The sequence below is a fragment of the Streptomyces sp. NPDC059169 genome (assembly GCF_042755225.1).
Taxonomy (GTDB): domain Bacteria; phylum Actinomycetota; class Actinomycetes; order Streptomycetales; family Streptomycetaceae; genus Streptomyces.
Genome location: NZ_JBHZCF010000015.1, coordinates 1 through 57,671 on the forward strand (window position 1 = coordinate 1; position 57,671 = coordinate 57,671).

Genomic DNA, 57,671 nt, shown 5'->3' on the forward strand with positions numbered 1-57,671 from the left:
AACGCCCCAGCAAACACCGGAAAAGCCCCATACAAACCAAGACCCATCCCCACCCGCTGCGCACCCTGCCCCGCAAACACAAACGCAACACGACCAGGCTCCACCACCCCCGTCACCACATGAGCACCCGGAACACCACCCGCCAGACACTCCAACCCCTCGACCAACTCCCCCCGATCACCACCGACCACCACCGCCCGATGATCGAAAACCGAACGCGTAGAAACGAGCGACCACCCCACGTCCGCGAGGTCGAGGCCCGGGCGATCGGTGACGGCACGGTGCAGTCGCGCCGCCTGCTCTCGGAGCGCGGCCGGACCACGACCGGAGACCACCCACGGGGTGGGGGCGGGGCCGGTCGCAGCCTCGGACCGTTGTTCCCGCGCTTCGCGTCGCGCCGGACCCTCGGCCAGCACGACGTGGGCGTTGGTACCTCCCATACCGAACGACGACACCCCGGCGATGAGTTCACGCTCCGGACACGGCCAGTCGGACAGCTCCCGCTGCACTGCCAGCCCGAGCTCCCGGAGCGGAATGGCGGGGTTGGCGGTGTCGAAGTTGAGACTGGCGGGAAGCTCACGATGGGTCAGGCTCAGCAGCGTCTTGATGAGGCCGGTGATCCCGGCCGCGCCCTCCAGGTGCCCGACGTTGGTCTTGGCGGAACCCACTCTCAGGACGTCGTCGCCGGTTCGGCCGGCACCGAGCACCGCGCCCAGCGCGGAGGCCTCGATGGGGTCCCCAACCGGGGTACCGGTGCCGTGCAGCTCCACGTACTGCACGGCTACGGGGTCCACACCGGCCTTGGCGTACGCTTCGCGCAGCACCTGCTCCTGGGCGGCGGCGCTCGGCACGGTGAGTCCGGGCGTGGCACCGTCGTTGTTGACGGCGCTACCCCGGATCACCCCGTACACGCGGTCCCCGTCCGCGAGGGCGCGGTCGAGCGGCTTGAGCACCACGACACCGGCTCCCTCGCCCCGCACGAAGCCATTGGCCCTGGCATCGAAGGTGTAGGCGGTGCCGTCCGGCGAGAGGCCGCCGAAGCGCTCCTCGGTGACCGCGGATTCGCTGAGCAGATTCAGGTTCACACCGGCGGCGATGGCCGTGTCCGACTCTCCGCTCCGCAGGGACTCGCAGGCGAGGTGGACGGCGACGAGGGACGATGACTGGGCCGAATCGACGGTGAGGCTGGGGCCGTTCAGACCCAGGTAGTACGAGACGCGGTTGGCGATGACGCCCCGGTTGACGCCGGCCATGGTGTGCTGGGTGATGGCCCGGCTCCCGTGGCGATGCACGAGGCCGGCGTAGTCGTCGCGCAGGGTTCCGACGAAGACGGCGGTGCGGCTCCCCTTGAGCGAGGCGGGCAGGACCCCGGCGTCCTCAAGGGCTTCCCAGGCGAGTTCCAGCACGATGCGCTGCTGCGGGTCCATGGCTGCCGCCTCGCGCGGCGACACGCCGAAGAAGGCGGCGTCGAAGTCCGCGACGCCGTCCAGGAACCCGCCGCGGCGCATTCCCGTGCCACCGGCGTCGGGACCAGCCGGCTCCCAACGCCCTTCGGGCATGTCGGTGATGGCGCTCGCTCCTTCGCGGAGCAAGGCCCAGAAGGCGCCGGGGTCCGCCGCCTGAGGCAGCCGGCAGGACATTCCCACTACGGCGATGCCTGCATCGCGCCCGCTGCCGGGCTCGGTCACGACAGGGTTGTGTTCGACCGTCATCGCGCTCGACTGACCTTTCATCGCTGGAGCACCGAGAACTGTCCGACGTCATCACGGGAATCATGCAGACAGCTAAAATCCCGATCGACCTTACATTCAATCGCCAACGGGTCGTTCGAGCTCAGTAATGTTTCGGTACACCGCCGGTCTCGGCCGATCATGGAGCGGCGGATTACCCTCCGGTTAGCGGTGGGTGAGATGCGACCCGATAGCTTCTCAGAGACGACGGAAGTCGCGAAATACCCATGAAAAGGATCGACAAGAAAGCGGGCTCCCCGAGATGACTGCTGCCCTGGAAAACGTCGAGTTGACCGATGACGCCACCGAGATCACCGAGATTTACATGAAGGCGTTCAACAGCGGCAATCCCGACGTGGTGAACCAGCTCTACACGGACACCGCTGTTTCCGTGTGGGAGCCGGGTCATCCGATCACCGGGCAGGCGCGGAAGGACGCGCTCGCCGAGTTCCTGGCCCTCAAGCCGAAGATGACGGCGAAGCTCCGCCACTCCTACGTGGCGGGCGACGCGGCGCTGCTGGTCGTCGACTGGCAGATCGACGTGACCAACGCCGAGGGGGAAGCGGAGCACCACGAGGGCATCGGCAACGACGTCCTGCGTCTGGGTGCGGACGGCAAGTGGCGTTTCGCCATCGACCACCCGTACGGCAACTGAGCGACCCGTGATTGCCGGCACGCCGGCCCTGCCGCGACCGGATCGTGGCACGGTCGGCGTGCGTTCGTGCGGCCCCGCGTCACCGGGCTCGCCGGAGACGTTGGGGCCGGCCGGGACATGGGGGTCCGCCGGGGGCACGGATGAAGGGCGCGGCGAACAAAGGGACGGCCCCCGCCCATCGGCGGAGACCATCCCCAAGGTGGTGGCAGGTCACTGCTCCTGAGCGGAGACGTGCTGCGCGAGACCACCGTCGACCGGCAGCTTGACACCGGTGGTGAAGGTCGCGTCGGCAGCCAGGAAGAGCGCTGCCTTGGCGATCTCGTCGACCGTGCCGTGGCGCTTCATCGGGGTGATGGCGTCACCGAGGGCGTGGAAGCCCGCGCGCTCCTCGGGCGAGAGGCCCGCGGCGCCGGCGGTCGGCGTGTCGATGAAGCCCGGTTGGACGGCGTTGACACGGATGTTGCGGGGCAGCAGCTCCGACGCGAGCACCTGGGCGAAGGACCACAGGGCGGCCTTGGACGCGGAGTAGACGCCCATGCCCGGGGTGCCGGTGGTGTCGGCGATCGACGTCGTGAAGACGATCGCGCCGCCGTCGTTGATCAGCGGGGCGAGCGCCTTCACGGTGAAGAACGCGCCCTTGGTGTTGATGTCGAACTGACGGTCGTAGGCCTCCTCGGTGACCAGCTCGAGCGGACCCAGCTCCGAGACACCGGCGTTCACGAAGAGGTAGTCGATCCTGCCGGCCTGCGCCTTGACCACAGCGGCGAGGGACTCGATGTCGGACAGGACGGCGGTGTCCGACTTCACGGTGTAGCCGCCCACGCCGAGCTCGTTCGCGGCGTCCTGGAGGTTCTTCTCGCTGCGGCCCGTGACGATGGCTTCACCGCCGCCCTCGACGATGTGCTTGGCGATGGCGAGACCCATGCCGTTGCTGCCACCTGTGACAACGGCCTTCTTTCCTGCGTACTTGCTCAATTCGCACTCCTTGTGTGCCCAGCACGTCTCGCTGGGTCGACCGAGGGGGTGCCTCCGGCCGCATGTTCCCATGGCACACCACACGTCTGGAGATGCGCTCGAGGTTCGATCCAGATACCCGGGCCGTCCGCTCCCGCAGGGCTTCTACGAGCTTTCGAGAGGGCTCTGCGATCCTTGCAAAGGGATGCACCACTCGGCTGCGCGTCACGGACTGGGCTCCACCTCGGTGCAACGGAAATCCTGACAGCTGCCCGGTAAGACGCGCAAGGGAGAGGTCCGAATCAATGCGTCCACAGGTCGGAAACACGACTGGGTGAATTGCACGACAAGCCAAGGAAAGACACGCGGGGGAAATATGCGTTTCCGCATGCTGGGCCCACTGGAGGCGGTCCTCGAGGAACAGCCACTGGCGCTGGGCGGAGCCAAACAGCGGGCGACACTCGGGTTCCTGTTGCTCCGGGCCAACAAGGTGGTGGCCACCAGTCAGCTCCTGAAGGCGCTGTGGCCCGAGGACGAAACACCCAACTCGGCCCGGAAGATACTTCAGAACACCGTCTGGGGGCTCCGCCGCGTCCTGTCCGCCAACGGTGACGGCAACGGCTGTGCTCCCGACTCCCCCTGGGTGCACACCCAGCCGCCCGGCTACATGCTGAGTGTGAGACCCGACCAGATCGACCTGTTTCAGTTCCGCACCCACGTCGAGGAAGGCCGGGCCCAACTGGCGGCCGGAGCACCGGACACCGCGGCACGACGGCTCAAGGAGGCGCTGGCGCTCTGGCGGGGACCGGTGCTGTCGGACCTGGTGGAGACGGGGGTCTCCTGGCCGGAACTCGCCGCGGTCCAGGGAGCGCGACTCGACGCCCTTGAGGACTACTTCGAGGCCGAGCTCGCTCGCGGTCGGCACCAGACGGTGCTCGGGGAGCTCGAAACCCTGACGGAGACGGAGCCGTTGCGGGAGCGCGCCTGCGGGCAGCTGATGCTCGCCCTGTACCGCTGTGGCCGCCAGGCGGACGCCCTGAACGTCTACGCGCGGGTACGCAATGAGCTCGTGGAGAACCTGGGACTGGAGCCAGGCCACGACCTGCGGATGCTGCAGCAGGCCATCCTCAACCACGACCCGGCGGTGCTGCTGCCGGGCAGCACGAGCTGCGGCGAGTCGCTGATCGCGCGCACGGCCCCGCGCACGGTCGCCCTGCTCGACCGGGTGGCGGACGGTCTTCCCGCGGACCCGCTCGACATACGTTCCGTCATGATGGAATCGGAGATTCCGATATGCCCGGAGGAGTCCCGGCCGCACGCCCAGATCGAGCAGGTGACCGACACGGCCCGCCCGGTCGGCGAGACGACTGCCGTCGCGGCGGTCCGCAGGCACCTGGTCTCCGAGCGCAAGCGGCTCGGAGTCGTCCTGATGAACGCCGAACTGACGGCCTGCACCATGGAGACGCCGGCCCACGCCATCGACCGGGCACTGACCGAGATCGCAGCCGCGGTCCGCGAGGAGGTGGAGCGGTGGGACGGCACCCTCGTCGCCACGATCGGCTCGATCTCGCTGGCACTGTTCGGAGTACACCGTCAGCACTCCGACGATCCGGCCCGGGCCGTGCGTGCCGCCCTCGCCGTCCGGGACCGGCTGCAGACCCGTACCGAGGGCACGCAGTTCCGTGCGGCCATCGACATCGGTGACGTCCTCGTCCACTACCAGCCCGACGACGAGAGCGTCCCGCCGCTGGTGGCCGGTCGACTGGTGGACGGCAGCCACGGCCTGTTGGCACAGATCCCGGCGGGGGAGATCCGGGTCAGCGACACCGTCCACTGCGCCACCGAGACCGCCTTCGACTACGCGGCCACGGGCAGCGACGACACCGGCTGGAGCGTCGCCGCGGCCCGCCCGGAGCACCTGCTCCGGCACGACCTGCCGATCGTCGACCGCGAATACGAACTGGATGTGCTGTGCCGCCTGCTCGAGCTGGCCGGGCACCGCAGGTCACCGCATCTGGTCACGCTGCTGGGCGAACACGGTGTCGGCAAGACACGGCTCGTGCTGGAGCTCGGCCGGAGGGTTGCCGGACGGCCGGACGGGGCGTTGTTCCTCGCCGCGACCGTGCCGGCGGCCGGCCAGGCCGGTCCCCTGGCGGTCCAGTCCGACATACTGCGTGCGTACTGCGGAATCCTGCCCGGGGACTCACGGACGGCGATCCGTGCGAAACTCGGCGGCACGCTGCGTGACCTGACCGGGGACGAGGAGCGTGCGGGCCGCATGCTGCCGCTGCTGCTCCCGCTGGCCCTCCCACAGGGTGCGGACCCGACGGAGCCGAACGGAGAAACCCTGGGCGCCTGGCGGTCACTGCTCGCGGACGCCGCGCGGGGTCGTCCCGTGGTACTCGTCGTCGACGACCTGCACCGCGCTGATGACGCCCTGTTGGACTTCGTGGAGGAGCTCCCCAGATCGGTCGGCCGCGCGTCGCTGGTGGTGATCGCGGCGGCCGACCCGGAGCTGCGGGAACGCCGTCCGGACTGGAGCACGGGCACGTCCCACACCACCACGCTATCGCTCGCCGCCCTGTCCGACACCGCCGTAGACCAACTGCTGGACCACCTCGTCGCGGAGCCAGCGGGTGCGGAACGGGGACCTGACTGCGGGCTCCGCCGGACCTTGCAGGGTCCTCCCCGCGGGGCCGCGGACGACCGTCGCCGTCAGATACGCGAGCTGCTCCGGCTGGCCGCTCCGCGAGCGTGACGACGGGCAGGGGCGGGGGGGGGGGGGGGGAGGCGAAGTCGCCGACGTATGCGGCGTGCGAGGAGGCGACAGCGGTGAGTCCATGCGTACGCAGGGCGGCCATCTCAATGACCCGATGACCGCCCCGGCCCACCCGGGCCGAGGGGGCCGCCCCCTCCCCCCCCCCCCCGCCGGCGCGTGGGAGCCGGGCCGTACGGCCCGGGGGCGGAGAACGCCGTCGACGCTCCCTCAGCCGGCGCCGCCAGCGGTCGCGCCACCTCCCGTGAGGCGGGCCTCGTCCGCCTCGCGCAACAGCTCGGCCACGGCCCTGAGCCCGTCCTGCAACTGGTCGATCTCCCTGTCCGTGACGAACACCGAGGGCGCGAAGCGCAAGGTGTTGCCCGCGCTCGCCGTCGGAAAGGTCCGCACCCGGTGTTCGCGCAGCAGGTAGCCGGCGAGCGTGTATCCGAGCAGCCCGGACTGCGCGCCGTCACGGATCAGCTGGGAGCGGGACTCCGACTGGTCGTGGAACTCCAGTCCGAGCATCAGCCCCCGGCCACGGACGTCCTTGACGACGTCGGGGAACTCCACCCGCACCTTGTGCAGGGCGTCGGCGAGCCGTTCGCCGCGCTCCTCGGCGAGCCGGTAGGCGCGCCCGCCGTCGGCTTCCAGCATCGACAGCACCTTGAGGGCGATGGGGGTGGAGAATCCGTCCTTGGCGAAGGTCGAGCTGTGCACGAGCTCGAACTCGTTGCGGTAGACGCCCTGTCGGGCGAGCATGACGGCCGTCTTCGCCAGCCCGCCGCCCAGGCTCTTCGCAAGGACGTAGTAGTCTCCGCGCAGTCCGATGGCGGAGCTTGCGAGGAGCGTCCCGGTCCGTCCCATGCCGCTCTGGATCTCGTCGACGACGATGGGAATTCCGGCAGCCGCGCAATCGCGTTGGATTTCCTGCGCGAATTCCTCGGTCACCGGGACGATTCCGCCCTCGCCCTGGATGGGTTCCAGCAGGAGTGCCGCGATCACCGGGAATTCGTGTTCGACGACCTCGACCGTTCCGTGCCGGACGGTGAGGCCGCGCAATGCCCTCCGCTCCGCCGCGATGGTGTCCGCGAGTGCGCCCGGCTTGCCGTGGGGCACGAACCGGGCCTGCGCCGCCAGTGCGGTGAACGGGGTGCGGTACGCAGCGTTGTGGGTGAGCTGTACGCTGCCCACGAGCTTCCCGTGGAAGGACCCCTCGAGCGTCAGGAACACCGGCGGCCGCCCGCTGGCCGCCGCATTGCGCCGGTCCAACTCCGCGACCAGAGCGGCGAATCCGGTCATGCCGGCGGCCTCCGGCACACCGAGTTCACGGAAGGTCGCAGCGGGCACCACCGCGTCCCCGGAGAGTACGGCGGCGCGGGTGGCGGCGAGCTCGTCGGCGAGCTGTCCCGCGATCTCCTGGGCCCTGAGCACCCGGTCCAGCTCGGCATGCTTGACGGCGGCCTCGATGCCCTCGGCCCCGCTGTTCGCGAAAATGGCGAAGTACGGCTCGTCGCTGCCCAGTTCGCGGTGCACGATGCGGTTCAGCTCGGTCGCAACGGCGTTGGCGTCGCGGTGCCGGGAGAACTGCGCGAGCACGGGCGCCCGCCGCTCCAGGAGATCCTTCGCCAGCCCCACGATCTCGGGGTGGTTGTGGCCGAAGAACAACGAGCCGTAGCCGCCCGCCGCGTCGAACACCGCCACCTCGCCGTGCCCCGGGTCCTCGTAGTACAGCGTGTTCCCCTCGGCCCGGGTGTATTCGACGTCGAGCCCGACGGAGGAGAGAAATCCGAGGAGATACGGCTCCGCCAATTCCGGCTGCTCATCAAGAGAATTCATGCCGCCCCTATCGATGCAGAGAGATGTGTCGTCGACACTAACGGCGAGCTGCAACCGGAAACCCATAGGAGCGGTCATGGGGCGGTAATCGACCGCTCATCGACGCACGGGGTTCACGTCCTGGCGAGGGGTCCGGATCCCGTGAGCGCGCCGTGCACCAGACGTGCCACCTCCACGGTCCGGCTGTCGAGGTAGAAGTGTCCACCGGGGAATATCCGCACATCCGTCGCCGCTTCGGTGAACCGGCGCCACCCCGCGGCTTCGTCCGTGGTGACCACCGGGTCGTTGTCGCCCACGAGGACCGTGAAGGGCAGGGTGAGGCGTGGGCCTTCGGTCCAGGTGTAGGAACCGATCGCCCGGTAGTCGGCCCGTAGGGTCGGCATCACCATCGCCATGATCTCCGGATCGTCCAGGATCTCTCCGCCGGTGCCCCCGAGCCGGCGGATCGCGGCGACGACGGCCTCGTCGCTGTCCATCCGGTCGAGCGGGTTGGCCTCGGGGGTCGGTGCACCGCGCCCGGACAGGAACAGGCGGCCGGGTGCGGGGAGGGAGCGGCGGCCCAACCTCCGGGCGGTCTCGTAGGCGACGACGGCTCCCATGCTGTGCCCGAAGAAGGCGTACGGCTGGTCGAGGTGGGGGGCGATCTCCTCGGCGACCGCGTCCGCAAGGCGGTGGACGTCGTCGATGGCGCTCTCCAGCCTGCGGTCCTGACGCCCCGGGTACTGGACCGCGAGTACGTCGACGTTCGGGCTGAGCTCCCGCGCCATTGGCAGGTACGAGCTCACCGCCCCGCCGGCGTGCGGGAAGCAGTACAACCGCGGGACTCCCGCCCTGGCCGTGTCGAACCGCCGGAACCACTGACCGCTCATCTCGTGCGTCTCCCTCGTTCACCTGCCGGCCCCGGGACGGAGCCGCCCGCATCCTCCCTCATCCGGCTCGCGTCTCGGACGAGACGGTCAGGGGCACCGGACGGCGGGAGTCGTGGCCGTCCGGGGAAAGGGCGAGTTCATCGCGGGTGACGCCGTCCCGGCAGCCCGGCCCGGTCGCCCTCGCAGCGGGTCAGACCGACGCCACGCCAGTGCCCAACTCCCCGTCGATCCCCATCGGCTCGACGAACCTCAACTGGTCGCGCACCTGCTCGTGCGCCAGCATGCGCATGAGTAGTTCCCACAGCAGCGCCAGCCGGTGTGACAGGCCGATGTCCTCCGCGCCGGTGCGCACTTCGGCCTCGATTCCCGAGATGACCGAGGCGACGAGGGCCTCCGCCGCCTCCATGGACACGGCCGCGTGCAACGAACGCTGCGCGTGCGCCCGCCACAGCAGGCCGCACGCCGCGTCCACGCACCGGGCGTGGAAATCCACGAACCCGAGCCCCTTGCCGGCCTGTTCCTGCCCGATGCGCAGGGTCGCCCGCATGACGGGGTCGGTCACCAGCCCCTGTGCGACGAAGTGGGTCATGTCTATCAGCGTCTGGAGCGACGACGCGTTGGCCTGGTCCAGTTCCTTGAGCGCACGGTCCAACTGCTCGCAACCACTTTCCTGGACGGTCGCGGCGAGCTCCTCCTTCGAGGTGAAATGGAAGTACAGCGCCCCCTTCGAGACGTTCGCCCGCTGGCTGATGTCGCTCAGCCGCGCCTCGGCGTAGCCGCGTTCGTCGATCAGCTCGGCCGCAGCCGTCAGAAGGCCCCGCCGCGTACGCTCGGACCGCTCTTGCACTGTCGGATCACCATCTCTCGTCACGCTCGTGCATACCGACCGGATGTACGGATTCCCTGCACGGGCCGTAACCTATCGGATGCGTGGTGTAAATCAGAATGGGTGCGATTCCCCGTATTGGTGCCGACCGACACCGGATTGGGTGGGTCGTCGTGACGGTGCCCCCTCCAGGAGGAGGAGCCTGCTTCGTCGGTGGAGCGCCAAGGGCCGTGCTTGTCCACGCTGCTGACATGACGTCATCATGCGCCCGGCGGTACAGCTGCCAACAGATCCGCGCAGGGCAGTATTTCGACTTCTGCCACGACGGTGGGTGGCGCGGGAAACACGCCGACTGCCACAGCACTTCGGGCGTATGACGGCGGGGGTGGTCTTCCGGCAGTTCCGCTCCCGCGTCCTCTCCTCGGCACCCCGTCCCGCCCGGGTCGCCGTCAGCCGGCCCGCGGAGGGGCTGGACGATGTGGTACACCCGGCGCGCACCGCTCCTGCCGTGTGCCAGCGGCGACCCTCCGCGGACACCGTGGGGCATCGCCGCTTCTCCCTGCGGTGCCGCGCGGCTCACGGCCGCCCGCGTCACCGCTCAGCGGGGCGATGCGGCGCCCGCGCCGGTGAGGAGCACGGTCACCGTGCGCGGACGAGCGCCTCACACCGCCCCATGAGGGACGCTCGTGCCCCAGGAACCCCCGTACTCCTCCACGGCGGCGCAGTGGCAGGTCGGCCGGGGCCGCACGCGAACGGCCGGCCCGGGGCGGAGCCCCGAGCCGGCCGTGGACGCGCCCACCGGATCGGACGTCAGGCGATCTCGATGAGCAAGTCACCCGCCTCGACCTGCTGGATCTTCCCGATGGCCAGCCGGGCGACCGTCCCGGCGCACTGCGCGGTGATGGACGCCTCCATCTTCATCGCCTCGATCGTGGCGACCGTCTGGCCCGCCGACACCGGGGAGCCCTCCTCCACCTGGAGGGTGACGACGCCCGCGAACGGGGCGGGGACGTGTCGTTCGTTGCCGCGGTCGGCCTTCTCCGCTGCCTTGACCTCCGTGACGACGGACTTGTCCCGCACGGACAGCGGGCGCAGTTGTCCGTTGAGCCTGGCCAGCACCGTGCGGAAACCCCGCTCGTCGGCCTCCGAGATCGCCTCCAGCTCGATCAGCAGTGTCACGCCGGCCCCCAAGGTGACCGTGTGCTCGGTGTCCGGCTCCAAACCGTAGAAGAAGTCCTGCGTCGGCAGCACGGACGTGTCGCCGTACGCCTCGCGGTGGACGGCGAACTCCTTCGTCGGGCCGGGGAACAACAGCCGGTTCAGCGTCGCCCGCCGGTCGCGCGCCAGTCCCTCCTGGTCCTGGTCCGACAGGGTCGGGGACTCGGCTTGCGCCGGGCGGCCCTGGAGGGCGCGCGTGCGGAACGGCTCGGGCCAGCCACCGGGCGGATCGCCCAGCTCGCCACGGAGGAACCCGACCACCGAGTCGGGCACGTCGAACTTGCCCGGGTCCGACTCGAAGTCGGCGGCCTGGACACCGGCTCCGACCAGGTGCAGGGCGAGGTCGCCCACGACCTTCGAGGAGGGGGTGACCTTGACCAGCCGGCCCAGCATGCGGTCGGCGGCCGCGTAGCAGTCCTCGATCAGTTCGAACCGGTCGCCGAGACCCAGCGCGATGGCCTGCTGGCGCAGGTTCGACAGCTGGCCACCGGGGATCTCGTGGTGGTAGACGCGACCCGTCGGCGAGGCCAGACCGGACTCGAAGGGGGCGTAGACCTTGCGCACGGCCTCCCAGTAGGGCTCCAGCGCACCCACCGCGTCGAGCGAGAGTCCGGTCGTCCGCTCGGTGTGGTCGGTGGCCGCGACGAGCGCCGACAGCGACGGCTGGCTGGTGGTGCCCGCCATCGAGGCGACCGCGGCGTCCACGGCGTCGACGCCCGCGTCGATCGCGGCGATGAGCGTCGCGAGCTGCCCGCCCGCCGTGTCGTGGGTGTGGAGGTGCACCGGGAGGTCGAAACGCTCGCGCAGTGCGGTCACCAGGGTACGGGCGGCGGGCGGGCGCAGCAGGCCGGCCATGTCCTTGATGGCCAGGACGTGCGCGCCGGCCTCGACGATCTCCTCGGCGAGGCGCAGGTAGTAGTCCAGCGTGTACAGCTGTTCTGCCGGGTCCGAGAGGTCCGCGGTGTAGCAGAGGGCGACCTCGGCCAACGCAGTGCCGGTGGACCGTACGGCGTCGATGGCGGGACGCATCTGCGACACGTCGTTCAGCGCGTCGAAGATCCGGAAGATGTCCATGCCGGTCGCCGCCGCCTCGGCCACGAAGGCCTCGGTCACCTGGACCGGGTAGGGCGTGTATCCCACGGTGTTGCGCCCGCGCAGCAGCATCTGCGTGCAGATGTTGGGCACGGCCTCCCGCAGTGCCGCGAGGCGTTCCCAGGGATCCTCGGCGAGGAAGCGCAACGCCACGTCGTAGGTGGCGCCGCCCCAGCACTCCAAGCTCAACAGTTCCGGTGCCGTACGTGCGACGTGCGGGGCAACGGCGAGCAGGTCGCGCGTCCTCACCCGGGTGGCCAGCAGGGACTGGTGCGCGTCGCGGAAGGTCGTGTCCGTCACAGCGACGGCTCGCTGAGCCCGCAGTTCAGCGGCGAACGCCTCGGGACCGAGTGCCGCGAGGCGCTGGCGCGAACCCTCGGCGGGCGAGCTCCCGGGTGCCCCGTGGGGAAGCTTGGCCGCCGGGTCGATGACCTGCGGACGCGGCCCGTGCGGACGGTTGACCGTCGTTTCGGCGAGATACGTGAGCATGCGCGTTCCGCGGTCGGCCGACGGGCGCGCGTGCAGCAGTTCCGGATGCTCGTCGATGAAGCTCGTCGTGACACGGCCGTCCCGGAAGCCGGGGTGGTCGAGCACGGCACCGAGGAACGGGAGGTTGGTGGACACGCCGCGGATGCGGAACTCGGCGATCGCCCGGCGGGCCCGGCGGGCGGCGTTGGCGAAGTCGTGGCCGTGGCAGGTCAGCTTGACCAGCATCGAGTCGAAGTGGGCGGACACCTCGGCGCCGGTGTGGACGGTACCGCCGTCCAGCCGCACGCCGGGGCCGCCCGGCGAACGGTACGCGGAGATGGTGCCGGTGTCGGGGCGGAAGCCGTTCGCGGGATCCTCGGTGGTGATGCGGCACTGCAGGGCGGCGCCCGTGAGGACGATGTCGTCCTGCGCCAGGTTCAGCTCGGGGAGCGTCATGCCCGCCGCGATCCGCAGCTGCCCGATCACCAGGTCCCGTCCGGTGACCTGCTCGGTGACCGTGTGTTCCACCTGGATGCGCGGGTTCATCTCGATAAAGACGTGGTTGCCGCGTTCGTCGACCAGGAACTCCACGGTGCCCGCGTTGACGTAGCCGATGTGCCTGGCGAACGCGACGGCGTCGGCGCAGATGCGCGCGCGCAGCTCCGGATCGAGGTTGGGGGCCGGCGCGATCTCGATGACCTTCTGGTGGCGCCGCTGCAGCGAACAGTCCCGCTCGTACAGGTGGACGACGTTGCCCTGGGCGTCGGCGAGGATCTGGACCTCGATGTGGCGCGGATTGACGACGGCCTGCTCCAGGAAGACGGTGGCGTCGCCGAACGCCGACTCCGCCTCCCGCATCGCCGCGTCGACGGCCTCCCGTAGCTCGGCGGGCTCGCTCACGCGGCGCATTCCCCGCCCGCCACCGCCGGCGACGGCCTTGACGAAGACCGGGAACCCGATGGACTCGGCCGCGGTGATGAGCTCGTCCACGTCGGTGGACGGCGGGGACGACTTGAGCACGGGTACGCCGGCCTCGCGGGCCGCGGCCACCGCACGGGATTTGTTGCCCGTGAGGTGCAGGACGGAATCGGGGGGACCGACGAAGGTGATCCCGGCCTCGGCGCACGCGGCGGCGAGATCAGGGTTCTCCGAGAGGAAGCCGTAGCCGGGGTAGATCGCGTCGGCACCGGCCTTGCGTGCGGCTTTGATCACCTCGTCGACCGAGAGGTAGGCCCGCACCGGATGGCCTTTTTCGCCGATCTGGTAGGCCTCGTCCGCCTTGGCACGGTGCAGCGAGTTGCGGTCCTCGTACGGGAACACGGCCACGGTGGAGATGCCGAGTTCGAACGCCGCACGGAAGGCGCGGATCGCGATCTCGCCCCGGTTGGCGACCAATACCTTGCGGAACATCGAAGTCCCCTGTCGTGTTGCGGGCGCGCGGCCTCAAGGTGGCGATGTCATCCCGAATGCCGGGATCGGCATCCGCTGTACCCGTGGACGGTACCGATCAGTAGAGCCTGCGTCGATCTCCCACCGGCGGGAGTTACGTCACGCCGGGCCGCGTCCGAGCCGCTACGACGCCGTCCGGAGCGTGCCCCGGGGCCCCGGGTCTCCTTCCCGTCCGGCGCGACCGGTACCGGTCCGGACGTCTTCTCCCTACGCCGCGGATCGCCGCGTCCTGCTGGAGCCCCGCCACGCACCGACCGGGCGCCGGGTCCACCGCTGCGACGCCTCCGCCGGACGCACACAGGCCACTGTGCGCCGTTCGTGCCGAGGCCCGCAAGGCCGCCGCCGCGTTCACGCTGGAGGCCTCGGCGCGGTGCCGGACGGTGACGGAGACGACGAGGAGGAGAGCGCGGTCGGTGGCGGGCTGTCGGGTCCCGCCGAACGCGCCGGTGCCCCGACGCGGTGACCGGGCGGAACGCAGCAGCTCCCCGCACGCGCCCACCCGGTCCCGGCCGGAAAAGGTGGCAGGTCGCTGACCGGCGGGAGGGTCTCCGCGTGGCACGTGCAGCAGTGCGGCCGTGGTCGGCCCGCACGGTCGGCCCGGGTCACCCGGCAGCGGCCGACCCGGTGCCGGTCCCCCTGCGCCCGCGGAGGAGGGCGGAAGCACCCCGCCCCGCCCTCCTCCGCACGGGTCAACCGGTGGCGTGCGGCTGAGGAACCGTGGTGTCCTGTTGCTCCGCCGGTGCCCGGTGGTCGAAGGCGATCAGCGGATCCCCGGTGAGGGGATGCTCGGCCACGGCCGCCCGTACGCCGAACACGTCCGCCAGCAGCTCAGGAGTGATCACCTCGCGCGGCGGCCCGGAGGCGACCACCGTCCCCGCGTGCAGGACGTGCAACCGGTCGCACACCGAGGCCGCCGCGTTGAGGTCGTGCAGGGACACCAGGGTCGTTCGGCGCCGGGTTCGCAGCAGCGCCAACAGCTCGATCTGGTGGAGGATGTCGAGGTGGTTCGTCGGCTCGTCGAGCACCAGGACGTCCGGGTCCTGCGCGAAGGCGCGTGCGAGCAGCACCCGTTGGCGCTCGCCGCCCGACAGGGCGGTGAAGCGGCGTCCGGCTGCCGCGCCCATCCCGACATCGTCCAGTGCGCCGCCCACGATGTCGCGATCGGCGTCGTCGTCCCCGGCGAACGCACGCTTGTACGGGGTGCGACCCATCGCCACGACCTCGCGTACCGTCAACTCGAAGTCGGTGCCACGCTCCTGTGGGAGGGCCGCCACGTGACGTGCCGAGCGGGCGGCGGTCAGTTCGCGCATGTCCCTGCCGGCCAGCAACACCCGTCCCGCCGCGGGGCGAAGGTGCCGATAGACAGTCCGCAGGAGCGTGGACTTGCCGCTGCCGTTCGGGCCGACGAGGCCGGTGATCTCCCCCTCCGCGGCGATCAGGTGCGCCCCGGAGACAACCGTACGGCCGGCGTAGGCGACGTGCAGGTCTTCGATGTCGATCCTCAACTGCCGCTCCCCAGCCGTCGGTCCAGTAGATAGAGCAGGGCCGGCGCCCCGAGGAGGGAGGTGACCACGCCCACGGGAAGCTCCTGTGTCTGCATCGCGGTCCGGCACACGATGTCCACCACCACCATCAGCAACGCGCCGAAGAGGGCGCAGACGGGCAGCAGCCGGCGGTGGTCGCCACCGACCACCAACCTGCAGGCGTGCGGCACCATGAGCGCGACGAACGCGATCGCCCCGGAGACGGCGACCAGCACTCCCGTCAGCACGCTGGTCACGGTGAACAGTTCCCTGCGCAGCCGCGTGACGTCGACGCCGAGTCCGGCTGCGGTCTCGTCCCCCATCAGTAGGGCGTTGAGACCGCGGCCGCGGGCCTGGAGCCACAGCAGGGCCGCGGGCACCGCGGCGGCGGGCACGGCCAGCATCGGCCAACTCGCGCCGCTCAGGCTGCCCATGAGCCAGAACAGGACGCTGTGCGTCTGCTGTTCGTCGCCGGTCTGCAGCACCAGGTAGCTGGTGAACCCGGACAGGAACTGCCCGATCGCGACGCCGGCTAGGACCAGGCGCAGCGGTGCGAACCCCCCGCCGCGCCGGGCGACCGTCCACACCAGGGCGAATGTTGCCAGGGCGCCGAGGAAGGCCGCACCGGAGAGCCCCAGGCCCAGCGCTCCGCCCGCTCCGATGCCCAGCACGATGGCGGCGACGGCTCCGAGCGAAGCCCCGTTGGAGATGCCCAACAGGTAGGGATCGGCGAGCGGGTTGCGCACCAGGGCCTGGACGGCCGTTCCCACCAGACCGAGTCCGGCGCCGACAAGTGCGGCGAGCAGGGCGCGGGGCACCCGCAGTTGCCACACGATCAGGTCGTCCGTTCCGGGCCTCGGCGCCCCGCCGGCCACGCGTCTGGCCACGACGCCCCACACCTCGGCGGGCGGGATGGACGTCGAGCCCCAGGAGACCGCCGCGGTCAGGGCCGCCAACAACGCCACTGCGAGGATGGCCGCGAGCACCCCGGCGGGCATGTTCCGCTCCTTGTCGGGGGAGCCCGATGGCGCGCGGGACGGGGAAAGGGAGTCCAGCACCGTCACTTGACCTTGTCCGGGTGGATGGTCCTGGCGATCTCCGCGACCGCGGCGGCGTTGTCCACGCCCGCGATGGTGGTCCGCTCCGAGCCGATGCGCAGGAAGTGCCCCTCCTGCACGGCCTTCAGCCCCTTGGTGGCCGGGTTGCTCTCCAACCACTTCCGTGCCTCGTCGAACGCCTTCTCGTTGGCCGCGTCGTCGCCCCGGTTGCGCACACCGAGCTGGATCCAGTCCGGGTTCTTCGCCACCACCTCCTCCCAGCTCACCTGCTTGAAGTCGCCCTCGCAGTCCGCGAAGACGTTGCGGGCACCGGCCAAGGTGATCACGGCGTTGGCGACCTGCCGGTTGCAGACGGCCATGGGTTGCTTCGTCCCCGCGTCGTAGTCGAAGAGGAAGTACGTCGGGCGTGCGTTCTCCCCGATCCCGGCGATCCCCTTCCGGACGGCATCCACCTGCTGCTTCATACCGGCGACGAGCTCCATCGCCTTCGCTCGCGTGCCGGTCACGGCGCCGAGTGAGGTGATGTCCTCCTCGACGGCGGACAGATCCGTTACGGGTCCCTTGCCCATCGGGGCGCACGCGGTGGACTTCAGATAGACGTGCTTGATCCCGGCGGCCTTGAACTCCTCCGGGGACGGCGCGTCGCCCATCCCGCCGCCCATGCCACCCATGCCCCCCATGGAGGCGAAGGTGTCGATGTACAGGTCGGCACCCGAACCGAGGAGCTTCTCCTTGGGGATGACCGTCTGGCCGAGCACCTCGACCTTCTGTGCCTCGGCATCCAGCCCTTCGGGCAGCGTGCCCTTGCCGGGTGGGAAGCCCGTGCCCACGACCCTGTCCCCCGCGCCCAGGCGGAGCAGGAGCTCCAGGCTCGAAGCGTTGCTGGTGACGATCTTCTCGGGGGCCGCGGAGAAGGTGGTCTTGGCACCCGCACAGTCGGTGACGGCCACCGGGTAGCCACTACCCGCGGCGGCCTTCTCCCCACTGTTGTCCTGTGTGCCCTTCCCTCCGCCGCAGCCCGCCGTGAGGAAGCCGAGCACCGCGGCCGCCGCAGCGCACCACACACGAGAACGCATAGAAACTCTCCAGGATCCGTTCGGTTCGCGGGGGAACTCCGTCACCCCGGTCCACTAGTCGGCGTACGCGCGCCGCGAGTTCCCCGGCGGGGGCGGGTTCCTTTCCGAACGGCAGGGGGGAAGCGCACGGGCGAGGGGTCGAAGGGTGCCCGGCTGTTCTTTCGGGACGCCGGGGCGCACGCGGGTCCTTCCGCACCGACCGCTCCGGATCGGTGCGGCCTGTCGGTGGCAGTGGCTACCGTGGTCGCCATGATCGACGCCGAGGACATCCGCCGCATCGCCCTGTCGTTCCCCGAAACGGTGGAGAAGGAGGCCTGGGACATTCCCACCTTCCGCGTGGCCGGGAAGATGTACATCACGATCCCCGACGACCAGACGTCGTTCGCGGTGCGCTGCCCGAAGCACGAGCGCGCCGAGCTGATCGCCGCCGAGCCGGAGAAGTTCTGGGTACCGTCGCACGAGGCAGGTTCGGCCTGGGTCCGGGTGCGGCTCGCCGCGTTGGAGGACCTGGAGGAGCTGCGCGACATCCTCGTCGACTCCTGGAGACAGGCGGCGCCGGACCGGCTGGCCGAGCAGCACCCCGAACTGCGCCCGGGCACGGACGTCGCCGGGTGAGGACCTCCGGCACCCTGACCGAACGTGCGGCACCAGCAACGGGCGCGGCGTGCCGCGCTCCCCGGCCCGTCAACGTGCACGGCCCAAGCCCCGGTCCGCGTCGGACCCTTCGAGCATGAGGGTGACCTCCTCCAGACGTCGGAAGCGGCCGTCGGTCGCCAACTCGGCGAACACGTACACCTCCATGCGCACGGTGGATCCGTCCTTCTTCGTGACGCGGACGGTGTGGCGGTCGGCATAGCGGAGCCCGTCGTACAACTCGTCGTGCACCTCGACGGTGCCTTCCGCGATGACCGTGCGGAGGTGGGCGATGTGCTCGAGGAAACCGTCGCGGTCGTCCCACTCGCCGTTCGTCCGCTGACGGTAGTCGGGGGCGAAGTGCCGGTCGGCCGCCTCGTGGAGGTCGAGTGCGGGATTGAAGACGAGGTCCTTCAGGGCGGTGGCGATGTCCGTGCGGTTCATGGTGCGGTCCTTTCCACTCTCGCAAAATGCGTGCGCTTCGCACGCTTCTTCCGAACTGTAGCGCATATGCGTGCGCGGCGCACGCTAGTCTGGGGAGATGACGAACGACGTGGGAAACGAGATCGCCGACGCCCTGGCCGTGCTCCTCAAGCGCAGCACCCGCCTGAAGCTGTACCGCGCGCTGACGACCGGTCTCGGCGAAGCGGTGGACGAGCTGACCTATCCGGTCCTCAGCGGACTGGCCAGGAGCGGGCCCTGCAGTGCCGCCGGCCTCGCCCTCGACGTGGGACTCGACCGCTCCGGTGTCACTCGCCGCGCCTCACGGCTGGAGGAGGCCGGGCTGGTTCGGCGCGAGCCGGACCCCTTGGATCGGCGCGCGACGCTGCTCGCCCTCACGGACGACGGCCGACGGACGGTGGGAATCCTGCGCAAACGCCTCTCCGCCCACATCGAGACCAGTCTCGCCAGCTGGCCGGCCGACGAAGCAGCGACCTTCGCGCGCCACCTCCAGCGCTTCGTGGCCGAGGGGCCGTTCGCCTAGAGCGTCGCCCCGCATGCCGGACGGCCGCCGACCCGGTACGCCGTCGGCCGACGCACCGGCACACCGCAACGCAGTCGTGTCGACACCGAACGGTTCTCCGGGGAAGTACGTCCCCGATCCGCGCTCCGCAGGCCGCCGGGGAACCCGGGGCGAGTGGACCCGGCTCGTCACCGAGGCCCTGGACCGGTTCCACGACCCGAGCCGATCACCACGTCTGCGACGATCCCCATGTGGACTACCCGAACGACCAAGCACCCGGTGCACCCGTCCGCTCCGGCATTCCCGAGCACGGGCGCATCCCGAAGTACTACGCGGTCAAGGCACGGATCGCCGCACTGATGGAGGAGCTGGGCCACGGCAGCGCCATCCCCACCGAGCGCGACCTGGCCGAGCGGTACGACGTCGCCCGCGAGACCGTGCGCCAGGCCGTACGGGAACTCGTACTGGAGGGACGGCTCAGAAGGCAGGGTCGGGGCACCGTCGTCGCGGAGCCCAAGCTCGAGCAGCCGCTGTCCCTCGCCAGCTACACCGAGGGCGTACGGCGGCAGGGACGAGCCCCCGGCCGTACGCTCGTCTCCCTCGACCGCTTCCCCTGCCCCGCCGCCCTCGCCGCCGAGACCGGCCTCACCGTCGGCGAACCGGTCTGGCACCTGGAGCGCGTACTGCTCGCCGACGACGAGCGGGTCGGCCTGGAGAGCACCTACGTCGCCGTGGCCCGGGTGCCGCGACTGGACACCGCGTTCGCCCCGGACTCTTCCTTCTACGCCTACCTGCAGGCTCAGGGCATCAGCTTCGGCGACGCCGACGAGCGCATCGAAACCGTGCTCGCCACCCCTCGCGAGGCGCTGCTCATCGGGACCCCGCCGGCGCTTCCGATGCTGCTCGTCCACCGGGTGTCGAGGGACATCGAGGGGCGTCCGCTGGAGCGGGTTCGGAGCCTCTACCGAGGAGACCGGTATGCGTTCACCGTGCATCTGCGTGGCTGAGGTCCGCCGCCTCCCATGAACAGCGGACATCACGAAACGATAACAGGTCCAGCCCAAACGTGATGGTCCGTTCACACTCTCGTTGTCATCCGACCCCCTCCGGTTACCGAGCACCGAGGAGCGTGTGGAGCGTGAGAGTGACCATCGTCGGAGCAGGCGTCATCGGAACCATGCACGCCTGGCACGCAGTGGAACGCGGCCACGAGGTCGTGCAGATCGAGCGCGAGACCGAGGCTCGCGGTGCCTCGCTGCGCAACTTCGGGCAGATCTGGGTCAGCGGGCGGGCAGGCGGTGAGGAGCTCGACACCGCCCTGCGGGCAAGGGAGTTGTGGGAGGAGATCGGTGGCCGGGTGCCCGCGCTGGGCTTCCGTGCCAACGGCTCCCTCACCCCGGTCCGCGGTGAACTCGAACTCGCCGTCGCCGAGGCGGCGATAGCACGCGAGGACGCCTCCGCCCGGGGCCGCAGGCTGCTCACCGCCACCGAGGCACGAGCCCTCAACCCCGCGCTCCGCGGCACCTTCGACGCAGCCCTCTACTGCGAGCGTGACGCCGCCGTCGAACCGCGCACCGCCCAGTTCGCCCTCCGCACCGAACTCCTCAAGTCGCCGCACTACACCTTTCTGCCGGGCCGCGAGGTCCGCGAGGTGATCGGCGGGGGCACCGTCCGCGACGACCACGGAGACGTGCACCGCGGCGACGCCGTCGTGCTGTGCACGGGCGCCTGGCTCGGCGGGCTGGTGCGGGAGCTCGCCGGCGGCGAGCTGCCCGTGCGCCGGGTGCGGCTGCAGATGATGCAGACCGACCCGCTCGGCGAACCGCTCACCACCTCGGTCGCCGACGCGGACAGCTTCCGCTACTACCCCGCGTACGCCTCGGGGGCGCTGGACGAGCTCGCCGCCCGGCAGCCACAGCCGGAGACCGCGGCCGCGCACCGCATGCAACTGCTCATGGTGCAGCGCGCCGACGGCGGCCTGACGATCGGTGACACCCACGAGTACGAGCACCCCTTCGCCTTCGACACCGTCGAGGAGCCCTACGAGCACCTCTCCCGGGTCGTGGAGTCCCTGCTCGGACGCCCGCTGCCGAGAATCCGGCGCCGATGGGCCGGGGTGTACGCACAGTGCACCGAGCCCGGCCGGGTGGTGCACCGACAACAGGTCCGCGAGGGGGTGTGGCTGGTCACCGGGCCCGGTGGGCGCGGCATGACCTGCGCCCCCGCGATAGCCGAGACGACCGCGAACGAACTGGGCTGGTGAACGAGTTGACCACACGAAACACCGACATCCGGCTCGTCGTCCTGGATATGGCCGGCACCACCGTCGCCGACGGCGGGCTGGTCGAACGGGCCTTCGAGGTCGCGGCAGGGGAGATGGGCGTGGTGCCCGGCTCGGCCGACCACGCGGAGAAGCTCGCCTACGTCCGGTCCACGATGGGCGAGTCCAAGATCTCCGTCTTCCGGCACCTGTTCGGCGCCGAGGCACTCGCCCGGCGAGCCAACACCGCCTTCGAGACCGCGTACGGCGAACTCGTCGACGGCGGCCGGATCACCTCGGTCCCCGGCGCGCGCGGGGCGATCGAAGAGCTCGGCGCCGACGGCCGCACCGTCGTCCTGACCACCGGCTTCGCCCGCACCACCCAGGAAGCGATCCTCGACGCGCTCGGCTGGCGGGACCTCGTTCCGCTGACCCTGTGCCCTGCGGACGCCGGCGGCCGTGGACGGCCCTACCCGGACATGGTCCTCGAGGCCTTCCTCCGAACCAGGGCGGCCGACGACGTACGCCAGGTCGCGGTCGTCGGCGACACCTCCTACGACGTGCTGAGCGGCCGACGGGCCGGTGCGCGGGTGGTGGCCGGCGTCCGCACCGGCGCGCACGGGGACCCGGAATTCCGGGAGGCAGGCGCAACGCACGTCCTCGACTCGGTCGCCGCACTGCCCGCCCTGTTGTTCCACGAGGGACGCTGAGACGGGGATCCGCTTCGCCGCCGTCACGGTCGCCCACGACTCCGACGTCGTCCTCGACTCCCTCCCTCGACCTCATCGTCGAGCCGGGAGAGGTGATGGCGCTGCTGTGGCCGTCAGGATCCGGCAAAACCACCGCGCATGCCCGACGTGTCGATCCTGTACGTCACGCACGACCAGCTGATGGGCGGCGTGCACGTCTTCGAACCGGACTGGAACGACATCAACGAGAACCTCGCTTCCTCCATCGAGGATGGGAAGTCGGCCACCGGGAGCTAACCGCTGCCGCAGCCTTCCGTGACGTACAACGCCCCCGGCTCACCGAGGGCGTGTTGCCGTACCCCTCCGCGCGACCACCCACCCTTGGGGCGGGCCTTCCCGTGCCGCACGGCCCGGCGTGCACCCCGTCCCCGCGGTCACCGTCCCCCGTACGTCCCACACCGCTCACGGTGATCAGCGGCACGACCCGTGCAGCGCCTCCTGTCAGTCCCGCACGAGGCAGAAGGGGTGACCTGCCGGATCTGCAAAGACGCGCCAACTCCGCTTTCCGTCACCCGCATCGAGGAGCACGCCGCCCCGTTCGAGGACTTCTACCTGGGCTTGGTCCAGGTCCTCGACCCCCAGGTCGAGGTGGAATTGCTGGGGCCGGGCGGGATCCGGCCACCGCGGCGGCCGATGGTCTTCCACCCGCTGGAAGGCCAGCACGAACCCACTGTCGGCGTGGAGCGTCGCCCAGCCGTCGCCGAGCGACCACCGCGGATCCGGCCGGTTCACCACGCCGCCGAGAAGCGACTGGTAGAACAGGGACAGCTCGACGACATCGGCGCAGTCCAACACGACACACTGCAGCTTGGCAATCATGCAGGTCAGCGTAGAACATCACAGCGCACCGGACTCGAGCGTGCCCGGTCACGATCGCCGACGGGAGTACCAGAGGCGTCTGTCGTGTCGGGCCGCGCGACGCCTTCGCGCAGGAGGACCGGGGGACGCGTTCCGCACGCGGAGAACGCGGGCGAGCGGTTCGTGCTGGCCAGACGGACATCGGGGGCTTCCACGATCTCGCGCCCCGTCGCTGCGGCTGGTCCGGTCGCTTTGCGGGGATGTGGACGCAGCTACAGGCTGGTGGACGGTCACCCGTTCATGATGGCCTGGAAAGCCACCATACACGGCACGCAGTGCCGGTCCGTGTGCAGCTTTGCCGTATCGGCAGAGGAATTCCTCGCCTGCCCACACAGGGCGACGGGTGCGCCTGGATCCACGACGTGCCACACCAGGTGCCCGTCCGCCTCGGCCTTCCCCATCCACATCTCGTACATGGTGGCCAGCTTCCGGGATCGACGACGACGACGATGTCCATCGGACCACTTCGTCACCACGGCGGCCTGTTCAGTCCGCCATAGGAGTGACGGGAGGGACAGAACCGGGCCTCGCGCGCGAGATCGGGAAGGTCGCCGCCAGGTCGTCATCCGGTCCACGAACCCTCCCGTACGCGGCAACACCCTGACCTCACGACGCCCTCGGCAGCGAGCGGGCACAGACAGCACGGCCTCCCTTCCGCCTGACGCGTCGCTGCTGATCCGGTCGATCCGCCGAGGGCCTCCGCGCGGCAGTGCTGCGCGCTGCGGGCAGCCGAGCCGTTCGCAGACGCAGCAGCCCGGGGCAGATCGAAGTGGCGACGGACGCACTGTCGAGGTCCAGCCCGTCGGCGTACACGAGCCGACGGGCAAGGGCTGGGCGGCTCGAGGCACTCGCGCTCGTCGCTCCACGTGCCGACACCGACGTACTCGCCGCGCTGGCTCCCGATGTCATCCTCACCCAGGACCTTGCGCCGTCCGTACACGGCGGTGGGCGGTGTCCCGGCTCAGCGCGTCCTGAAGGCGGGGCACGGGTGCTCATTCCGGAACCGCGGCCCCTGGGATGACGTGCTGGGCTGCCTGCTGCGCATGGGCTGGTTGCTGGGTGGGGAACGGCACGCGAGCGAGCCGCACGCGGAGCTCGCGGCTCGGCTGACGGCAGTTCGCGCACGCGCGAAGGGGCTGGCTCGTCCGCAGGTGGTGGCCATAGGAGCCAGAGGTCCACGACGGCGGGCGTCCTGCGGTGCGGCAGGGAAACTGCGAACCATCGTCCAGAACGTCGAGCCAGACCCATCGGACGGTGGGCGGTGCGGGTGCCCTCCGATGGTTGCCGGGGCGTGCCGCTCGGGCCGGCAGGACCCGCGGCCCTCGCTGGCCACCGTCCCGGCAGCCAGCGGCCGTCCGAGCGAACGCGTCGGGTGACGAACTCCGGACCCGGGCCGGCTCGGAGCTCCACGGCCCGCGCGAAGGGTAGCGCGCCCCGCCCCCGGCGGTGTGCCAGGGGCGGGGCTGTGCGGGTTCGCCGTGTGTTGCGGTGTGGTGTGGATGGTCGACGGGCTCGCCCGGCGCTTCTCTTCGGTGTGGGTGTCAGCCGAAGCAGTTCGGGACGGCGTTGGTGCTTCCCTGGCAGTTGGTGGGGACGTTGTCGATGATCTTGATCTTGCCGTAGGTGGTGATGGTGCCGTCGTTGTCGATGCCGCCCGGCTCCTCGTCGGAGGTGTTGTCGGTGACCTTGACGTCGGTCAGCCTCATCTCGGAATTGCCGCCGTTGTAGATGCCGCCGCCACTGTAGCCGTTGCCGGGGGCCTGGTTGCCGCTGATCACCGTGCGGCGGATGGCGGCGACGCCACCCTGGGCGTAGTTGGTGTAGATGCCGCCGCCGTCGTCAGCGAGGGATGTGTTGCCGTAGATCTTGCTGTCCTCGATGACCGTCTCGTCGTCGTCGAGGTAGAGGCCACCGGTGTAGTAGCCGGTGTTGTAGGCGACCGTACTCTTGCGGACGTGCAGTGAACCGTCGTCCTGGTAGATGGCGCCGCCGTACTCGGCGCTGTTGTTGTACTTGAAGGCGCTCTTCTCGATGTCCGTGAGACCTTGGTACTGGTAGACGGCGCCGCCGTAGTCCTCGGCGTAGTTGTAGCTGAAGAGGCTCTTGCGGACGGTGGTGGTGCCGTACTCGTTCGTGATGCCGCCGCCGTAGTAGTAGGCCTTGTTGTTGGTGAACTTGGAGGTTTCGACCTCCAGCTTGCCGTAGTAGTTGTAGATGGCGCCGCCGTAGTAGCCGGAGTTGCCGCTGAGGGTGCTGTTGCGGACGTTGGTGATGCCTTCGTTGTAGATGGCGCCGGCGTCGTCGCTGCCCGTGTTGTCGACGGTGTTGTTGTGGAGGGTGACGCAGTCGAGGTCGAGGCGTCCGGCGGGGGTGACGTTGATGGCTCCCCCGTCCTCGTTGGCGGCGGCTTTGCCGCGGGTGAGGGTGAGGTGACGGAGCTTGAGGTCACCGCCGGCCCCAACTTGGAAGATGCGGAACTGGTCGGCATTGGCCGCGCGGGCGATGGTGGCACCATTGCCCTCGATGGTGATGGGCTGGATGATCTCAGGGAGACCGTTACCGTCCTGGTTTGCGGTGAGGGTGTAGGTGCACTTCTCCGCCAGGGTCAGTGTTCCCCCGCCATCACTGTTGGCCTGGGTGATCGCCGAGATCAGATCGTTGGGGTCACAGTCGACCAACCTCGCCCTACCGTGAGCTCCGCCCGAGTCGTCATGACCATCCCGCCCCTCCCAGCCCTCGCCCCCGCGGCCGGATCCTTCACGGTGACCACCCTGCCCGTCACCACCACCCCCACGACCGCTCTCACGACCGCTGCCACCGTCACCATCGCGGGTGCTTTTCCCGGGACCGTTCTGCTCGTCGTGATCGCTGGAGTTGTCGGAGCGCTTCTGCGCATCCGCAGCACCTCCGTCCGACTTGCCACCCTCGCGTTTACCGGCGTCCGCGGCGCCCCCTCCGTTCCCCGCCTCGTGGCCGTCGGAGTAGTCGTCACTGTCGTCGCTGCCGTTCCCGTCGGGGTTTCCGGCACGTTCGGACCAGTAGTCCCCGTCCTCATCCTCAGAATCCTCGGCGCTTCCACCACGAGTGGTGGCCTTCTTGACGACTGCGGGTTGGGCCCCGCCCTTGCCCTGGTCCGCCACCGCGGACGCATTCGCCTGTGCCTTCCCATCGTCGGTGACGGCAACCAACGTCGTCGTAGCAGTGATGGTCGCAAAACCCGCGGCCGCCAGCACCGCCACCTTCCAGTGCCGACTCAACGTTCCCGACCGCGTGCGATCGGAGGCACCTGAACCCCGGGATCCAAACATCCGACACGCTCTCCTTCTCTGTGATGAACCGTCACATCACCCCAACTAAGGGGGGAAAACAGACATATCGAACCATACGGAAAGCAGACAAACAGATCGCCTCGCACACATCGACGTGTCGATCCCACCCGAACACCCCCAACCACCGACACCCAACCCACAAACCCCGCACAAGCACCCGCGACATGCCCACCACAACGCCGATAGACAGTCGCAGCCGACACACCCGCAGCCCGACGGGCACACTCGGACCGGATGAGGCCTACCCGACAAGCCGCAAGACGAGCACCGGAACAGAACCCAGGCACACGCCCACGCGAGGGCGAACAACGCACACCACGCAGACCCGCCGGGACCGCCGGGCACAAGAACCCGCCCCCGGCGGAACGCCGGGGGCGGATCTCAGGCATCACCGTCGACGCCTCTGACTGATTCGCGTGCTCGTCGAGTGCGCCTTCGGTAGGGGGTGTCAGCCGAAGCAGTTCGGGACGGAGTTGGTGCTTCCCTGGCAGTTGGTGGGGACGTTGTCGATGATCTTGATCTTTCCGTAGGTGGTGACGGTGCCGTCGTTCTGCACACCGCCCGCCTCCTCGTCCGAGGTGTTGTCGGTGATCTTCACGTCGGTGAGGGTGACCTCGGCGTCGGAGTCGATTTCGATGCCGCCGCCACTGTAGCCGTTGCCGGGGGCCTGGTTGCCGCTGATCACCGTGCGGCGGATATGGGCCTCGGCGTCGTCGTTGTTGATGCCGCCGCCGTCGTCGCTGAGGGAGGTGTTGCCGTAGATCTTGCTGTCCTCGATGACCGCCTCATCGCCATCCAGGTAGAAGGCGCCGCCGTAGTAGCCGGTGTTGTAGGCGAAGGTACTCTTGCGGACCTGGACAGATTCGTTCTCGTGGTAGACGGCGCCGCCGTACCCGGCGCTGTAGTTGTACTTGAAGGCGCTCTTCTCGATGTCCGTGAGACCGTCGTACTGATAGACGGCGCCGCCGTAGTCATCGCCGTAGTTGTAGCTGAACAGGCTCTTGCGGACGGTGCTGGTGCCGTACTCGTTCATGATGCCGCCGCCACCGTAGTAGGCCTTGTTGTTGGTGAACTTGGAGGTTTCGACCTCCAACTTGCCGTAGTAGTTGTAGATCGCACCGCCGTAGTAGCCGGAGTTACCACTGAGGGTGCTGTTGCGGACGGTGGTGATCCCTTCGTTGTAGATAGCACCGGCACTGTCGCTATCCGTGTTGTTGACGGTGTTGTTGTGGAGGGTGACGCAGTCCAGGTCCAGGCGTCCGGCGGGGGTGACATGGATGGCACCCCCGTCCTCGTTGACGACGGCTTTGCCGCGGGTGAGGGTGAGGTGGCGAAGCTTGAGGTCACCGCCGACCCCGACCTCGAACAAGCGGAACTGGTCGGCATTGGCCGCACGGGCGATGGTGGCACCGTTGCCGTCGATGGTGATGGGCTGGATGATCTCGGGAAGACCGTTGCCGTCCTGGTTCGCGGTGAGGGTGTAGGTGCACTTCTCCGCGAGGGTGAGTGTTCCTCCGCCGTCACTGTTGGCCTGGGTGATCGCCGAGATCAGGTCGTTGGGGTCACAGTCGACCAACCTCGCCCTACCATGGCCGTCGCCCGAGTTGTCATGACCGTCCCGCCCCTCCCAGCCCTCGCCCCCGCGGCCGGATCCTTCGCGATGGCCACCCTGCCCGTCACCACCACGACCGCTCCCACGGCCACTGTCACCGCCACCATCACGGGCGCCTTTCCCAGGGCCGTTCTGCTCGTCGTGACCGCTGGAGTTGCCGGAGCGCTTCTGCGCATCCGCAGCACCTCCGTCCGACTTGCCACCGTCACGCTTGCCGGAGTCCGCAGCGCCCCCTCCGTTCCCCGCCTCGTGGCCGTCGGAGTAGTCGTCACTGTCGTCGCTGTCGGGGTTTCCGGCACGTTCAGACCAGTAGTCCCCGTCCTCATCCTCCGAATCCTCGGGGCCTCCACCACGAGTGGTGGCCGTCTTGGCGACTGCGGGTTGGGCCCCATCCTTGCCCTGGTCCGCCACCGCAGAGGCATTCGCCTGCGCCTTCCCATCATCAGTGACGGCAACCAACGTCGTCGTAGCAGTGATGGTCGCAAAACCCGCGGCCGCCAGCACCGCCACCTTCCAGTGCCGACTCAACGTTCCCGACCGCGCGCGATCGGAGGCACCTGCACCCCGAGATCCAAACATCCGACACGCTCTCCTTCTCTGTGATGAACCGTCACATCACCCCAACCAAGGGGAGAAAACAGACATATCGAACCATACGGAAAGCAGACAAACAGATCACCTCGCACACATCGGAGTGTCGACCCCACCCGAACGCACCCAACCACCGACACCCAACACACAAACCCGCACAGGCACCCGCGACATGGCCACCACAACGCCGGTAGACAGTCGCAGCCGACACACCCGCAGCCCGACGGCACACTCGGGCTGGATGAGGCCGCACTGAACAAGCCACAAGACGAGCACCGGAACAGAACCCAGGCACACGCCCACGCGAGGGCGAACAACGCACACCACGCAGACCCGCCGGGACCGCCGGGCACAAGAACCCGCCCCCGGCGGAACGCCGGGGGCGGATCTCAGACATCACTTTCGACTACCGTGGCCGATTTCCCGCGCCCGCCCAGTGAGCCTTCGGTGAAACGGCCTACGGGCTCAGCCGAAGCAGTTCGGGACGGAGTTGGTGCTTCCCTCGCAGTTGGTGGGGACGTTGTCGATGATCTTGATCTTTCCGTAGGTGGTGACGGTGCCGTCGTTCTGCACACCGCCCGCCTCCTCGTCCGAGGTGTTGTCGGTGATCTTCACGTCGGTGAGGGTGACTTCGTCGCTGAAGTCGACGTAGAGCCCGCCACCGGCGTAGCCGTTGCCGGGGGCCTGGTTGCCGCTGATCACCGTGCGGCGGATGTGGGTGTCGGCGTCGTCGTTGTTGATGCCGCCGCCGTCGTCGCCGAGGGAGGTGTTGCCGTAGATCTTGCTGTCCTCGATGACCACCTCATCGTCGTCGAGGTACAAGGCTCCACCGTAGTAGCCGGTGTTGTAGGCGAAGGTGCTCTTGCGGACGTGGAGAGCATCGTTCTCCTGGTAGATCGCGCCGCCGTACTCGGCACTGTTGTTGTACTTGAAGGCGCTCTTCTCGATGTCCGTGAGACCTTGGTACTGGTAGACGGCGCCGCCGTAGTCATCGCCGTAGTTGTAGCTGAACAGGCTCTTACGGACGGTGGTGGTGCCGTACTCGTTCATGATGCCGCCGCCACCGTAGTAGGCCTTGTTGTTGGTGAACTTGGAGGTTTCGACCTCCAACTTGCCGTAGTAGTTGTAGATCGCACCGCCGTTGTTGCCGGAGTTGCCACTGAGGGTGCTGTTGCGGACCGTGGTGACGCCTTGGTTGTAGATGGCGCCGGCGTGGTCGGTGTTCGTGTTGTTGACGGTGTTGTTGTGGAGGGTGACGCAGTCCAGGTCCAGGCGCCCGGCGGGGGTGACATGGATGGCACCGCCGTCGTCGCCCGAGGCGGCTTTGCCGCGGGTGAGGGTGAGGTGACGGAGCTTGAGGTCGCCGCCGACCCCGACCTCGAAGAAGCGGAACTGGTCGGCGTTGGCCGCACGGGCGATGGTGGCACCGTTGCCGTCGATGGTGATGGGCTGGATGATCTCGGGAAGACCGTTGCCGTCCTGGTTCGCGGTGAGGGTGTAGGTGCACTTCTCCGCGAGGGTGAGTGTTCCTCCGCCGTCACTGTTGGCCTGGGTGATCGCCGAGATCAGGTCGTTGGGGTCACAGTCAACCAACCTCGCCCTACCGTGGCCGTCGCCCGAGTTGTCATGACCGTCCCGCCCCTCCCAGCCCTCGCCCCCGCGGCCGGATCCTTCACGGTGACCACCCTGCCCGTCACCACCACCCCCACGACCGCCCTCACGACCGCTGTCACCGCCACCATCACGGGCGCCTTTCCCGGGACCGTTCTGCTCGTCGTGACCGCTGGAGTTGCCGGAGCGCTTCTGCGCATCCGCAGCACCTCCGTCCGACTTGCCACCATGGCCATCGGAGTGACCCTCGTCCGACTTGCCACCGTCACGCTTGCCGGAGTCCGCAGCGCCCCCTCCGTTCCCCGCCTCGTGGCCGTCGGAGTAGTCGTCACTGTCGTCGCTGTCGGGGTTTCCGGCACGTTCGGACCAGTAGTCCCCGTCCTCATCCTCCGAATCCTCGGGGCCTCCACCACGAGTGGTGGCCTTCTTGACGACTGCAGGTTGGGCCCCATCCTTGCCCTGGTCCGCCACCGCAGAGGCATTCGCCTGCGCCTTCCCATCATCAGTGACGGCAACCAACGTCGTCGTAGCAGTGATGGTCGCAAAACCCGCGGCCGCCAGCACCGCCACCTTCCAGTGCCGACTCAACGTTCCCGACCGCGTGCGATCGGAGGCACCTGCACCCCGAGATCCAAACATCCGACACGCTCTCCTTCTCTGTGATGAACCGTCACATCACCCCAACCAAGGGGAAGAAAACAGATATATCGAACCATACGGAAAGCAGACAAATAGATCATCTCGCACATGTCGGAGTGTCGACCCCCCGAACACCCCCAACCACCGACACCCAACACACAAACCCGCACAAGCACTCACGACTGCAACCGCCCTTGCTGACCGTTTGACGGTCGGGCCGTTGCATCCCCGCAGCCAGCTCAACAGGACACGATGCCGACCCACAGTGCGCAGCGCCGGTACGAAAAGACTGCCGCCCCACCCCGCCGACACGCCCCACCCCGACACCACCTTCGGAGTAGCCCCAGAGCCCGCTCAGATACCCACCGCAACACCGGTAGACGATCGCAGCCCGATGGGTGCACTCGGGCTGGATGAGACCGCACCGGACAAGCCGCAAGACGAACAGGCACGCACCCGCGCGGGGGCGAGCAACGCACGCCACACGTACGCCCGCCGGGGCGGTCGAGCACACGAACCCGCCCCTGGCGGAATGCCGGGGGCGGATCTCACGCAGCATCGTCGACTTCTCTGACTGATTCGCGGGCTCGTCCGGTACGCCTTCGGTAGGGGGTGTCAGCCGAAGCAGTTCGGGACGGCGTTGGTACTCCCCTCACAGTTGGTCGGAACATTGTCGATGATCTTGACCCTGCCGTAGACGTTGACGGTGCCGTTGTTGTCGACGCCACCGGGCTCCTCATCGGAGGTGTTGTCGGTAACCTTGACGTCGGTCAGCCTCATCTCGGAAGCGCTGCCGTTGTAGATGCCACCACCCACGCTGCCGTCGCTCGGGGCTTGGTTACCGCTGATCACGGTGCGTCGGATGGCGGCGACGCCACCGGGGCCGTAGTTGGTGTAGATGCCGCCCCCGTGGTCAATGAGGGAGGTGTTGCCGTAGATCTTGCTGTCCTCGATGACCGTCTCGTCGTCGTCGAGGTAGAGGCCACCGGTGTAGTAGCCGGTGTTGTAGGCGAAGGTGCTCTTGCGGACGTGGAGAGCATCGTTCTCCTGGTAGATCGCACCGCCGTACTCGGCACTGTTGTTGTACTTGAAGGCGCTCTTCTCGATGTCCGTGAGACCTTGGTACTGGTAAACGGCGCCGCCGTAGTCATCGCCGTAGTTGTAGCTGAACAGGCTCTTACGGACGGTGGTGGTGCCGTACTCGTTCATGATGCCGCCGCCACCGTAGTAGGCCTTGTTGTTGGTGAACTTGGAGGTTTCGACCTCCAACTTGCCGTAGTAGTTGTAGATCGCACCGCCGTAGTAGCCGGAGTTACCACTGAGGGTGCTGTTGCGGACCGTGGTGATCCCTTCGTTGTAGATAGCACCGGCGTCGTCGCTGCCCGTGTCGTCGACGGTGTTGTTGTGGAGGGTGACGCAGTCCAGGTCCAGGCGCCCGGCCGCGTTGACGTTGATGGCACCGCCGTCCTGGTTGACGGCGGCTTTACCGCGACTGAGGGTGAGGTGACGGAGCTTGAGGTCACCGCCGACCCCGACCTCGAACAAGCGGAACTGGTCGGCATTGGCCGCACGCGCGATGGTCGCACCATTACCGTCGATGGTGATGGGCTGGATGACCTCGGGAAGACCGTTACCGTCCTGGTTCGCAGTGAGGGTGTAGGTGCACTTCTCCGCCAGGGTCAGCATCCCCCCGCCGTCACTGTTGGCCTGGGTGATCGCCGAGATCAGGTCGTTGGAATCACAGTCGACCAACCTCGCCCTACCATGGGCATCGCCCGAGTCCTCATGACCGTCCCGCCCGTCACCACCACCCCCACGACCGCTCTCGCGGCCATCGTCACGGTTGCCTTTCCCGGGGCCGTTCTTCTCGCCGTGATCGCTGGAGTTGCCGGAGCGCTTCTGCGCATCCACAGCACCTCCGTCCGACTTGCCACCATGGCCGTCGGAGTACTTGTCGGTGTCTTCGCTATCGTTCCCGTCGGGGTTTCCGGCACGTTCGGACCAGTAGTCCCCGTCCCCGTCCTCGTCCTCGGCGCTCCCACCACGAGTGGTGGCCGTCTTGGCGACGACAGGTTGAGCCCCGCCCTTGCCCTGGTCCGCCACCGCAGAGGCATTCGCCTGCGCCTTCCCATCGTCGGTGACGGCAACCGCCGTCGTCGTAGCAGTGATGGTCGCAAGACCCGCGGCCGCCAGCACCGCCACCTTCCAGTGCCGACTCAACGTTCCCGACCGCGCGCGATCGGAGGCACCTGCACCCCGGGATCCAAACATCCGACACGCTCTCCTTCTCAGTGATAGCCCGTCACCTCACCCCAACCAAAGGGGAGAAAACGGACATATAAAATCATCTGAAAAGCAGACAGCAGATCAACTCGCACACATCGAAGTGTCGACCTCACCCGAACGCACCCAACCACCGACACCCAACCCACAAACCCGCACAAACACCCGCGACGTGCCCACTGCGACGCCGGTAGACAGTCGCAGGCCCGGCATCCGCAGCCCGATCGGCACGCTCGGACCGGATCAGACCGCACCGGACAAGCCACGGCATGAGCACCAGGACACAACCCAGGCACGCACCCGCGCGAGGGTGAACAACACACGCCACACGCACGCACGCCCGGGCGGTCGGGCACGCAGACCCGCCCCCGGCGAAATGCCAGGGGCGGATCTCAGGCATCACTTTCGACTACGGTGGCCGATTGCCGCGCCCGCCCAGTGAGCCTTCGGTGAAACGGCCTACGGGCTCAGCCGAAGCAGTTCGGGACGTCGTTGGTGCTTCCCTCGCAGTTGGTGGGGACGTTGTCGATGATCTTGACCCTGCCGTAGACGTTGACGGTGCCGTTGTTGTCGACGCCGCCCGCCTCCTCGTCCGACGTATTGTCGGTGATCTTACTGTCGGTCAGGTGGAGGATTCCGCCCGAGCTCTGAACGTAGATGCCGCCGCCGCTGTGGCCTTCACCAGGAGCGCTGTTGCCGGCGACGACCGAACGCTGAACGGCCCATTCGTAGGAGCTGTTCAGGTAGATACCGCCTCCGTCGCCGTCGACAGCCGTATTGTTGTAGATCTTGCTGTCCGCGATCACCCCCCTGTTGTACAGATAGACGCCGCCGCCATCGCCCTCAGCGGTGTTGTAGGCGACGGTGCTTCTGCGGATGTACATCCCGAGGTCGTCGTTGTAGATGGCTCCGCCGTCAGAGCCACTGTGGTTGTAGAGGAAGGCACTCTTGTCCACGTCGACCGTTCCCTCCTCGCTGTAGAGGGCACCGCCGTAGTAGCCGTAGTTGTAGCTGAAGAGGCTCTTGCGGATGGTCGTGGTGCCGGATTCGTTGTTCACGGCGCCGGCGTAGCTGTTGGAGAGGTTGCCGGTGAACTTGGAGGTTTCGATCTCCAGCTTGCCGTAGTAGTTGTAGATGGCGCCGTAGTAACTGGAGTTCTTGCTGATGGTGCTGTTGCTGATCTTGACGATGCCTTCGTTGTAGATGGCACCGCCGTCGTCGTTGCCGATGTCGTTGACGGTGTTGTTGTGGAGGGTGACACAGTCCAGGTCCAGGCGCCCGGCGGCGTTGACGTTGATCGCGCCGCCTTCCTCGAAGGCGTCGGAGGACTTGCCGCGGGTGAGGGTGAGGTGACGGAGCTTGAGGTCGCCGCCGACCCCGACCTCGAAGAAGCGGAACTGGTCGGCATTGGCCGCGCGGGTGATGGTGGCACCGTTGCCGTCGATGGTGATGGGCTGGATGATCTCAGGGAGACCGTTGCCGTCCTGGTTGACGGTGAGGGTGTAGGTGCACTTCTCCGCCAGGGTCAGCGTCCCCCCGCCATCGTTATTGGCCTGGGTGATCGCCCAGATCAGATCATTGGGGTCACAGTCAACCAACCTTGCCTTGCCGTGGGCCTCGCCGGAGTCGTCGTGACCGCCCCGCCCCTGCCAACCCTCGCCCTCGCGGCCGGATCCTTCGCGGTGGCCGCCCTGCCCGTCACCACCACCCCCACGACCGCTCTCACGGCCACTGTCACCACCACCATCGCGGGCGCCCTTCCCAGGGCCGTTCTTCTCGCCGTGACCGCTGGAGTCACCGGAGCGCTTCTGCGCATCCGCGGCACCTCCGTCCGACTTGCCACCATGGTCATCGGAGTGGCCCTCGTCCGCCTTGCCGCCCTCGCGCTTACCGGAGCCCGCAGCAGCCCGTCCGGTCCCTGCCTCGTGGTTGCCGGAGTAGTCGTCGTTGTCTTCGCTGTCGTCGCGGTCGTTCCCGTCGGGGTTTCCGGCACGTTCGGACCAGTAGTCCCCGTCCCCGTCCTCGTCCTCGGGGCCTCCACCACGAGTAGTGGCCTTCTTGACGACTGCAGGTTGAGCCCCGCCCTTGCCCTGGTCCGCCACCGCAGAGGCATTCGCCTGCGCCTTCCCATCGTCGGTGACGGCAACCAACGTCGTCGTAGCAGTGATGGTCGCAAAACCCGCGGCCGCCAGCACCGCCACCTTCCAGTGCCGACTCAACGTTCCCGACCGCGCGCGATCGGAGGCACCTGCACCCCGAGATCCAAACATCCGACACGCTCTCCTTCTCAGTAATGAACCGTCACATCACCCCAACCAAGGGGAAGAAAACAGGCATATAGAACCATCCGGAAAGCAGACAAACGGATCGACTCGCACGCATCGGAGTGTCGACCTCACCCGAACGCACCCAACCACCGACACCCAACCCACAAACCCGCACAAACACCCGGCGCTGCAACGGCCCCTGCCGACCCTTTGACGTCGGGCACTTGCCTCACCCGCGCCAGCCCAACAGGACAAATGCCGACCCACAATGCGCAGCGCCGGTACGAAAAGACTGCCGCCCCACCCCGCCGACACACCCCACCCCGGCACCACCTTCGGAGTGGCCCCAGACTCCGCTCAGATACCCACCGCAACACCGGTAGACGATCGCAGCCCGAAAGATGGGCCTTGACCCTTGATCCTGGACACACGAGACACTGGATCCTGAGGATCTGAGAACGGACATCTCGTGGTCATGAAGAACTATCCGCCGCAGTTCAAGGCGGACGCGGTCGCGCTGTACCAGTCGCGGCCCGAGGCGACGATCCGGCAGGTCGCCGCCGATCTTGGAATCAACCCCGAGACCTTGCGGAACTGGGTGCGGGCAGCCGGAGCGAGCCGGCCCCGCGGGCGCCGGGCGGAGGTGCCGACCGAGCCGCCGACACCGTTGGAGGCGGAGAACGCCGCTCTGCGCAAGAAGGTCCGTGAGCTGGAGGAGGAACGCGAGATCCTGCGCAAGGCGGCGAAGTATTTCGCTGGGGAGACGCGCTGGTGAACCGCTTCCAGTTCGTTGCAGACCACCACCGCCGCTACGGCGTGAAGCGGCTGTGCACCATCCTGGGCATCGCCCGCTCCAGCTTCTACTACTGGCGTGGGACGGCCGCGGACCGGGCCGGCCGGCAGGCGGCCGACGCCCGTCTCGCCGCCCGGATACGGGCCGTGCACCGCGAGTCGGACGGCACCTACGGCGTCCTCAGGATCACCGCCGAACTCCGCGAGGCGGGCGAGCGAATCGACCACAAGCGGGTCGCGCGGGTGATGCGCAGCATCGGCCTGGCAGGCGTGCGGCTGCGTCGCAGACACCGCACCACCGTTGCGGACCCGGCCTCGGCGAAGGCCCCGGACCTCGTCGGCCGTGACTTCACAGCAAGCGAGCCGAACACGAAGTACGTCGGCGACATCACCTATCTCCCGCTGGACAGCGGGAAGTTTTTGTATCTGGCCACCGTCCTCGACCTCGCCTCACGGCGCCTGGCCGGCTGGGCGATCGCGGACCACATGCGCACCGATCTCGTCATCGACGCCCTGGCTGCCGCTGAACGGACCCGCGGCAGCCTCGCCGGAGCGGTCCTGCACACCGACCACGGGGCCCAGTACACCAGCCGGGCCTTCGCCGACGCCTGCCGCAAGGCCGGCGTCCGCCAGTCCATGAGCGCGATCGGCTCCAGCGCGGACAACGCGCTCGCGGAGTCCTTCAACGCGACGTTCAAACGCGAGACGCTTCAGGGCCGCAAGACCTGGCCCAGCGAACGCGAGGCCCGCCTCGACGCGTTCCGCTGGCTCAACCGCTACAACACCCGACGCCGCCACTCCCGCCTCGGACAACGCAGTCCCATCGCCTACGAGACAGCACTCGACACAACATCAACTACCCTGGCCCAAGCCGCATAGCCCGTGTCCAAGATTCCGGGGCAAGGCCCGATGCGCTCGCACCGGAGGAGGCCTCACCGCCCAAGCCGCGAGACAAGCACCGGAACAGAACCCAGGCACGCAACCGAGCGGGGCAGGTGACCAACGCCACGCGCACACCCACCGGGATGGCCCGACACACAGATCCGCCCCCGGCGAGACGCCGGGGGCGGATCTGAGACAACCTCGTCGAGGACCGTGACTGGAGGTGCCCGTCCGATATCTCTTCGTCGGAGCGATCAGCCAAAGCAGTTCGGAACGCTGTTGGAGCTTCCCTGACAGTTGGTCGGAACGTTGTCGATGATCTTGACCCTGCCGTGAGTGGTAACGGTGCCGTTGTTGTCGATACCGCCGGGCTCCTCGTCGGAGGTGTTGTCGGTGATTTTGCCGTTGGTCAGGTTGAGGGTGGATTGCTCGGTGATGTAGATGCCACCACCGGTGTTGCCGTCACCGGGAGCCTGGTTGCCACTGATCACCGTGCGACGGATGGCGGCCTCACCGGGGGCCACGATTTCGCCGTCGGTCTGGCCGATGATGACGCCGCCACCGTTGCCGTCGACGATGGTGTTGCCGTAGATCTTGCTGTCCTCGATCACCGCGGATCCGGTGATGCGCAGACCGCCGCCGTCGTCGTCGGCAGCGGTGTTGTAGGCGATGGTGCTCTTGCGTACGTGCAGGCCACCGGACCCGGTCGGGGTGAAGTCGATGCCGCCACCGCCGGAGTCGTCGTGGTTGTAGAGGATGGCGCTCTTGTCGATCTCGATCAGGCCCGCATCGTCGTCCTGGTCGACGGCACTGCCGTAGTTGTGGCTGAGCAGGCTCTTGCTGATGGTGGTAGTGCCGTTCGCGTTGCGGACCGCGCCGTCGGAATTGGCGGTGTTTCCGGTGAGCTTGGAGGTGGTGATTTCCAGCTTGCCGCCGTTGTTGCTGACGCCGCTTCCCCTGCTGGCGGAGTTGCTGCTGAGGGTGCTGTTGCGGATGGTGGTGATGCCTTCGTTGTAGATGGCTCCGCCCTCGTAGCCGTTCGTGTCGTCGACGGTGTTGTTGTGGAGCGTGACGCAGTCCAGGTCCAGGCGCCCGGCGGGGGTGACATGGATGGCACCGCCGTCGTCGTTGACGGCGGCTTTGCCGCGAGTGAGGGTGAGGTGACGGAGCTTGAGGTCACCGCCGACCCCGACCTCGAAGAAGCGGAACTGGTCGGCATTGGCCGCACGGGCGATGGTCGCACCATTACCGTCGATGGTAATGGGCTGAATGATCTCGGGAAGACCATTACCGTCCTGGTTCGCAGTGAGGGTGTAGGTGCACTTCTCCGCCAGGGTCAGCGTCCCCCCGCCGTCACTGTTGGCCTGGATGATCGCCCAGATCAGATCGTTGGGGTCACAGTCAACCAACCTCGCCTTGCCATGGCCGTCGCCCGAGTCGTCATGACCGCCCCACCCCTCCCAGTCCTCGCCCTCGCGGCCGGATCCTTCGCGGTGGCCACCCTGCCCGTCACCGCTGCCGTGGCCCTCGGGACCGTTCTGCCCGGCGGAGCTGCTCGGGCGGGCGGAGCGCTTCTGCGTGTCCGCCGCATCCGGGCCCTTCTTCTCGTGGCTGCCCGAGCCCGTGGCGCCGGAGCCCGTGTTTCCCGCATGGTCCCCGGAGCGACCGCGCTCCGAGCTGTCGCCGGACTGGCTTCCGCTGCTGCCGCTACCGTTCGCATCGGGGTTTCCGGCGCGTTCGGCCCAGTAGTCCCCGTCCTCGTCGGTCTCGGCGCTCCCGCCGCGGGTGGTGGTGGTCTTGGCGGGGGTGGGCCCGGTCTTGCCTTTGCCCTTGTCAGCCACCGCGGCGGGACTCTTCGCCTTTCCGTCGTCGGTGACGGCGACCAGCGTCGTCGTGCCAACGATCGTCGCGAAGCCCGCGGCCGCCAGCACGGCCATCTTCCAGTGCCGGCTCAGCGTCGCCGACCGTGTGCGATCAGAATCATCTGTGCCCCGAGTTCCAGACATCCGACACACCCTCTCTCTGTGATGGACCGTCACGCAGCGCCCCGAACGCCAGCGGACGTATCAAAACACAGCAAAAGCCGCAAATCGGATAATCTCGTACGGGCGGGAGTGTCGATCGAGATACACCATCGATCAGCCCTGTGATAGCGGCATATCGCTCTCAGGGTCACGATTGTGAGGACCACCCGATCATCGGGATGTTGCGCCGTTCGGCGGCTGATCTCGGGATCTCCGGCAGGCCTGACGTCCCAGGTGGACCCGCGCGGACGGCGAGGAGCATCCCCCAGAGAGGGAACCTCTCGCACCCGCAGCCCGACGAACACGGCTGGGGAGCGGTTGCGGCGCTTCCACATCCCCCGGGCGACCCAGATGCGCGGGCGCGTGGAGTCCGGGCCCGTGGGGTCCACCCACGGAAGTACGTCCCGATGGCTCCTCTCGTCGGGAACTCCCCCACGACAAACGCGGACTCATGCAGACCGCCGGGCCGGGGAACCCGGTGGGCTCTGCCGCTGCCTACCGGCTCAGCCTGCGCCCCAGCGCACTGGTCGCCGTCGAACTCTGCACGGTGAACGCCACCGTTCCGGGGAGGTACCGGTCCTGAGACCATTCCACCGGCGCCCCCGTAGCGTCCGTGGAGTGCCGCAGCTCCCGTAGCAGCGACTCCCCGGCGGCACAGCCCAGCAGCTCCGCGTCCGCCGCGTCCGCCGGGACCAGGTCGATCGTGTGCCGGGCGTCCGCGAACACGACTCCGTGCCGCCCCAGTTGTTCCGAGTGCGAGACCGTGTTCCGCGGCATCGCGGCGACCAGCTTCCCGATCCACTCCGGGTACGTCGTCCGCTCCACCATGACCGGAGCACCCGAGAGCGTGCGCAGCCGCCGCACCCGGTACACCGTCGCGCCCTGCGGGAGACGGAGTCTCTCCGCCTCCTCCTCGTTCGCCGGGACCCGGTCGATCGCCACCACCCGGCCGCCGGGTTCCTCACCCAGCGATCGTGCCCACCGGGTGAAGCTGCGCAGCTCGCCGAAGCTGTGCAGGAGAGGGGCGCCCAGTACCACCCGGCGGGTGCCGCGCCGGGAGGTGATCAGCCCGTCCGTGCGCAGCTCGGCGAGCGCCTGGCGCACCGTGCCCCTGGACACCCCGTAACGGCGGGCGAGCTCGTCCTCCGCCGGCAGCTTCGTGCCGGAGTCGTACTCACCCGCCGTTATCGCCGAACGCAGGTCGCCGGCAACCTTCAGATAGAGCGGTGTCCTCTGGCGTCCTTCGCTCACCCGCACACCCCGTCATGTCGTCGTCCGGTCATGCCAACAGCGAGCTGAGCAACTCGGGATCCACGTCCGCCAGTGACCGGGCGAGGGTCACTCCGTCGGCCGCCGCAAGCGGTTCGGTCGACGGTACGGCCAGCACCCGGCAGCCCGCCGCCCGCGCCGAAGCGATGCCCGCCGGGCTGTCCTCGACGACAACGCAGTGCGCAGGGTCGGCACCGAGCGCCGCTGCCGCTGCCAGGTAGGGGTGGGGCTCCGGCTTCGTCCGCTCGGTGTCCTCGGCACCGAACACCGCGTGGAAGCGGTGCCCGTCCAGGGTCGCCGCGACCTGGTGGACGACGTGCCGCGGCGACGCCGACACCAGCGCGGTCGGCACGTCCTGCGCGCGCAGCGCGGCGAGTAGCCGCAGTGCGCCGGGGCGCGGTTCGGTCGTCTCCGACAGTCGGGCGGCGAAGTCGGCGCCCAGTTCAGCCGCAAGTTCCGCCTCCGGCGCCTCCAGGTAGCCGTGCAGTATCGCTGCGGTGTCCCCGACAGAGCGGCCCGTCACGGCCGTGCGCCGCTCGGCGTCCAGCGTGCGGCCGCGGCGTACGGCGGCGGTCTCCACGACGTCCAGCCAGACGCCCTCGGTGTCGACCAGCGTGCCGTCCATGTCGAACAACACGCCGCGCAGTGCGGTCACCGGGTGGCTCCACGGGCAACGAGGACCGGACGCTCGTGCGGGCGCACGGACACTGCCGTCCCCGGGGCGAGCTCCGTCGCCGCGTGTGTCGGTACGTCCGCCTGTACGGCCGTGCCGTCCGCGAGGGCGACTCGTACCCGGGTGGTCGCGCCGTGGAACGCCGTTCCCATGACCTTCGCCGTGCCGCCGGAGTCCAGCGTGACGTCAAGGGCCTCCGGGCGGATCAGTGCACAGACGTCGCCGGGCGCGGGTGCCGAGCCCTCCACGGGCAACCGGACGCCGAGCACCTCAACGACTCCACCGTGGCCGGCCCGCGCGGGCACCCGGTTCATGGTGCCGATGAACTCGGCCACGAAGTCGGTCGCGGGACGCGCGTACAACTCGGTCGGACTGGCGCACTGTTCGAGCCTGCCACCGTTCATCACCGCGACCCGGTCAGCCATCGACAGCGCCTCCTCCTGGTCGTGGGTGACGAACACCGTGGTGATGCCGAGCTCGAGCTGGAGTCTGCGGATCTCCTCACGGAGGGAGACGCGCACCTGAGCGTCGAGCGCCGACAGCGGCTCGTCGAGCAGCAGCAGTCGGGGACGCAGCGCCAACGCCCGGGCCAGGGCGACCCGCTGCTGTTGACCGCCGGAGAGCTGGTGCGGGTAGCGCCCGCCATGGCCTGGCAGGCCGACCAGCTCCAGGAACTCGGCTGCACGAGAACGGCGTTCAGGTGCCGACACCTTGCGCATCCGCAGCCCGAACGCCACGTTGTCGGCGGCGGTGAGGTGCGGGAAGAGGCTGTACGACTGGAACACCATGGCGGTGTCACGGCGGTTGGCAGGCACCGGCACGACGTCCTCTCCGTCCAGCAGCACCTGTCCCGCTTCGGGCCGCTCGAAGCCCGCGAGGACCCGCAGCGCCGTGGTCTTGCCGCATCCGGATGGTCCGAGCAAGGCGAGCAGTTCGCCCGAGGCGACGACCAGATCCAGGCCGTCGAGTGCGACGGTCGTACCGAAAGCCCTGCGTAGGCCGCGCAGTTGGAGGTCCGAGCCGGTGCGCACCGGTGGGGCGAGCTTCGTCATCGGGAGGTCTTTCCTTCGGAGGTACGGGAAATTCGGGGCCCGCTACGGCGATTGCCCAGTGTCGTGAGCGCCAACAGCGCCACCCAGGTCAGCAGAAGGCTCAGCAGGGACACGGCGACCGAGAGCCGGGCGTCCGAGCCGGAAGCCTGCACGATCCAGACGGCGAACGGCTGGAAGCCGAGCAGCGAGGCGACGGTGAACTCGCCCAGCACCAGGGCGAGGGTGAGGAACGAGGCATTGAGCAGGGCACCACGCAGGTTGGGCAGTACGGCCGAGACGAGGGCCCGGGGCCATGACGCGCCCAGATCGCGTGCGGCCTCGACGAGGGTGCGGACGTCGACGGAGCGCAGTCCCGCATCCAGCGCCCGGTAGACGAACGGCAGGGCCATCACCGCGTACGCGAGGACCAGGACGAGCGGAAAGTCGGGATTCTGCACCGCGACGAAGGTCTGGTACAGCGGTGTCGTCGACAGTTTCTCCGGGCCCCAGCGCAGCACCGTCCCGATACCGGCGGTCAGGGCAACGGGAGGCACGACCAACGGCAGTGTGCACACCACTTCCAGTACCGGCCGCAGGCGCGGGGCCGATAGCCGGGCGGCAACCGCTGCGGGCACGGTCACCAGCAGTACGAGCACGGTGGTGGCCGTTGCGAGTGCCAGCGACAGCAGCAGGCTCGCGGCGAAACCGGGCGCGTCGAGGATCCTGGTGTAGGAGGACAGGGTCAGCCCCTGGCCGGGGATGTCCAGCGTGAAGACCGCCGAGGACAGCAGTGGCACGAGGAAGTACGCCCCGGCCGTGAGCAGCACGGCGATACGCCACGGTCGGGCGCTCGCGGACGGGGAACGGTTCACCGTCCGAGCCATCGGGTGCTCCTTCGCTGTAGCGGAAGATGGACGGCCATCACCAGCGCCGCGACGACGACCATGTCGAGGCTGAGTGCGAGGGCCACGCCCTCCTGGCCCACCAGGACGTTGCCGGAGAGCGCGTCGGCGACCTGAAGGGTGACCAGCGGGACCGAACTTCCCACCATCGCGGCGGCGGTGGCGTACGCCGCGAAGGCGCTGCCGAAGAGCAGCACGAAGCCGCCGAGCAGCGTGGGCAGCAGCACCGGGAGGCCGATGTGCCTCCAGTATTGCCAGGTGGAGGCTCCGCAGTCACGGGCCGCCTCTCGCCACTGGATGCGCAGTCCGTCGAGTGCTGGCGCCACGGTGAGCACCATCAGAGGCACCAGGAAGTACAGGTAGGTGAGCGCCAGCCCCCAGAATCCGTACAGCGACCAGCCGTGGTCTGCGAGGCCGAGCCGGGTGGTGAGGACTCCCGCGTTGCCGAGGGTGGCGACGAACGCGAAGGCAAGTGGCACACCGCCGAAGTTGGCGAGCACACCGGAGGCGGTGAGCACGGCTGCGCGCAGGGCGCGTCCGGGGGAAGTGACCACCACGTGGGCAAGCAGCAACCCGAAGAGGGTGCCTGCGGCGGCGGTGAGCGCCGACAGTTCGACGCTGCCGAGCAGCGCGGTGCGGTACGCGCCGTCGACCGACCGGGTCAGGTTGTCGGGGCCGTAGCCGCCGGACGCCCCCGTGGCCGGGTCGGTGACGGTGAACGCGCCGTCGGCCATGGCCAGCGCGGGCAGTCCGAAAGCGACCGCGACGAGGAGCAGCAGCGGTACCGCGGGCAGCCAGGCCCAGGAGCGGCGGCGGTGTCCCGGGCGGGAGCCTGCGCCCACGGCCGAAGCGGCCGAGGGGCGGGCGGGTGTGTCGAGCAGGGTCATCGGCGGATCACCCGGAGACGGCTGCGGCCCAGCCGGACGCGAGGGTCTCCTTGGCCTTTGCGGTCTGCGGCTCGGTGGGGAACCTCGGGGTGCCGGCGACGGAGGGGAGTGCGGCCGCGGCTTCCTTGTCGATGGTGCCGTCAGCGGTCATCGCCTGCATCAGCACGGGGCGGGCGTGGCCCTTCAGCCACAGGTTCTGGCCTTCGACGCTGTACAGGTACTCCTGCCACAGCCTGGCCGCGGCGGGGTGCGGGGCGTCCTTGTTGATCGCCTGCGAGTAGTACTGGGCGTAGACGCCGTCCGACGGGACCGCGACCTTCCAGTCCAGGCCCTGGGTCTTGAACTGCTCCGCGTAGCCGGAGTTGAGGTAGTCCCAGTCGATGCTGATCGGGGTCTCGCCCTTCTCGACTGTTGCCGGGGTGGATTCGACGGGGTTGAAGTTGCCGTTCTTCTTCAGCTTGCCGAAGAAGTCGATGCCTGGCTGGATGTCGTCGAAGGAACCACCGTTGGCGAGGGCCGCCGCGTAGACCCCGCCGAACGCGGAGCCGGACTTGGTGGGGTTGCCGTTGAGGGCGACCTTGCCCTTGTACTGGGGCTTCAGCAGGTCGGCGAAGCTCTGCGGGCAGACCTTGACCCGCTTGGCATCGCAGCCGATGGAGACGTAGCCGCCGTAGTCGTTGAACCAGCGGCCCTCCGGGTCACGCTGGGTGGCCGGGATCTTGTCGAACGACGCGACCTTGTAGGGGGCGGTAAGACGCTGGGCGGCGGCGGCCTGGGCGAAGGAGGCGCCGAGGTCCAGGACGTCCGGGGCACGATCCTGGCCCTTGCGGGTCCTGACCGCGTTGATTTCGTCCTGGCTTGAACCGTCGGGGTTCTCGACGGTCACCTTGATGCCGTACTTCTCGGTGAACCCGTCGATGACGGCTCCGTAGTTGGCCCAGTCGCGGGGGAGGGCGATCGCGTTGAGCGTGCCCTCCTTCTTCGCGGCGGCGACGAGAGCGTCCATCCCGCCGGCGTCGGCGGCAGAGGCCGCGGACGCGACGTTCTCACCACTGCCGGCGCCGTCACCCTTGTCGGGTGCGGCACCGCAGGCGGTGAGCATGGGGGCGGTGAGCCCGAGGGCTCCGATGAACACCGCGGTGCGGGCAGCGAGGCGGGTGGTGCTGGTCACGCGTACTCCAGGGGGAGGAAGCCGAAGCGGGTCCGACGTTGTGCGGACCACGGTTGTCCATACAACTCCGTCATTACGGCTGTCCGGGGTGTCCCTCCGATGAACGCGATGCGTCCACCTCGATGCGTTTTCCGGGCGGATCGGCGATGCGTGCAGGCGCACGACGGGGTGCTCGCGGTGCACCTGGAGCCAGGTGACGGGACGGCGCCGGCCGCCGTCGTCAACTGCACGGCGTGCCCGTGGGCTGCCGGGGTCACCTCGGCCGAGGGGTCGGCGACCACGTAGACCTCGTAGCCCTGGTGAGGGCGGAGGGGGCGGGCAGTCCGGGCACCCGGCCACAGCACGGGTCAGGATGATCTCGCTGTGGCCGGTGGCTCCGCTGCTTCGACCACGGCGGGGTACTCCGGGGCGTTCGTGGAGGTGCGGTCGGCCCTCTCGTGCTGGGGGAAGACCCCACGCAGCTGCGGCAGGATCGGCCGGAGAAGGACTCGGACCTCTGCGTGCACCGTCCGTCTCCGAGAGACCGCCATCTGACGGAGAATGCCTCTGGGCGCCAAAGAGCGCTTCACGAGGGGGACTTCATGCTGCTGCTGGATCTGGACACCTTCGCCCCGAAGGATCGTGCTGACGCCTTTCACCATGCCCTGACCGACACGTCGGTGCCGAACGACGTCGTCCACCAGCCACTCGAAACGGGGATCCGCGCCCGGTTCGAGGGATGGCGGGTGGGCTCGCTCGACCTCTTCGAGATGCGGAGCACCGGATTCGAGGTACGACGGACCGCCCGGCACGTCCGCTGGCACCGCGACCGCCCCGTGGTATCGGTCTCGCTCCAGACCGCGGGCGTCCACCACGCCGAGAACGCCGGCGAACGCTATGTGCTCGGCCCGGGCGACATCGCGGTCTTCCACGAACTCGCTCCCCGCCGCTACGGCTGGTCCGACGAAGGGGCCTCCCAGGCCATCACCATCGACATGGAACACCTCGGGGTACCGGTGGACACCGTCGTACGAGCCTCCGTACGACTGCGAGCCAGCCCGCTGCACGACCTGCTCCTCGCCCATCTGCGCGCCCTCTGGCAGAACCCCGGCGACCTGCAGGCCGACCCCGGCGCCGCCGCCCTGGGCAACGCCACCGTCGAACTGGTCCGTGCCCTACTGACCTCGGCGGCACACGACGAGGACGACCGGCGTGCCCGCGCGGCCATGGACGACTCCCTCACTCACCGGATCACGGCCTACGTGCGCCGCCATCTGACGGACCCCGACCTCACACCGGACCGCATCGCGCACGAACACGCCGTCTCCCGGCGCCAGTTGTACGCGGTCCTCGGTCGGGCCGGGATCCGACTCGAACAGTGGGTCATCTCCGAAAGACTCGAAGCGGCCTGCCACTTGCTGGCCTCCCCACGGCACGCCGGACTGCCCGTCTCGGCCGTGGCGGCCCGCTGCGGATTCACCAGCCCCAGCCACTTCACCCGACGTTTCCGCGCCGCCTACGGAGTCACACCGCGCGAATGGCGACGCCTCCGGATCCACGGAGCGGCGCAGGTCGCTGCACCGGCCGCACAGGGATCGCCGGACGTACCGTCACGGTCGGCCGGGCGGTGATGCGCACGCGCCGGGGCGGATACCGTCACCGGGACGCGTACCGGATCCAGGTGTCCGTGGGGTTCTGCGGGGACGGACTGGGCAGCGCCCCCGTCGAGGGGACCCTGTCGAGGGAACTCAGTCCGGCCCACGACCGCCGGGCCCGGTCCGCGCATCCCCCGTGGGAGCTACCCGGATCGTCTCCACCGGGGTGACTCGGAGACGGCGCCCACTACCTAGTGTTGCCGACGGGTCGCCGACGGGGCGGCCGATGCCCACGGGAGGCCACCACCATGCACGCGACATCCGCCGCAGACCACGACGCGGGCTCCGGCTCCAGCTCCGGTCCGGGCGGCGGCCGCACCACCCGGATCACCGGCTCTCCGCCGGTCTGGATGTTGACCGGAATCGTTGGCGTCGGTGCGGTCTCCGGCCTGACCGCGACGGGCCCCGGTCCTGTGCCGGTGCTGGGCGCGGTGGCTGCGGTGGCCGTGTACCGGGTGGTCATGCGCCGTGTCGCACACCGTCCCGTACCCGAGATCGCGCGGCACGGGGCTGGCCGCGAGGCGCTGCTCGGCGGCGGGATCGGCCTGGGCTTCATCCTCGCCTCCACGCTCCTGATCACACTGTTCGGGGGCTACACGTTCTCCTGGGCGGGGCATGGTTTCCTGTCGGTCGTGGGGTCCGCGGTCGCGGTGCAGACCGGTGCCGCCGTCGCCGAGGAGCTGATGTTCCGAGGGCTCGCCCTGCAGGCCCTGGAGCAGTTGTGGGGTAGCCGGGCCGCCATCGCGGTCACCGGGCTGTTCTTCGGCGCCGCCCACCTGCTCAACCCCGGAGCGAGCCCGTGGAGCGCGCTGGCGATCGCGCTGGAGGCCGGGGTCCTGCTCGGGGCCGCGTTCGTGTGGCGGCGTAGCATCTGGTTCGTGGCTGGTCTGCACCTCGTCTGGAACACCACCGAGCACCTGCTCGGCATCCCGGTCTCCGGTTACACGCCCGAGGGTCTGTTCACCGTGGACGTCCACGGGCCGGCCGTGCTGAGCGGCGGCGCCTTCGGTCTGGAGACCTCGATCGTGCCCGTCGTCATCGGTGTTCTGCTCACCGTCCCCATGCTGGTCCTGGCCCGCCGCGGCGGAGGACTGCTGCCCCGGCGACGCGCCCGGCGTTGAGCCCCGAGCGGAGGAAGCGGAAGTGATGTCCCGTCAGGCGCCGTGGGAGCCCTCGTGGCTGCGGGAGCGGCTCAATCGATGGCGGGAGCGGGACGCCCGCGCCAAGGACGGTGCCCTCGCTCTGGCGCTCACCTTGCTGGCGTTCATCCCGACCCTTTCGGACATCGGGGCCCAGATCGGTGACCTGCCCGAGCGGCCGGCGAACACGCTGGGCCTGGCGCTGACCCTGGCCATGGCCCTGCCGCTGGCGGTCCGCCGCCGATGGCCCGCTGCTTGCCTGGCGGTCGTCGCGGGCGCGTTCGCCGCGCATCAGGCACTCGGCTTCGCCACGACGTTCGCCAGTGTGGGGCTGTACCTGGCCCTGTTCTCGGCCGGAGCCCACCAGGTCCGCTTCCGCCGTGCCCTGGCGGTCGCGGCGGGTACGGGCTATGCCGTTCTGGCCTTCGTACTGGACCGTCTCGGCTCGCCGACGGGTGTACCGGAGCACCTCGCCTTCTCACTGACGCTGGCAGCGGTCTGGCTGGCGGGAGATGCTGCGGCCGAGCCACCACAGCGAGGAGACGGCCGGCGCCCCGCCGGGTCCCGCAACACACCCACTGCGCTCACGCCCCTGCCGCGGTGGGGGATCTCAACGGCAGGGAGTTCGCCGGCGGGCCACCGAGGGCCGCCCAGGAGGCGGTTGCCGTCGGTGCACCCCCGTGGCTCGCCTCCCGCCGTCATCACAACACCGTCATCCCGGTGCTCCGCCGCAGGGCCGGCGTCCCCGTCGCAGATGTCCGCGGGAACATCACGCGCCCCCTGCCCCGGGAAGGAGTCGGAAGCCGGCCTGCGGGCTTGGGAGGAGACCGCTCACGCCATGACGCCGTGAGGTCCGCGCTCAGGACACGGTAGTCAGGTACATACCGGACGTGTCGCGTCCCGGTGTGTTCCTGCAGGCGTAGTTCCGGGTCGGGTGCGCGTAGATGAGGGTGAGGCAGCGTCCCAGGGCGCGCTGCGCGTAGTAGTTCGGGTGGAAGGACTCCTGGAGGGTCCCTTGCATGACCCCGCTGACCATGAACCGCGCCCACTCGCTGGTCTCTGCCGAGGGCCCCTGCCCGGACGTTGCCAGCCGGGTCGTCTGGGAGCAGACCTCGCGCCCCTGGAGCATGTCCTGCAGGTCGAGGAATTGGACCTGTTCCGCCTCGGCGACCGCTTTCAGACGGGCGGAGAACTGTGGGGTGAACGTGTCGCGTGCCCAGTCCGCGTCCTTGTTCCAGAATGGGCACCCCCCGGTGGTCACCCGGGTCCAGCCGCTCTGCGGGTAGCGGTTCTCGGAACTGCGCGGGATCGGTGACGGCGCGGACTGCAAGACGATGCGGTAGTTCCCGGTCGAGTAGCCTGCGGCCGACATCACCGCCCGGATTTCCTTGATGGATTTGGAGACTCCGGCCATCGCGGCGGCCATCCGGCTGTCCACCACCTTCTGCTGGTCGTCGTAGCAGTAGGAGTACCAGACCATGTAGTCCGCGGCGCAGGTGGCGATGATGTCGGCGAAGCCCAAGTCGTTGCCGCCGATGGAGAGGGTAATCAGCTTGACGCGGTTGGTGGAGGCGACCTTGGCCAGCTGGTCGGCTTGTGGCGCTTCCCCCTTCATGGACTTTCCGCCGCTGGTGGACCTGAAGATGTTGGCGGTGGTGGCGCCGGAGCAGGCCAGGTTGATCTGCACGTCGCCGATTCCCGTGCTGCTGCGCACCTCGGCGGAGTCGGAGCGGTCACAACCGCTGGCGTATGTGCTTCCGTAGACGAGCGTCGGATCGTAGCCGGTGGCGGTGTAGGCGCGGTCCGTACCGCTGCGGCTGCCAGATTGCGTGTTGCTGTTGCCCAGCCATCGGCCGGCCTCTCCAGAGATGTAGCTGTCGCCCATCGACACCACGGCAGTGGGCTCACTACCCGACGGGCTCGCCATCGCGGGGGTGGTACCGCCGGCCAGCAAGCCGAGGAGAAGAGTGGACATGACCACCCCGGCGGAAACCCGCCGGGATCTGAAACGAAATCCGGGCACGACGAAACTCCTGCATCCTGGCCGTGCCGACATCGAAAATCGGCCACGGGAGCTGATGAAGATGAACGCCGGCCGGACGCCAGGAGAATGTGACACGCCCCTCTTGGTTACCGCAAGGTAGCTGCAGCCGTTTCTTTCCGCTTCAACCGTCCGCGAGATCCACCGGAGGTACTCGCGGAGGCGTTGTCACGTTGTTGGGCGTGTGAATGTCTGACGTTGTGTCGGGATGTGCAGTGAGGCCCGTTCCCAGGCTTGTGCCCAGGACTTGGCATGCAGGACTTGGCATGCAGGCCGGTGACTCCGGTGATCCACTCCCGAACGACGAGCGCGAGATGATCACACTGCACTCCAGCATCAGCCCCTCGACCAAACGGAGGCCGAGCGGGAAAAAGTGGCACAACCACGCACAGTGGAAGTCGATCTCGACCGGCACCAGTGCCTCTTGTGCGACGGGGACGCACTCTCCACGGCCGCCCCTCCCGCTCCGATCAACACCAGGATCAACGCCATGAACCAGCCAACGTGGCAGCGTCGACGCAACCCCTCGTCCGCCACGGTGCTTTGTGGCCCTACATGACGTTTTGCCGGTTTAATGGAATGCGCGGGGCAGTGCCGTTGGGTGTCGGTCCTGCCCCCTCGGCTCCTGCCTTGGCGCGAGGGATGACTTCTCAGGAGAGGGGCGCTTGGTTGTGACCGATGGCTCTCGGGAGTGTCGGGGGAAAACGTAGACGCGGTTCGCGGTCTGCTGCCGGTCGTCGTACGCCTCGTGGACTCGCTCCGGCGGCTTCGGTGTCGCCGGGGCCCGGACTCGGTCTCGGTCTCGGTCTCGGTCTCGGTCTCGGTCTCGGTCTCGGTCTCGGCGGTGGGCATACCGGGGATCGCAGCGGCGGGGTGTGCGTCGCTCACCGGCGCGGGGATGCGGCCGGCCGCCGCGCGCTCCCCGTCCGGTGTTGCTCTGGCACTCCTCGATGCTCGCTTTCCGCTACCGCGCGTCAGTGGGCCATCAGTCGCCCGGCAGCTGAGAGGGTCATGCTGCCGCGTCCACGGAGAGGACGATCTTGCCGGTGGTGCGGCCCATCTCGCCCAAGGCGTGAGCTTTCGCCGCCTCGGCGAGAGGGAAGGTGGCCTCGATGTGGGCGCGCAGGGCACCGGATGCGGCGAGGTCGGCGATGGTGTTCATGCCGGTGTGGTCGGCCTCGACCAGTAGGGTCTCCACACGGATCTTGCGGGCTGCGGCCTTCGCCGCCTCGTCCGTGTCCGTGCCGCGCAGCAGGGAGACGAGAACGCCGCCGGGGCGCAGCACGTCGAGGGAGCGGCTGCGGGTATCGCCGGAGAGGGGGTCGAGGACCATGTCAACGTCCCGGACGGCGTCGCGGAAGTCGGTGGTGCGGTAGTCGACCACTTCGTCCGCGCCGAGGGAACGGACGAAGGCGTGCTTGGAGTCGCTGGCCGTGCCGATGACGTGGGCGCCGCGGGCCTTGGCGATCTGGACGGCGAGGTGGCCGACGCCCCCGGCGGCCGCGTGGATGAGGACCCGATCTCCGGTACGGACCCCGGCGGTGTCGACGATCGCCTGGTACGCGGTGAGCGCGGCGAGCGGCAGGGCAGCGGCCTGGATGTGGTCGAGGCCGGCCGGCTTGTGAGCGAAAGCGCGGGCGGGGCCGGTCACGTATTCGGCGTGGGAGCCGACGCCGTGCGGGTAGGGCAGCATTCCGAAGACCTGGTCGCCCGGCTTGAACAGGGTCACACCGTAGCCGACGGCCTCCACGACGCCGGAGACGTCCCAGCCGAGGACAAGCGGCAGGCGGTTGAGGAACATGCCACTGGAGCGGTGCTTCCAGTCGGTTGGATTGACGCCGGCCGCGCGCACGGCGACCAGGATCTGGCCCGGGCCGGGCTCGGGCCGCGGCACTACGACCTCCTGCAGCACGTCGGGGGTGCCGTAGGTGTCCTGGCTGATGGCTCGCATGGTGGGGTGGTTCGTCATGCGTCAAGCGTCGCCGTCCGCCCCGTCCCGTACCATGGCATGAATGCCAACTTTCGACGGGATCCTGCCATGGGAAAGCTCCATCGTGTCGTCGTCCTCGCCCTGGACGGGGTGTACCCCTTCGAGCTCGGCATCCCCAGCCGTGTCCTCGGCGCGGCCGAGGACCGCTACGAGGTCCTGACCTGCTCGGTCGACGGCGAGCCCGTGGCGACGAACGCCGACTTCTCGGTCACCGTGGAACACGGCCCGGAGCTTCTGGAGTCGGCGGACACGGTGCTGCTGCCACCGTTCGACACCTCTCTTCTCACCCGTGAGCTGCCTCCGGGGGTCGGCCGGGCACTCACGGCCGTGCCCCCCGGGACACGGATCGTGTCCATCTGCACCGCGGCCTTCGTCCTTGCCGCCGCCGGCCTGCTCGACGGCAGGCCCGCCACCACCCACTGGGCACTCGCGGACACATTCCGGTCCTGGCATCCGCAGGTGGCGCTCGACCCGGACGTCCTGTTCATCGACGACGGTGACGTGCTCACCTCGGCCGGCGCCGCATCCGGCGTCGACGTATGCCTCCATCTCGTGCGTCGGGACCATGGTGCCGCCGTCGCCAACCACGTGGCTCGGGCCTGTGTCGTACCCCCGTGGCGGGACGGTGGTCAGGCCCAGTACATCGAGCACCCGGTGCCCGCACCCTCTGCGAACGGCACCTCGGCCACCCGCCAGTGGGTGCTGGAGAACCTGCAGGAGCCGCTCTCCCTGAGTGAACTCGCAGGTCACGCCCGGATGAGCTTGCGCACCTTCGCTCGCCGGTTCAACGAGGAGGTCGGCATGAGCCCCGGCCGCTGGATGATCCAACAGCGCGTGACCCAGGCACAGCGCCTGCTGGAGACCACGGACCTGGCGGTGGACGACATCGCCCACCAGGTCGGCTTCGCCACCGGGAGCTCCCTGCGAGAGCACCTGCATGCCGCGATCGGGGTCTCTCCCGTCGTCTACCGGCGCACCTTCCGAGGCAGTCGGCATTGACGAAACCCGTTGGAAAACCAACGAGAGGTCTCCCGAGCGCAGCCTCCCCTGTCCCGTCTTCCGCGATCTGGCTCGGATCTCACGGCGCGGTGGTGCGGTGCGGTGTGCGTGCGTTGCACGGGTAGATGGAGGTCCCGTAGCCGTCGGGGACGACGGTACGGGCGAGTTGCCCGAGCACTCGCGTCCCGTTGTGACTTCAGGACCCGCGAGATCGCCGGGACCTGACGACGGGCCAGCAGGGTGACGGCCCCCGGGATCGCGTCACGTCCTTGACGAGGCACCTCGCCACATCACCTCGACGTCCCAGGTCAACGCACCCTCCCCCGCGGCTTCAGCGCCACCGGCGGGAGTTCGGGAGCGGACAGCCGACCCCCGTCGTAGCCCTTCACTTCGCCGAATCGGGAGCCCTCCATCCAGTCGCTGCGCGCCGTCTCGATCTCCTCCTGCGTCCGCCCGATGAAGTTCCACCACATGATGATCTCTTCTGCGAACGGCTCGCCCCCGAGCAGCATCAGCCCGGCGTCCGACTCGGCGCGCAGCGGTAGTTCGCTGCGACCGCATCCCAGGTACAGCATCGAACCGGGCAGGACGGGAACACCGTCGACGTGGGCCTCCCCCGACATCGACAGCACCGCGTACTCGAAGTCCGGCTCCAGCGGCAGATCGGTCTCGGTGCCGCGGGCCAGCACCAGGTCGGCCCCGACGATCGGCGTGTACGTCGAACCCGGTGACACCGCGCCGTCGAGCTCACCGAGGATGACCGTGGCCACGAGCCCCGGCGCGGTGACGTGCGGCAGTTCGGCGTGGTGCTGGAAGTGTGGTTCCACGTGACGGTGGGACCCGGGCAGCGCGACCCACAGCTGGGCGCCGTGCAGGAAGCGGGCGTGCGGCTCGGGGCTCTCCTCGGAGTGGCTGATGGCACGTCCCGAGGTCATGAGCCCGAGCTCGCGCGGTCGGATCGTCCGGAGGCTGCCGAGGCTGTCGCGGTGCAGGACCTCACCCTCGTGCAGCCAACTGACCGTCTGCAGGCCCATGTGCGGATGCGGCGGGACCTGCATGCCCGGTTCGTCGGCGATGTCGTCCGGCCCGTAGTGGTCGACGAAGCACCAGGCACCGACCATGCGCCGGCCGAGGTTGGGGAGCAGTCGGCGTACCTCGGTGGACTCGCCCAGCGGCACCCGACGGGGAGCGAGCAGCTCCCGCACCGGCTCGGCGACGACGAACCCGCGACCACCGCAGACGGAGGGGGCAGCCTGACGATCAAGATTACTCATGGCCCCAACCTAGTCCCGCCGGAGCGGGATGCGCCGGACCACACTGCTTCCGGAATATTCCCCCTGCTCCTCCGGTTGGCCGTGGCGAGGGTCCCCGGTGTCGACCGTCGCCGAGGACCACGGTGCGACCACGAGCGGGGAGGACAAGTGAGCGACGTCTACTACGAGTTCGGAACTGCGGCGGAGCGCTGGGAGCGTGCCCGGTTCTTCTTCGAGGCGAAGGAGTACGGGACGGCCGCGGGGATCCTCGGCGGGCTCGTGGCCGAAGCCCCCGAGCTGATCGCGCCCCGGCTGCTGCTGGCGCGCGCCTACTACCACTCGGCCCGACTGCAGAAGGCCGAGGCCGAGCTGCGGACCGTCCTGGACCGTGACCCGGTGGAGCACTACGCCCGGCTGATGCTCGGCCGCACCCTGGAACGCCAGGGGCGGGGTGCCGAGGCGACCGCCCATCTGCGGTTGGCGGCTGCGATGTCGGGGGACCTGCCGTCCGCACCGTGAGCCCGGCGGTGGGCCGATGCACCCCGGCGGCGCGTGTCCCGACGGTCGTCACCGCGCGGTGAGACGTACCCGCCGCGGTGGGGTGAGCCTCTGCCAACGTGAAGTCCCCGGTCGAAGGACTGGTGTGACGGGTTGTCGGGGTGCTCGTGCCGGTCGTGCGCGGCTGTCTGAGGAGTAGATCATGTGACGGCGGGAGCGGGCTGTGGGTGGCCGGCTCTCGATTGCCTACGCGCGGCCGCACAGGCGAGTGACTGTACGTGATCGCCGGATTGGCGGTCCCCCTCGGTTGTGCCGCCACGCTGATACCGGGCTTCCCGGGCGAGGGTCCGGCCGCCACTGCTGCCGGGCCCTCGCACGAGGCTGACCGCCTACTGGGGCTGTGTCGCGATCTGGATCAGGTTGCCGCAGGTGTCGTCGAGGACGGCGGTGGTGACGGGGCCGACGTCCAGGGGTTCCTGGGTGAAGCGGACGCCGAGGCCGCTCAGGCGCTCGTACTCCGTCCGCACGTCGTCAACGGCGAACTGGGCGAGCGGGATGCCGTCCTTGACGAGCGCGTCACGGTAGGGCTTGACGGCCGGGTGGCCGGCGGGCTCCAGGAGGAGTTCGGTGCCGCCGGGCGCATCGGGTGAGACGACGGTCAGCCAGCGGGCCTCGCCGCCCAGCGGAACGTCGTGTTTCTTCACGAAACCGAGGATCTCGGTGTAGAAGGCCAGGGCCTTGGCCTGGTCGTCGACGAAGATGCTGGTCAGATGGATCTTCATGGAGTGCTCTTCTCTGGTCCGGATGTGTCGGGTCCGGGCCATCGCTCGGGGATCTGTCGCAGCGGGGCCGTGTTCAGGTCGTGGAACTTGTAGCGGCCCTCCCGCCTGGTCTCGACGAGCCCGGCGGTCTCCAGTACGGCGAGGTGCTGGGAGATCGCCTGACGCGAGATACCGAGCTGATGCTTCGTGCTCAGTCGCGAGCAGATCTCGAACAGGGTCTGCCCGGACTTCTCCGCGAGCACGTCGAGGATGGTGCGGCGGGTGGAGTCGGCCAGAGCTTTGAAAAGGTCGTCGGCCACCATCGCAGGATAGGCAAGTGTTGACTTGCCTATCAAGTCGGGGGCGGCACCCTTCGGAGAAGATCGTCCGTCGGCGGTTGACTTCGAGGTTCGTCAGAACGAGCAGGGCGCGCAGGAGGTGGGGTGCGCGGGCGGGATCGGTACGCCGTTCGGTGAGAGCCCGTCAGTTCTTGAGGTGAGCGGGGCCGTGCTCGACCGGGGCGTGCCCGGCAGCGAGGACGCGGTGGGCGTTCTTCCTGCTCGGGGTGAACTCGTGGGTGCGGCCGGCGGTGGAGCCGGTGACGACCAGGGGGTCGAGGACGTCGTTGTCCAGACGCGGAAGCCGAGGTCGGTCAACGCCCCGAGGCCGGCGGCGCGCAGGTGGGCCGGGATGGGGTCGTGGCGGGCGGCGGTGTTGTCGTGGGTGCGGCCGGGCCGGGCGGCGGTTTCCCGATCATGCGGCTCTTCTCGTCGGCCGGGGCGAGGAAGTGCAGGCCGTGGCTGCGGTACTCGCCGGAATGGTTGCGCCGGGTCGGCCGTGCCGGGTGCGGCGCTGGGTGCGGATGAGAGTGCCGTCGCGATCAGGACCACCTCCCGCCCTGCCCGGCGGCCTTCCCCGAGGCGCGGTCCAGGTGCGGCGCCTGGGCGGCGAGCAGCCCGATCAGCTCGTCGCGCCAGCGGCGGACGGTGGACTCGGACACGTCGTCGGCCACCGGCCGCCGGGCCCGGTCCGTGGGATTCAGGCGCCGCTTCCGTCCTGGTACGCCTCCAGCAGTCTCAGCCAGATCTCGCTGATCGTCGGGTACGCGGGAACCGCGTGCCAGAGTCGGTCGACGGGCACCTCACCGGCGATCGCGACGGTGGCCGAGTGGAGCAGTTCCCCGACGCCCGGACCGACGAAGGTGACTCCCAGGAGCACTTGACGATCGAGGTCGACCACCATGCGGGCCCGCCCCCGGTAGTCGTCGCCGTAGAGCCCCGCGCCCGCGACGGCGGCGAGGTCCTGGTCCACGGCACGGACCCGGTGTCCCGCGGCCCGGGCCTCCGCGAGCGAGAGGCCGACGGCGGCCGCTTCCGGATCGGTGAAGACGACCTGGGGCACGGCGTCGTGATCGGCGGTGGCGGCGTGGGCACCCCAGCGGTCCGACTCGAGGATCGGTACGTGCCGTGCCCGGGCCGCGATCGCGGCCCCGGCGATGCGCGCCTGGTACTTGCCCTGGTGGGTGAGGAGGGCACGGTGGTTGACGTCACCGACCGCGTACAGCCAGTCCTTGCCCTCGACCCGGCAACTGTCGTCGACGGGCAGCCAGGAGCCGGGCTCCAGGCCCACCGTTTCGAGTCCGATGTCGTCGGTGCGCGGCGCACGGCCGGTGGCGAACAGGACCTCGTCGGCTTCGACGAGCTCGCCGTCGTCGAGCACGACGACGACGGGGCCTCCGGAGTCGGCCCGCTGGACCGCGGCGACGTTCACACCGGTGCGCACCGTCGCCCCCGCTTCGGTGAGCGCGTCGGCGACGTGCTCACCCACGAACGGTTCCATGCGGGGCAGCAGCCCGCCGCCCCGTACGAGGAGCGTCACTTGCGAGCCGAGGGCCTGCCACACGGTGGCCATCTCCGTTCCGACCACTCCCCCGCCGACGACGACCAGCCGGTTCGGTACGGCTTTCGCACTGGTGGCCTCACGGCTGGTCCAGGCCCTTGCGCCGGCAAGTCCCGGTAGCCGGGGCAGCACGGCGCGACTGCCGGTGCACACGGCGACGGCGTGCCGGGCGGTGAGGACGTGGTGCTCGCCTTCCGGGCCGGCAACGGCGACCTTCCGCGGACCCGCGAGCCTGCCCAGCCCCCGGTACAGGCGCGCGCCGATCGAGTCCAGCCAGGCGACCTGGCCGTCGTCCTTCCAGTGGGAGGTGTATTCGTCCCGGTGCGCCAGGACCTCCTGTACGTCGAGCGGTCCCTGCACGGCCCGGCGCACGCCCGGCACCCTGCGCGCATCGGCGCGGGTGATGACGGGTCGCAGCAGTGCCTTGCTCGGCATGCAGGCCCAGTACGAGCACTCACCGCCCACGAGTTCGCTCTCCACCACCGCCGTGCTCAGTCCCGCGGCCCGTGTCCTCCCCG

General features: G+C 69.1%; 44 protein-coding genes (1 of these 44 running past the window's edge). 14 read left to right on the forward strand and 30 right to left on the reverse strand.

The genetic code is table 11. The features are described 5' to 3' along the window. Positions 1 to 1,712, reverse strand: a 1,712-nt coding sequence (locus tag ACFXOM_RS25280; protein WP_384942746.1) for a type I polyketide synthase, incomplete at its 3' end; no start/stop codon positions are given. 280 nt (positions 1,713 to 1,992) lie between these two features. Here ACFXOM_RS25280 and ACFXOM_RS25285 point away from each other — a divergent pair. Next, complete coding sequence (locus ACFXOM_RS25285; protein ID WP_384942744.1) at positions 1,993 to 2,385, forward strand: YybH family protein; 393 nt, start codon at positions 1,993 to 1,995, stop codon at positions 2,383 to 2,385. Positions 2,386 to 2,595: 210 nt separating this feature from the next. On the opposite strand, the gene ACFXOM_RS25290 is transcribed toward ACFXOM_RS25285, so the two are convergent. Continuing rightward, on the reverse strand, positions 2,596 to 3,360 hold the full coding sequence (locus ACFXOM_RS25290) for an SDR family oxidoreductase (protein WP_384942742.1): 765 nt from the start codon (positions 3,358 to 3,360) through the stop codon (positions 2,596 to 2,598). Between the two features lie 367 nt (positions 3,361 to 3,727). Here ACFXOM_RS25290 and ACFXOM_RS25295 point away from each other — a divergent pair, with 367 nt between their 5' ends. After that, the gene (locus ACFXOM_RS25295) at positions 3,728 to 6,097 is read left to right on the forward strand and encodes a BTAD domain-containing putative transcriptional regulator (protein ID WP_384942740.1); all 2,370 of its coding nucleotides are present in this window, start codon (positions 3,728 to 3,730) and stop codon (positions 6,095 to 6,097) included. A gap of 228 nt (positions 6,098 to 6,325) precedes the next feature. Here ACFXOM_RS25295 and ACFXOM_RS25300 read toward each other — a convergent pair whose 3' ends face one another. The 7 genes from ACFXOM_RS25300 to ACFXOM_RS25330 form a co-directional block, all read right to left on the reverse strand. Further along, on the reverse strand, positions 6,326 to 7,933 hold the full coding sequence (locus tag ACFXOM_RS25300; protein WP_385039422.1) for an aspartate aminotransferase family protein: 1,608 nt from the start codon (positions 7,931 to 7,933) through the stop codon (positions 6,326 to 6,328). 113 nt (positions 7,934 to 8,046) lie between these two features. Further along, positions 8,047 to 8,802, reverse strand: coding sequence for a thioesterase II family protein (locus ACFXOM_RS25305; RefSeq protein ID WP_385039425.1), 756 nt, complete (start codon positions 8,800 to 8,802; stop codon positions 8,047 to 8,049). Positions 8,803 to 8,992: 190 nt separating this feature from the next. Next, on the reverse strand, positions 8,993 to 9,649 hold the full coding sequence (locus ACFXOM_RS25310; RefSeq protein WP_384949219.1) for a ScbR family autoregulator-binding transcription factor: 657 nt from the start codon (positions 9,647 to 9,649) through the stop codon (positions 8,993 to 8,995). A 789-nt stretch (positions 9,650 to 10,438) separates the two neighbouring features. Continuing rightward, complete coding sequence (locus ACFXOM_RS25315; protein WP_384949220.1) at positions 10,439 to 13,816, reverse strand: pyruvate carboxylase; 3,378 nt, start codon at positions 13,814 to 13,816, stop codon at positions 10,439 to 10,441. 728 nt (positions 13,817 to 14,544) lie between these two features. Further along, complete coding sequence (locus ACFXOM_RS25320) at positions 14,545 to 15,360, reverse strand: ABC transporter ATP-binding protein (RefSeq protein WP_384942730.1); 816 nt, start codon at positions 15,358 to 15,360, stop codon at positions 14,545 to 14,547. Continuing rightward, positions 15,357 to 16,376: a FecCD family ABC transporter permease gene (locus ACFXOM_RS25325; protein ID WP_384949222.1), complete on the reverse strand. Its 1,020-nt coding sequence runs from the start codon at positions 16,374 to 16,376 to the stop codon at positions 15,357 to 15,359. Before ACFXOM_RS25325 ends, ACFXOM_RS25320 begins: the two co-directional genes overlap by 4 nt. A 62-nt stretch (positions 16,377 to 16,438) precedes the next feature. After that, a complete protein-coding gene (locus ACFXOM_RS25330) occupies positions 16,439 to 17,512 on the reverse strand; it encodes an ABC transporter substrate-binding protein (protein ID WP_384942726.1) in 1,074 nt (357 codons plus the stop codon). Between the two features lie 249 nt (positions 17,513 to 17,761). Here ACFXOM_RS25330 and ACFXOM_RS25335 point away from each other — a divergent pair, with 249 nt between their 5' ends. Then, a complete protein-coding gene (locus ACFXOM_RS25335; protein ID WP_384942724.1) occupies positions 17,762 to 18,127 on the forward strand; it encodes an MmcQ/YjbR family DNA-binding protein in 366 nt (121 codons plus the stop codon). 69 nt (positions 18,128 to 18,196) lie between these two features. On the opposite strand, the gene ACFXOM_RS25340 is transcribed toward ACFXOM_RS25335, so the two are convergent. Next, positions 18,197 to 18,589: a nuclear transport factor 2 family protein gene (locus ACFXOM_RS25340; protein WP_384942722.1), complete on the reverse strand. Its 393-nt coding sequence runs from the start codon at positions 18,587 to 18,589 to the stop codon at positions 18,197 to 18,199. Between the two features lie 97 nt (positions 18,590 to 18,686). Here ACFXOM_RS25340 and ACFXOM_RS25345 point away from each other — a divergent pair, with 97 nt between their 5' ends. The 5 genes from ACFXOM_RS25345 (at position 18,687) to ACFXOM_RS25365 (ending at position 22,355) form a co-directional block, all read left to right on the forward strand. Beyond that, positions 18,687 to 19,130: a MarR family winged helix-turn-helix transcriptional regulator gene (locus tag ACFXOM_RS25345; RefSeq protein ID WP_384942720.1), complete on the forward strand. Its 444-nt coding sequence runs from the start codon at positions 18,687 to 18,689 to the stop codon at positions 19,128 to 19,130. Between the two features lie 230 nt (positions 19,131 to 19,360). Then, positions 19,361 to 20,116 (forward strand): GntR family transcriptional regulator, encoded by a 756-nt coding sequence (locus tag ACFXOM_RS25350; protein WP_384942718.1) that lies wholly within the window; start codon positions 19,361 to 19,363, stop codon positions 20,114 to 20,116. A gap of 131 nt (positions 20,117 to 20,247) precedes the next feature. Further along, complete coding sequence (locus ACFXOM_RS25355; protein ID WP_384942716.1) at positions 20,248 to 21,372, forward strand: TIGR03364 family FAD-dependent oxidoreductase; 1,125 nt, start codon at positions 20,248 to 20,250, stop codon at positions 21,370 to 21,372. A 5-nt stretch (positions 21,373 to 21,377) separates the two neighbouring features. Then, positions 21,378 to 22,079 (forward strand): HAD family hydrolase, encoded by a 702-nt coding sequence (locus tag ACFXOM_RS25360; protein WP_384942714.1) that lies wholly within the window; start codon positions 21,378 to 21,380, stop codon positions 22,077 to 22,079. Between the two features lie 138 nt (positions 22,080 to 22,217). Further along, positions 22,218 to 22,355: a hypothetical protein gene (locus ACFXOM_RS25365; RefSeq protein WP_384942713.1), complete on the forward strand. Its 138-nt coding sequence runs from the start codon at positions 22,218 to 22,220 to the stop codon at positions 22,353 to 22,355. A gap of 204 nt (positions 22,356 to 22,559) precedes the next feature. Here the strand turns inward: ACFXOM_RS25365 and ACFXOM_RS25370 are convergent, their stop codons facing one another. From ACFXOM_RS25370 to ACFXOM_RS25400, 7 genes are all read right to left on the reverse strand, one after another. Next, positions 22,560 to 22,937, reverse strand: coding sequence for a VOC family protein (locus ACFXOM_RS25370; RefSeq protein WP_384942711.1), 378 nt, complete (start codon positions 22,935 to 22,937; stop codon positions 22,560 to 22,562). A 269-nt stretch (positions 22,938 to 23,206) separates the two neighbouring features. After that, entirely contained in the window at positions 23,207 to 23,392 is a 186-nt protein-coding gene (locus ACFXOM_RS25375) for a hypothetical protein (RefSeq protein ID WP_384942748.1), read from the reverse strand. A 1,125-nt stretch (positions 23,393 to 24,517) separates the two neighbouring features. Beyond that, positions 24,518 to 26,233 (reverse strand): hypothetical protein, encoded by a 1,716-nt coding sequence (locus ACFXOM_RS25380; RefSeq protein ID WP_384942709.1) that lies wholly within the window; start codon positions 26,231 to 26,233, stop codon positions 24,518 to 24,520. Between the two features lie 520 nt (positions 26,234 to 26,753). After that, on the reverse strand, positions 26,754 to 28,445 hold the full coding sequence (locus tag ACFXOM_RS25385; protein ID WP_385039428.1) for a right-handed parallel beta-helix repeat-containing protein: 1,692 nt from the start codon (positions 28,443 to 28,445) through the stop codon (positions 26,754 to 26,756). A 528-nt stretch (positions 28,446 to 28,973) separates the two neighbouring features. Next, complete coding sequence (locus tag ACFXOM_RS25390) at positions 28,974 to 30,707, reverse strand: hypothetical protein (protein ID WP_385039432.1); 1,734 nt, start codon at positions 30,705 to 30,707, stop codon at positions 28,974 to 28,976. Positions 30,708 to 31,373: 666 nt separating this feature from the next. Beyond that, the gene (locus ACFXOM_RS25395; RefSeq protein ID WP_385039435.1) at positions 31,374 to 32,978 is read right to left on the reverse strand and encodes a hypothetical protein; all 1,605 of its coding nucleotides are present in this window, start codon (positions 32,976 to 32,978) and stop codon (positions 31,374 to 31,376) included. A 530-nt stretch (positions 32,979 to 33,508) separates the two neighbouring features. Then, positions 33,509 to 35,260 (reverse strand): right-handed parallel beta-helix repeat-containing protein, encoded by a 1,752-nt coding sequence (locus tag ACFXOM_RS25400; protein ID WP_385039438.1) that lies wholly within the window; start codon positions 35,258 to 35,260, stop codon positions 33,509 to 33,511. 517 nt (positions 35,261 to 35,777) lie between these two features. Between ACFXOM_RS25400 and ACFXOM_RS25405 the strand changes: the two genes are divergently transcribed. Beyond that, a protein-coding gene (locus ACFXOM_RS25405; RefSeq protein WP_385039441.1) for an IS3 family transposase occupies positions 35,778 to 36,979 on the forward strand; the annotation gives its coding sequence in 2 pieces (ribosomal slippage) (positions 35,778 to 36,069 and positions 36,069 to 36,979; 1,203 coding nt in all). 257 nt (positions 36,980 to 37,236) lie between these two features. On the opposite strand, the gene ACFXOM_RS25410 is transcribed toward ACFXOM_RS25405, so the two are convergent. The 7 genes from ACFXOM_RS25410 to ACFXOM_RS25440 form a co-directional block, all read right to left on the reverse strand. Next, positions 37,237 to 38,988 carry a hypothetical protein gene (locus ACFXOM_RS25410; protein WP_385039444.1) on the reverse strand — a complete coding sequence of 584 codons (1,752 nt, stop codon included), beginning with the start codon at positions 38,986 to 38,988 and terminating at the stop codon, positions 37,237 to 37,239. Positions 38,989 to 39,501: 513 nt separating this feature from the next. After that, positions 39,502 to 40,257: a GntR family transcriptional regulator gene (locus ACFXOM_RS25415; protein WP_384947008.1), complete on the reverse strand. Its 756-nt coding sequence runs from the start codon at positions 40,255 to 40,257 to the stop codon at positions 39,502 to 39,504. 28 nt (positions 40,258 to 40,285) lie between these two features. Then, positions 40,286 to 40,930, reverse strand: a complete 645-nt coding sequence (locus ACFXOM_RS25420) for an HAD family hydrolase (protein WP_384941895.1) — start codon at positions 40,928 to 40,930, stop codon at positions 40,286 to 40,288. Then, positions 40,927 to 42,000, reverse strand: coding sequence for an ABC transporter ATP-binding protein (locus ACFXOM_RS25425; protein WP_384941893.1), 1,074 nt, complete (start codon positions 41,998 to 42,000; stop codon positions 40,927 to 40,929). The genes ACFXOM_RS25420 and ACFXOM_RS25425 overlap by 4 nt, the downstream gene beginning before the upstream one ends. Next, on the reverse strand, positions 41,997 to 42,863 hold the full coding sequence (locus tag ACFXOM_RS25430) for an ABC transporter permease (protein ID WP_384941891.1): 867 nt from the start codon (positions 42,861 to 42,863) through the stop codon (positions 41,997 to 41,999). Before ACFXOM_RS25430 ends, ACFXOM_RS25425 begins: the two co-directional genes overlap by 4 nt. Next, positions 42,848 to 43,768, reverse strand: a complete 921-nt coding sequence (locus ACFXOM_RS25435; RefSeq protein ID WP_384941889.1) for an ABC transporter permease — start codon at positions 43,766 to 43,768, stop codon at positions 42,848 to 42,850. Before ACFXOM_RS25435 ends, ACFXOM_RS25430 begins: the two co-directional genes overlap by 16 nt. A 7-nt stretch (positions 43,769 to 43,775) precedes the next feature. Beyond that, complete coding sequence (locus ACFXOM_RS25440; protein WP_385039558.1) at positions 43,776 to 44,870, reverse strand: ABC transporter substrate-binding protein; 1,095 nt, start codon at positions 44,868 to 44,870, stop codon at positions 43,776 to 43,778. Positions 44,871 to 45,520: 650 nt separating this feature from the next. Between ACFXOM_RS25440 and ACFXOM_RS25445 the strand changes: the two genes are divergently transcribed. The 3 genes from ACFXOM_RS25445 (at position 45,521) to ACFXOM_RS25455 (ending at position 48,562) form a co-directional block, all read left to right on the forward strand. Then, on the forward strand, positions 45,521 to 46,549 hold the full coding sequence (locus tag ACFXOM_RS25445) for a helix-turn-helix domain-containing protein (protein ID WP_385039447.1): 1,029 nt from the start codon (positions 45,521 to 45,523) through the stop codon (positions 46,547 to 46,549). A gap of 272 nt (positions 46,550 to 46,821) precedes the next feature. After that, positions 46,822 to 47,694, forward strand: coding sequence for a CPBP family intramembrane glutamic endopeptidase (locus tag ACFXOM_RS25450; RefSeq protein WP_384947004.1), 873 nt, complete (start codon positions 46,822 to 46,824; stop codon positions 47,692 to 47,694). Between the two features lie 25 nt (positions 47,695 to 47,719). Further along, entirely contained in the window at positions 47,720 to 48,562 is an 843-nt protein-coding gene (locus ACFXOM_RS25455) for a hypothetical protein (protein ID WP_384947001.1), read from the forward strand. A 9-nt stretch (positions 48,563 to 48,571) separates the two neighbouring features. Here ACFXOM_RS25455 and ACFXOM_RS25460 read toward each other — a convergent pair whose 3' ends face one another. Together ACFXOM_RS25460 and ACFXOM_RS25465 are read right to left on the reverse strand one after the other, a co-directional pair. Then, on the reverse strand, positions 48,572 to 49,687 hold the full coding sequence (locus ACFXOM_RS25460; protein ID WP_384941883.1) for a GDSL-type esterase/lipase family protein: 1,116 nt from the start codon (positions 49,685 to 49,687) through the stop codon (positions 48,572 to 48,574). Positions 49,688 to 50,762: 1,075 nt separating this feature from the next. Continuing rightward, positions 50,763 to 51,704, reverse strand: coding sequence for an NADP-dependent oxidoreductase (locus ACFXOM_RS25465; protein WP_385039560.1), 942 nt, complete (start codon positions 51,702 to 51,704; stop codon positions 50,763 to 50,765). 87 nt (positions 51,705 to 51,791) lie between these two features. On the opposite strand from ACFXOM_RS25465, the gene ACFXOM_RS25470 reads away from it, so the two are divergent. After that, a complete protein-coding gene (locus ACFXOM_RS25470) occupies positions 51,792 to 52,742 on the forward strand; it encodes a GlxA family transcriptional regulator (protein WP_384941881.1) in 951 nt (316 codons plus the stop codon). 308 nt (positions 52,743 to 53,050) lie between these two features. Here the strand turns inward: ACFXOM_RS25470 and ACFXOM_RS25475 are convergent, their stop codons facing one another. Next, positions 53,051 to 54,016, reverse strand: coding sequence for a pirin family protein (locus tag ACFXOM_RS25475; RefSeq protein ID WP_384947000.1), 966 nt, complete (start codon positions 54,014 to 54,016; stop codon positions 53,051 to 53,053). A 147-nt stretch (positions 54,017 to 54,163) separates the two neighbouring features. On the opposite strand from ACFXOM_RS25475, the gene ACFXOM_RS25480 reads away from it, so the two are divergent. Beyond that, on the forward strand, positions 54,164 to 54,514 hold the full coding sequence (locus ACFXOM_RS25480) for a tetratricopeptide repeat protein (protein WP_385039450.1): 351 nt from the start codon (positions 54,164 to 54,166) through the stop codon (positions 54,512 to 54,514). A gap of 368 nt (positions 54,515 to 54,882) precedes the next feature. Here ACFXOM_RS25480 and ACFXOM_RS25485 read toward each other — a convergent pair whose 3' ends face one another. The 3 genes from ACFXOM_RS25485 to ACFXOM_RS25495 form a co-directional block, all read right to left on the reverse strand. Then, positions 54,883 to 55,275, reverse strand: a complete 393-nt coding sequence (locus ACFXOM_RS25485; protein ID WP_385039453.1) for a VOC family protein — start codon at positions 55,273 to 55,275, stop codon at positions 54,883 to 54,885. Then, complete coding sequence (locus tag ACFXOM_RS25490; protein ID WP_384941873.1) at positions 55,272 to 55,574, reverse strand: ArsR/SmtB family transcription factor; 303 nt, start codon at positions 55,572 to 55,574, stop codon at positions 55,272 to 55,274. Before ACFXOM_RS25490 ends, ACFXOM_RS25485 begins: the two co-directional genes overlap by 4 nt. Before the next feature lie 718 nt (positions 55,575 to 56,292). Continuing rightward, on the reverse strand, positions 56,293 to 57,671 hold the 3' portion of the coding sequence (locus ACFXOM_RS25495) for a dihydrolipoyl dehydrogenase family protein (protein WP_384941871.1). Its footprint extends 64 nt past the window's final position; only the last 1,379 of its 1,443 coding nucleotides appear in the window; the start codon falls outside the window, past its right edge; the stop codon is at positions 56,293 to 56,295.

What these genes read in the sequence shown, in the direction of transcription:
- ACFXOM_RS25470 (WP_384941881.1), top strand. Translation starts at nt 51,792, where the DNA reads ATGGGAAAGCTCCATCGTGTCGTCGTCCTCGCCCTGGACGGGGTGTAC.
- ACFXOM_RS25455 (WP_384947001.1), top strand. Translation starts at nt 47,720, where the DNA reads ATGTCCCGTCAGGCGCCGTGGGAGCCCTCGTGGCTGCGGGAGCGGCTC.
- ACFXOM_RS25365 (WP_384942713.1), top strand. Translation starts at nt 22,218, where the DNA reads ATGCCCGACGTGTCGATCCTGTACGTCACGCACGACCAGCTGATGGGC.
- ACFXOM_RS25305 (WP_385039425.1), bottom strand. Translation starts at nt 8,802, where the DNA reads ATGAGCGGTCAGTGGTTCCGGCGGTTCGACACGGCCAGGGCGGGAGTC.
- ACFXOM_RS25285 (WP_384942744.1), top strand. Translation starts at nt 1,993, where the DNA reads ATGACTGCTGCCCTGGAAAACGTCGAGTTGACCGATGACGCCACCGAG.
- ACFXOM_RS25450 (WP_384947004.1), top strand. Translation starts at nt 46,822, where the DNA reads ATGCACGCGACATCCGCCGCAGACCACGACGCGGGCTCCGGCTCCAGC.
- ACFXOM_RS25410 (WP_385039444.1), bottom strand. Translation starts at nt 38,988, where the DNA reads ATGTCTGGAACTCGGGGCACAGATGATTCTGATCGCACACGGTCGGCG.
- ACFXOM_RS25335 (WP_384942724.1), top strand. Translation starts at nt 17,762, where the DNA reads ATGATCGACGCCGAGGACATCCGCCGCATCGCCCTGTCGTTCCCCGAA.
- ACFXOM_RS25340 (WP_384942722.1), bottom strand. Translation starts at nt 18,589, where the DNA reads ATGAACCGCACGGACATCGCCACCGCCCTGAAGGACCTCGTCTTCAAT.
- ACFXOM_RS25315 (WP_384949220.1), bottom strand. Translation starts at nt 13,816, where the DNA reads ATGTTCCGCAAGGTATTGGTCGCCAACCGGGGCGAGATCGCGATCCGC.
- ACFXOM_RS25295 (WP_384942740.1), top strand. Translation starts at nt 3,728, where the DNA reads ATGCTGGGCCCACTGGAGGCGGTCCTCGAGGAACAGCCACTGGCGCTG.
- ACFXOM_RS25445 (WP_385039447.1), top strand. Translation starts at nt 45,521, where the DNA reads ATGCTGCTGCTGGATCTGGACACCTTCGCCCCGAAGGATCGTGCTGAC.
- ACFXOM_RS25370 (WP_384942711.1), bottom strand. Translation starts at nt 22,937, where the DNA reads ATGATTGCCAAGCTGCAGTGTGTCGTGTTGGACTGCGCCGATGTCGTC.
- ACFXOM_RS25375 (WP_384942748.1), bottom strand. Translation starts at nt 23,392, where the DNA reads ATGTACGAGATGTGGATGGGGAAGGCCGAGGCGGACGGGCACCTGGTG.
- ACFXOM_RS25485 (WP_385039453.1), bottom strand. Translation starts at nt 55,275, where the DNA reads ATGAAGATCCATCTGACCAGCATCTTCGTCGACGACCAGGCCAAGGCC.
- ACFXOM_RS25465 (WP_385039560.1), bottom strand. Translation starts at nt 51,704, where the DNA reads ATGCGAGCCATCAGCCAGGACACCTACGGCACCCCCGACGTGCTGCAG.
- ACFXOM_RS25460 (WP_384941883.1), bottom strand. Translation starts at nt 49,687, where the DNA reads ATGTCCACTCTTCTCCTCGGCTTGCTGGCCGGCGGTACCACCCCCGCG.
- ACFXOM_RS25330 (WP_384942726.1), bottom strand. Translation starts at nt 17,512, where the DNA reads ATGCGTTCTCGTGTGTGGTGCGCTGCGGCGGCCGCGGTGCTCGGCTTC.
- ACFXOM_RS25440 (WP_385039558.1), bottom strand. Translation starts at nt 44,870, where the DNA reads ATGCTCACCGCCTGCGGTGCCGCACCCGACAAGGGTGACGGCGCCGGC.
- ACFXOM_RS25430 (WP_384941891.1), bottom strand. Translation starts at nt 42,863, where the DNA reads ATGGCTCGGACGGTGAACCGTTCCCCGTCCGCGAGCGCCCGACCGTGG.
- ACFXOM_RS25425 (WP_384941893.1), bottom strand. Translation starts at nt 42,000, where the DNA reads ATGACGAAGCTCGCCCCACCGGTGCGCACCGGCTCGGACCTCCAACTG.
- ACFXOM_RS25325 (WP_384949222.1), bottom strand. Translation starts at nt 16,376, where the DNA reads ATGCCCGCCGGGGTGCTCGCGGCCATCCTCGCAGTGGCGTTGTTGGCG.
- ACFXOM_RS25475 (WP_384947000.1), bottom strand. Translation starts at nt 54,016, where the DNA reads ATGAGTAATCTTGATCGTCAGGCTGCCCCCTCCGTCTGCGGTGGTCGC.
- ACFXOM_RS25345 (WP_384942720.1), top strand. Translation starts at nt 18,687, where the DNA reads ATGACGAACGACGTGGGAAACGAGATCGCCGACGCCCTGGCCGTGCTC.
- ACFXOM_RS25300 (WP_385039422.1), bottom strand. Translation starts at nt 7,933, where the DNA reads ATGAATTCTCTTGATGAGCAGCCGGAATTGGCGGAGCCGTATCTCCTC.
- ACFXOM_RS25435 (WP_384941889.1), bottom strand. Translation starts at nt 43,768, where the DNA reads ATGACCCTGCTCGACACACCCGCCCGCCCCTCGGCCGCTTCGGCCGTG.